Genomic DNA, 57,671 nt, shown 5'->3' on the forward strand with positions numbered 1-57,671 from the left:
GGCGTAGGCGTAGGCGTAGGCGTAGGCGTAGGCGGAGTGGGCGTCGGCGGAGTGGGCGTCGGCGGAGTGGGCGTCGGCGGAGTAGGCGTCGGCGGAGTAGGCGTCGGCGGAGTAGGCGTCGGATCTGGCGGCGTCGGCGTGGGCGTCGGCTCGGGGGGAGTCGGGGTCGGGGTCGGCTCCGGCGGCGTCGGCACCGGTGTCGGCTGAGGCGGTGTCGGCGTTTCCAGCCAGCCGCCCGGCGGCGGCGTGATCGGGTTGCCGCGTTCGTCGATATAGATCGGCCGGTCGAGGATGGCCGTGCCCTTGGGCACCAGCAGCGGCGGCCCCTGCCAGAACGAACGGCCGTCGTCGGAGACCACCACGCGCGGCTGGTACTCCATGCCCGGCGGGGCGCCATCCGGCACGCCGCCCGGGTAGCCGGTGGCATCGTTGATGGCACGCTCGATCTGGTCGCCGCGGCCTTGCAGCGCGTCGATGCCCGGCCGCACGCCGGCCTCCAGGCCATCGATCAATTGCCCGACCGGCCCGCGCGTCACCGGCGACGGGTTGAACATGTTCAGCAAGCGCAGGGATTCGATCAGCGTCTGGAAAGCGTCATTCGCCTTGTAGGCGTCATTGACCTTCATCGCCTGGTCGTACTTCTCCTTCGCGTTGTCGTACTTTTCCTTCAGTTCCTTGTATTGCTGGTACTTCTCAGCAGTCCACTCGATGCCGCCCATGATCCCCATGACCCATCTCCCTGGCTATTGATCGATTGATTGATTGATCGGCGTACTGCTTGCGCCTGCAGAAACTTCCGAAACGTTCAGCGGGGGTAGTCCCCGGAGAACGCGTTCGTCACCTTGAAATTCGTGAAGCTGAGCCCGATCGAGACCTCCAGGCTCTCGACGCAATGCCACCAGCCCACCGGAATGAACAGCGCATCGCCCGGCCCGATCTCCACCTCGATCGGCCGCGCGCTCTTCATCAGCGGGTGCCGCTGTGCATCGAAATCCGGAAACGCCGCGGCACTGAACACGCCCACGTCGTTGTAGAGCTGCGGCGTCTGCAGCGCCGGGATCAGCGTCACCTTCTTGCGCCCGTAGACCTGGATCAGCATGTTGTTGGTCAGGTCGTGGTGCAGCGGCGTGAACGTGCCCTTGGGCCCGAACCACAGGAACTGGCCATTGCCCGGCGCTTTCGCGTCGCGGTAGTCCTGCGCGAAGTCGCCCGTGTCGGCGAACAGCGGCCCCAGCCCGGCCAGGCTGTTCTTCATGTTGTTGGCCGTCATGTAGAAGTCGTTCGACGCATCGACCGAGCGCACCTTGCGGACGAACTCGGCCATCGTCATGCGCGCCTTGTGCTGCCCGGAATTGCGCTCGTACAGCGGATCGTTCTCGCGGCCGTGCTGCACCTCGATCTCGGTGCTGCCGACCTTCTCGGCAAAGTACTCCGGTGTCCACAGCGAGCGTGCCGCCCAGTGGTCAATGCCGCCGGTCAGCAGCACCGGCAGGTGCTTGCTGTAGTACTCGCGAACGAACACGTCGAAGGCCGGCGCCGCGCGGCGTTCAACGGCGGTGGCGTAGCGCTCGTCCAGCGCCGCCAGCGTGTCGCAGGTCTTCAGCAGCCAGTTGCGCTTGTTCAGCGTCTTGAAGATCTCGCGGCCGGCTTCGACATACGGATCCGCCTGCGCATGCGCCAGCTCCACCGCGGATTCGATGTCCGCAAAGCCGTTCTGGCGCAGGATGCCCTGCAGCGTCGAGGCCTCGCTGCCCTTCATCAGGTTCGAAGCCACCCACTGGCGCCAGCTCGGCGGCAGTGCCGACACCGGCTTGGCACTCGCGAGCCGCGCCTTCGCACGCTCCATCACCAGGTGGTTGAACCAGGTTTCGAGCTGGCCCAGCCAGTACGCCTGCTTGTCGGTGCTGCCGTTGCGCTGCAGGCCGGCCAGCAGGTTCAGGTAGAACGTGGTCGCGTAGTGCTGCACCATCAGCCGGTTCACCTTGCGGCCCGACTGCTGCTCGTAGGCGCGCATCACACGCTCGGCCAGGTCGGGCGAGCTCAGGCACAGCGGCGAGAAATCCTGGTGCAGGTCGCCGCGCTTGCAGTTGCCGAAATCGATGACGCCGAGCAGCCGCTCCTGCGCGGCATCGAGCAGCAGGTTGCCGCCGTGCAGGTCGAAGTGGCCGAGCACCAGCTGCTTCGCCGGCACCTTCAGGTTGCGGTGGTTGCGCACCACCTCGGGCACCAGCTTGCGCAGCACCGGGTGCTCGCTGCCCGCGAGCTGGGTCTCGATCAGGTCGGCCGACAGCTCCCACGAGGGCGCGAAGCTCAGCCCGGCGCGCTCGATCTCGACGGCAGGCACCGCATGCAGCGCGAGCATGAAGGCGGCCAGCTGCGCGGCCAGCGCGTCCTTCTTCGCGTCGGTCAGCTTGGCCCAGGCGTTGCGATCGAAACCGGTGCCATCCAGCTTCGGGTAGCGCGCCAGTGCCACCGGCCGGCTGTGCAGCTCGATCTTCGGCACCTGCACCGCGACGCGCGCGCGAATGAAATCGGTGATGCGCTGCTCCACCTGGATGCCGGTGGCGCCGCGGTGCGCGCGCGGAAACTTGACGATGTGGTCGCCATCGATCTCGGCGACGATGCTCTCGTGCGTGTTCGGGAACACCTTCACGCTGCCCGGCAGCGAATTCGGGAAGCAGGCCCGCCAGGCGGCGCGCACCGCGCCCTCGTCGCCGTCGCCGAGCACCGGGGCCTGGGCCAGCGCGTCGGGCGAGCCCTCGTCGGCGGTGCGGTCGCTGCACAGGTACATCGAGCGCTGCGCATAGGTCGGATCGTCGTCCGATTGCTGCGACAGCAGCTGCGTCTGCCCGTACACCGATTGCACGAAGCGCAGCTGCTCGGCCTGCTGCTGCGCGTTGCCGTGCGCCTCGAAGACGAGCGTGTCGCTGAGCGCCGCGCAGTGGTTCACGACCTCCTTCCAGCGCTTCACCCACAGCGAGATGTTCAGGATGAAGCAGACGTCCACCCGCTCGCCGAACACGAAGCTGTTCAGCAGCGACAGGTCGTCCTTGTCGAGGTCGAAGGCGTAGAAGTGGACGTTGTGGGTGCCGTTGGCCGCCTTGATCGCGTTGGCGCCGTTGATGCAGCGCGTGTTGAAGTCGACGCCGACCCCGAACCGGATCGCGCCCGACAGGTGGTGCAGCAGCCCGCCGTTCGAGCAGCCGATGTCGAGCACGCGCTTGCCGCTGAAGTCGTACGGGATCTTGGCGACCCGCTTGGCCGAATCGCGCTGGCCCTGGAAGCTCTCGCCGCCGATCGAGACGGTGTGGTAGCCGGCGATCAGGCCGCGGCTGTCGAACCAGGTCTTGTTGGACTTGCTGGCGTCCAGGATCTGCAGCACGGCGCTGGTGGTCTCGTCGTGCGCGGGGGCCTTGATGCTGCTCATGCGGGTACCTTGCTGACGAGGATCTCGTTGCCCTGGACGACGGCCTTCAGCCCGTGGCGCTGCGCGATCTGCGCGAGCACCTGGTCCCAGGGCGCGGCGTAGTGGGCCTCGACGGTGCCGCCGATGCCGGGCGCGAGGCGCAGCGTCTTGCCGGCCGCATCGGCCACGATGCCGAGCAGCACGCGCAGGTCGACCTGGGCAAAGTCGAGGCGCAGCGGGCGGGCTTCGCGTGCGGTGGCAGGCGTGGCCGGGGCAGGCGTGGCGGCCGACTCGGAAGCGGGCAGGGCGCAAGCCGCCAGCGGCGCGCCCAGCAGCGCGGCGGCCAGCACCAGCGTCGCGGTGCGAAGGGCGCGGACGATCGGGCCGCGGCAGGTCGTGGTGAGCATCTCAGCGTTCCCCCATGCTTTCGCTGAGCGCGGTCTGGACCGGGCTCAGCAGGTAGTCGATGACGCGGCGCCGGCCGGTCTTGATCTCGGCCGTGACGTTCATGCCCGGGCTCAGGTGGATGCGCTTGCCGTCGACCTGGATCGAGTCCTGCCGCAGGCTCAGCGTGGCCGGGAAGATCGCGCCTTTCTTCTCGTCGTTCACCGCATCGGCGGTCACGCTGCGCACCGTCGCGTCGACGGTGCCGTAGCGGGTGAACGGAAAGGTCTCCAGCTTCACCGCCGCCAGCTGGCCGGCGTTGACGAAGCCGATGTCCTTGTTGTCGACCACCACCTCGGCGGTGACCTGCGCATCGCGCGGCACGATCACCATCAGCACCTGGGCCGGCGTGACCACGCCGCCCTCGGTGTGCACCGCCACCTGCTGCACCGTGCCGCCGACCGGGGCGGACAGCTGCGTCAGCCGCGTGCGCTGCTCGGTCTTGCTGCGCTCCTGGGCCAGCTGCTCGCGCTTCGATCCGGCCTGCGCCTGCCGGTCGCTCAGCGTGCGCTGCGTTTCGGCCAGGTAGGCCTGGCGCCCGCTGTCGCTCTCGGCCAGTGCCGCCTGCGCCTCGGTCAGCCGGGCCTGCTGGGTGGCCAGGTCGCGCTCCAGCTCGATGCGTTCGCGGGTGCGGTCCTGCTCGGCATGCGCCCCCATGAAGCCCTGGGCCGTCAGGCTCTTGAAATCGGCCTCGCGACGCCGCGCGATCGGCAGCGTCGCCTCCAGCTTGGCGATGGTCTCGCGCACGGTGGCGAGTTCGGCCTTGCGGCGCGTCTGCTCGGCATGCAGCCGGCTCAGCCGGGCGGTGATGTCGGCCCACTCGGCGTGCAGTTGCGCGCCGTCGCGTGGCGACAGGCCCGGTGGCGCCACCGGCTGCTGGCGGCCGCCCTGCAGCGCCTGCAGCAGCGCGGTCGTGCGGCGCTCCTCGGACAGCATCGCGCTCAACTGCTCGGCCACGCTCGCACCGTCGGCCGCGGCGGCGGTGGCGTCCAGCTCGACCAGCACCTGGCCGGCCTGCACCACGTCGCCATCCTTCACCAGCACGCGCTTGACCACGCTGGTCTCGAGCGGCTGCAGCGTCTTCGTGCGCTCGCTGACGACGATGCGCCCCGGCGCCACCGCGACGATGTCGACCTCGCCGAGGATGGCCCAGGCGAGCGCGATCGTGAACAGCGCGCAGATCACCCAGGCGGTGCGTCGCGGTGCCGGGTGCAGCGGTGTCTCCTGCAGGCTCAGTGCCGCTGGCAGGAAGGCGGCTTCGTCGGCCAGCCGGCGCGGGCCGGCCAGCTCGTCGCGGCGCTCCCAGGCGGCGCGGAACACCGCGCGGTAGTGGCGCAGCAGGTCGAGCAGCGGGTGGCTCGACCGGCTCACGAGGCCACCACCCCTTCGGGCACGCCCGACTGCATCGCCCACAGCCCGGCGTACAGCCCGCGCGGCCGGCGCAGCAGCTCGTCGTGCGTGCCTTGCTCGACGATGCGTCCCTTGTCCATCGCGACGATGCGGGTGGCGCGGCGCACGCTGCTGAGCCGGTGCGCGATCACGATCACGGTGCGGCCGCGGCAGATGTCGGCCATGTTGCGCTGCAGGATGGCCTCGCTCTCGTAGTCGAGTGCGCTGGTGGCCTCGTCGAGGATCAGCACGCGCGGGTTGCCGAACAGTGCGCGCGCGATCGCGATGCGCTGGCGCTGCCCGCCGGACAGCCCGGCGCCCTGTTCGCCGACCTGCGTGTCGTAGCCCTCGGGCAGTTCGCTGACGAATTCGTGCGCGCCGGCCAGCCGGGCCGCCCGCATCACCTGCTCGATCGGCGCCGCCGGGTCGGTGATCGCGATGTTCTCGCGCACGCTGCGGCTGAACAGCAGGTTGTCCTGCAGCACCACGCCGATCTGGCGGCGCAGCTGCGCCGCGTCGATCAGGCTGATGTCGATGCCGTCCACCAGCACGCGCCCCTGCTCGGGCGTGTACAGGCGCTGCACCAGCTTGGTCAGCGTGCTCTTGCCGGACCCGCTGCGCCCGACGATGCCGATCACCTCGCCGGGGCGCACCTCCAGGCTCAACGCCTGCAGCACCGGCGGCGCCTCGGCGCGATAGCGGAAACTGACCTGGTCGAACTGGATGCGGCCCTTCAGCGGCGGCAGCTGCGCGGCATTGGCCGGCGGCACCTCGGTGCGGGTGTTCAGGATGTCGCCGAGCCGCGCCACCGAGATGCCGGTCTGCTGGAAATCGGTCCAGAGCTGGGCGATCCGCATGATCGGTTGCGCGACGCGCTGCGCGAACATGTTGAACGCGACGAACTGGCCGACGCTCAGCTCCTGGTCCATCACGAGGCGCGCGCCGTACCAGAGCGTCGCGGCCGTCACCAGCTTGCCGATCAGGCCGATGCCTTCGTGGCCGTAGCTGGCCAGCGTGCTGGTGCGAAAGCTCGCCGACACGTAGGCGGCCAGCTGGTCGTCCCAGCGCCGCGCGATGCTCGGTTCGAGTGCGCTCGCCTTGACGGTCTGGATGCCGCTGATCGTCTCGACCAGCAGCGACTGGTTCTCGGCGCCGCGCGCGAATTTCTCGTTCAGGCGGGCGCGCAGCACCGGCACCAGCATCAGGCTGAGGCCGATGTAGAGCGGCAGGCTGACCAGCACGATCAGCGTCAGCGGCACGCTGTAGAGCAGCATCACCGCGATGAAGATCACCGAGAACAGCACGTCGAGCACCAACGTCAGCGCATTGCCGGTCAGGAAGCTGCGGATGTTCTCCAGCTCGCGCACGCGTGCCACCGACTGGCCGACGCGGCGCGCCTGGAAGTAGGCGAGCGGCAGCTGCAGCAGGTGGCGGAACAGGCGCGCGCCGAGCTCGACGTCGATGCGGCTGGTGGTGTGGCTGAACAGGTAGGTGCGCAGCAGCGACAGCACGCTCTCGAACACCACGATGACGACCAGGCCGACCACCAGCACGTTGAGCGTCGAGACGCCGCGGTGCACCAGCACCTTGTCCATCACGACCTGGAAGAACAGGGGGCTGACGAGCGCGAACAGCTGCAGGAACAGCGACACCAGCAACACCTCGCCGAGCAGCCGCCGGTGCTTCACGAGGCTGGGCACGAACCAGCTGAAATCGAACTGGGCGAGGGCGCCGGCCAGCGAGGCGCGGCTGGTGACGAGGATCAGCGCGCCATCCCAGCGTCCGGCGAACACGCCGAGCGGCTCGATCACCGGACGGCCGCCCGGGATGTCGGCGCCTGGATCCTGGTAGAGCACGCGCTGGCCGTCGCATTGCGCGAGCACCACCACCTTGCGGCCGCCGGACCCGTCGTCCAGCAGCGCGAGCGCCGGCAGCGGGGCGAGGTTCAGGCGCTCGGGGCTGCTGCGGCTGAGCCGCGCCTTCAGGCCCAGCTGTTGCGCTGCCAGCAGCAGGTCGGTGACGTCGGGCGCGTGGCCGGGTTGCCAGCCGAGCTGGTGCGCGAGCTGGGCCGGATCGGCGGCCACATGGTGGAGGCGGGCCACCAGGCACAAGGCCTGCAGGCCGCTGGCGGGACCGGGCGTGGGCGGGGGCAAGGCGTCGCCATCACCCGGCGGTTGCGGCGAGGGAGGCGCCGCGTCCACGGCAAGCGTCGATTCGGGGCGCGGCTGCGCCCCGGGTACTGCCTGGCTGGACATCGCTTCTCCCTGCCCATTCGTTTTTGTGTCGGATGATTTTGCATGACACATCCAAAAATGAAAGGGATCGGACTAGGGGGAAGCCCTGTATCCAGATGTGTCATCGCGTCGGCTTCGATGGGCATTCGTTCTCGCCAACGCGAGGTGCGCGCCGCTGTGGCGCGCGTTGGCGGGTGTAACCGTGGGCGACAATGCGCGCTTGTCACCCCGCTGCCTCCTGCCCGTCGTGCGCTGCCTGCCTGTCATGCTCCTGACACTGTCTGCCATCGTGGCGGCGGCGCCCACGCCTGCGTCCGACACCCCGGCGCGATCGATGCTCGAGCGCAGCCGCGCCGCGATGCGCAGCGACCCCGAGCAGGGCCGCAAGCTGGCCGAGCAGGCGCTGGCCGACCTCGGTCGGGCCGGCGCGGCCGCCGACCCCGACACGCTGGTGCTCGCCCATTGGCTGCTGTGCGATTACCACGCCGAGCGCGACCGCGCCGCCGCCGAGGACCACCTGGCCCAGGGCCGCGCGCTGCTGCCGCGCGCGCCGCGCCTGCGCCCCAGCCTGCTCGGCTGCGAGGGCGACCTGCGCGAGCTGGCCGGCGACAGCGTGCAGGCGATGGCCTTGTACGAGCAGTCGGTCGCGGTCGCCGAGCAGCTGCACGACGACGAGCAGCGCGCCGACGGCCTGTACCGCCGCGGCTACCTGCGCGGCGTGCGCGGCGAGTTCGCCAACGGCCTGTTCGACCTGCGCCTGGCCAACCAGCTGTACGAGCGGCTGGGCATGCCGCAACAGGCGCTGACCTCGCTGAACGCGATCGCGATCCTGTACAACCGCATGGGCGACCACGCGCAGGCGCGCTACTACTTCGAGGCGGCGCTGAAGGCCCAGCAGGCCGCCGGACTGCGCCGCGAGCAGGCCGTCACGCAGCACAACCTGGGCCGGGCGCTCGAGAACCTGAAGGACTGGGACGCCGCGCAGCACGCCTTCGAGGCGGTGCTGGCGCTGAGCCGCGAGATCGGCTACCCGCGCGGCGAGGCCTATGCGCTGCGCGGGCTGGCCAGCGTGCGCAACGCGCGTGGCGATGCGTCCGGTGCGCTCGGCCTGCTCGACCAGGCGAGCGAACTGCACCACCGCACGCCCGACGAACGCCTGCGCGCGCAGATCCTGCTGCAGCGCGGCATCGCGATGCGCCTGCTGCGCCGGCCGGTCGAGGCCCTGGCGGCGCTGGGCGAGGCGCAGAAGGTCTTCTCCACCGCCGATTCGCGGGCCGAGCTGGCCACCACCTATGGCGAGCTGGCGACGGCGCTGTCCGACCAGGGCGACTGGCACGGCGCCTTCGAGCAGCAGCAGAAGTACAAGGCGGTCTCCGACGAGTTGCTGCACCGCCAGCTCGACCAGCGTTTCGCGACGCTGAAGGTCGAGTTCGACAGCGCCGCGAAGGACAAGGAAAACCAGCTGCTGATGCGCGAGAAGGCGGCCACCGAGCGCGCGCTCGACCAGGAGCGTCGGGCCAGCGCGCTGCGCGCGGTGGTGATCGCGCTGGCCGCGTTGCTGGTGGTCGTGATGGGGGTGCTGGTCTGGCGCCACCGCCGCACCAGCCACCGCATGCAAGACCTCGCGATGACCGACGAGCTGACGCACCTGCCGAACCGCCGCCACGTGCTGGGCAAGCTGCAGGGGCTGCTGGCGCAGCGGCAGGCCTGCGCGCTGCTGATCGTCGACCTCGATTTCTTCAAGATGATCAACGACGAGCACGGCCACCTGGTCGGCGACGACATCCTGCGGGCGATCGCCACGGTGCTGCGCGACAGCGGCCGTGCGCCGGTCGAGCTGGGCCGGCTGGGCGGCGAGGAGTTCATCGTCGTGCTGCCCGAGGTCGACATCGACACCGCGATCGCCGCGGCCGAGCGGCTGCGCCAGAAGGTGGCCGAGCTGGACGTGTCGCGCTGGCTGCCGGACCGCAACATCACGATCAGCATCGGCATCACGCTCGCCGAGAGCGGCGACACCGTCAGCAGCGTGCTGCGGCGCGCCGACGAGGCGCTCTACGAGGCCAAGCGCAGCGGTCGCAACCGCTGCGTGGCGCGCATCGGCGCGATGGGCTTGCCGCCGGTGCGGGGCACCGCCGCCGCCGAGGCGCCTGCGCAGGTGGTGCCGGCGGGCAGCGTCACGTCCTGAGGTCCCTGCGTCATCCCGCCGCGACGAAGCGGTCGGTTCTTGCGGCCTGGATCACCTCGGCCAGCTCGGTGTTGATCACGTCGACCGGCATCCGCCCCTTCAGCCACGGGTTCGGCTGCACGAACCAGAACGCGGTGTTCCAGGCATCGAAGGCCGAGGCCAGTTCGCTCGCCACCTGTTGCGGGCCGGCCTTCAGCGCCATGTCGGTGCGCTCGAACTGGAACATCGGCAGCCACAGCTCGCCGCGCCATTCGAAGCTCAGCACGCTGCGCTCGACGATCTGCCGCGCCAGCGTCGGTACGCCGCGGCCGCCGCACTGCGTGAGCCGCTCCACCACCTCGTCGCCGCGCGCCAGGCCGCCGCTCTCGCGGTAGTGGCGCAGCATCTGCACGAACTGCCGGTCGCGGTCGATCACCAGCCCGACGTCCTGGCCGGGGGCATTCCATGGGTGCACGTCGTGCGGCATCGGCAAGCCGGCTTCGCGGGAGCGGGTGACGGCGGGGGCGGCTTGGGCTTGCATGTGGATGAACTCCCGGGTGGATGGGCGGCGATCCATGACGACGATCGCGTGGCGCAACGATAGGCGGGGCCCGGGCGCCCGCCCAGCAGCCACCGGCCCGAGCCGGTGTAGGAGGGGAGGAGGGCGCGTCGTAGGTCGGCGCGGAGGCCACTCTGTCCATTTCAGGGGGGACAGCCCTTGTAGGACCGCGTAGGCGTTTTCCGACGTTCGAATCCGGTGCTGGCGACTGGCCCGGGCGGCCGACCTGGGGGAGCATCCGCCCTCAAGATGTTGACACCCAAGAACGCCGCCATGACCAAGAACAACTGCGCCCGCTACCTGTTGCTTTTCGGCTCGAAGGAATCGCCGCGTGCGGTGCTGTTCGACGAGCAGGAACGCCTGCTCGCCGAGATGATCGACGAGGATGGTTTCCTGGTCGACAGCCTGCTGCGCGAAGGCCGTGCGGTGCGCCCGCCGTCGAAGCTGGTGGCAGCGGTTTCACATGCGCTGCGGGCCTGTGCGAAGCAGGTTCGCCTCAGCGGCACCGCGGCGGCTGCCGACCTGCACCTGCGTTGCTTCGCACTCGGCTGATCCCGATGCAGAAGGCTGTCCCGATGTGGTGCCACCGCCTGTCCATCCCCGGAGTGAAGGTGCCGCGCACGGCGTTGGCACAGCGACACAGGCCGACGCATGCGCCACCCGCGTGTGTGACAACTCGCAAGGCGTGCCACAGCACTGCAGACATCCGCATTGACGCCTCGTTACCACTGCAAGCGGGTGGGCCCAGTGGTGCAGGCTATCGTCGCCCACTTTGGCCGCTGGCTCGGCTCGACAAGGGAACGACCCGGTGATCAGCAGTAACGAAGACGGCAGGAATCGACGGCGCCTCGTCGAGTGCGGGTGGCGTGCTTTGCGGCTTGTCCGCCCAGGCCTTGTCCGAGGCCACCTTGTCGATCCGCTGCGCCAGCTTGTAGGACCGCATCGACTGCTCGATGCGGTCAAGCCTCTGCAATATTTTGGTGTTCTCCTGTTCGGCTGGCAGCGTGATCTGCAGGTCGAGCGGGCGGCGCCGTTCGCTGGTGCGGGCGGCATGGTTCTGGCTAACGAGGATGCAAGCGGATGGTGACCGGCGCATGGTCAGCGGTGGAGTGGTCGATGAACCGTCATGGCAATCGCTGTGCCCGACGGTTCCGCGTGGTCCCGGCGTGTCCGGGCCGCTTGCTGCGGGCCTTCCGGTCCGCAAGAGGAGTTCTGTGATGCCGCACGCCTTGGTGGTGGATGACGAGCCGGATTCGGCCGAAACGATGGCGATGCTGATCGCGAGCGAGGGCTTCACCGTGGCCACCGCGGGGTCGCTGCGCGATGCGCGCCGGCAACTGGCGCTGCAGGAACCCGACATCGTGCTGCTGGATTTGATGCTGCCCGACGGCAACGGGATGGAGCTGCTGAACGAGGCCAAGGGCATGTCGAACACCGATGTGGTGCTGATGACCGGCCAGGCGAGCCTCGACACCTCGATCCAGGCACTGCGGCTGGGCGCGGCCGACTACCTCGTCAAGCCGATGAGCCTGAAGCAGCTGAAGGGCGTGCTGTCGCGCGTGACCAAGCCGTCGGTGCTGAAGGCGGAATCGTCGGACCTGCTGGCCACGCTGGAGAGCGAAGGCCATTTCGGTGCGCTGTGGGGCCGTGCGGCGCCGATGCGCCGTGTCTACGACCAGGTGGCGCGCGTGGCCGGCACGGCCGTGACGGTGTTCATCACCGGCGAGAGCGGCACCGGCAAGGAGGTGGTCGCGCGCACGGTGCACGACCTGAGCCGCCGGCGCGGCAAGCCTTTCCTCGCGGTGAACTGCGGCGCGATCTCGCCGCACCTGATCGAGAGCGAGATCTTCGGCCACGAGAAGGGCAGCTTCACCGGCGCCGACCGGCAGCACCAGGGCTTCTTCGAGCGCGCGAGCGGCGGCACGCTGTTCCTCGACGAAATCACCGAGATGCCGCTCGACCTGCAGGTCAAGCTGCTGCGCGTGCTCGAAACCGGCACCTTCATGCGGGTCGGCTCCACGCAGACGCTCGAGACCGACGTGCGGATGATCGCGGCCACCAACCGCAGCCCGCTGCAGGCGGTGGCCAGCGGCAAGCTGCGCGAAGACCTGCTGTACCGCCTGAACGTGTTCCCGATCCACCTGCCCGCGCTGCGCCAGCGGTCCGAAGACGTGCCGCTGCTGGCCGAGCATTTCGTGCAGCAGATCTCGGAGCGCGAAGGCATGGCCAAGCGGTTTTCGCCGCAGGCGCTGCAACGCCTCGCGCGCTACGAATGGCCGGGCAACGTGCGCGAGCTGCGCAACGTGGTGTACCGCTCGTACGTGATGGCGCTCGACAGCCTGATCGACGACGAGTGCCTGCCGCAATCGCCGGACGGCGAGGTGTCGGGCGCATCGATCCCGACCTCTCCGATCGTGGTCGAGGGTGGGGCGCCCGCGATCACCGTGTGGGTCGGCACGCCGCTGGCCGAGATCGAGCGGCAGGTGACGCTCGCGACGCTCGAGTACCTCGGGCGCCACAAGGAGAAGACCGCCGCGACGCTCGGGATCAGCCTGAAGACGCTCTACAACCGGCTGAAGGAATACCAGGCGGCCGGTCTTGCAGGAGCCGACGGTGCGCTCGAAACGCGGCCGGGCGGACTCGAAGACCGGAGCTGGGCGTCGTCCTGAATCTACGCGGTCCGCGTCGCGACGGCGTGCAACAGGCGGCCGAGGTTTTCCGGTCGCAGCGGCTTCACCAGGTAGGCATCGAACCCCGCCTCCAGCGCACGCGCCTCGTCGTCGTCGCTGCGACCCCGTGCATTCAGTGCCGCAAAGAACACCGGCACGCCGACCAGATGACTGCGCAGCGGCTCGAGCAGCGCGGCCGCCTCGAAGTCGGGATGGCTGATGTCGCACAGCACGATCTGCGGCCGCTGGGTGCGCGCGATGCGCAGCCCGGCCTCCGGCGTCGGCGCCGTCTGCACCTCGTGGCCCCACAGCTCCATCTGCAGGCGCAGCACGTCGCGTGTTTCAGGATCCGGGTCGATCACCAGCACGCGGTAGGTTTCCTCGGGCACCATCACCAGCGGCTTCTGGCGCGAACCGTTGGTGGCGCTCGGCGAGGCCACCTGCGGCAGGCTGATCACGAACTCCGCACCCAGTCCCGGCCCGTCGCTCGACGCCGAGATGTCGCCGCCGTGCAGCATCGCGATGCGCCGCGCCAGCGTGAGCCCGACCCCCAGCCCCGGCCGGCGTGCCGCGGTGCCGGCATCGTGGCGCGCGAACAACTCGAACACATGCGGCAGGAAATCGGCGGCGATGCCTTGCCCGCGGTCCTTCACGCGCACCAGCACCTGGCCCGTCCCTTGACCATTCCCTTGCGCATTCCCCGGGCCGCCACGTGACTGCACCGACACCGCGATCTCGCCCGGGTCGCGCGAGAAGATCGATGCGTTGTAGACGATCGCCGACACCGCCTGCGCGAGCCGCAGCGCATCGCCGTCGACCCAGGCCGGCTCCTTCGGGAACTCGGTCTTCAGCGTGTGGCCGGCCGCACTCAGCTTCGTGCGCAGGCCGTCGAGCGCGCCGCGCACCACCGTGTCGACCGCCACCGGCTCCTTGATCAGCGTGATCTGGCCCTGCGCGACGCGCGTCACGTCGACCAGGTCATCGATCAACCGCCGCAGCCGCGTCACCTGCCGCTCGACGATCTCGCGCAGCCGCCCGATCGTCGGGTTCTCGGCCTCCATCGTGCGCAGCACGCTCGCAGCGTTCGCGATCGGTGCCAGCGGGTTGCGCAACTCGTGCGACAGCAGCGCGAGGAACTCGCCCTGGCGCCGGTCGGACAGGCGCATCGCCTGCGTGCGCTCGGCCAGGCGCTCCTCGAGTTCCTTGCGTTCGTGGATGTCGACGCAGCTGCCGACGTAGCCGAGGAAGCGCCCGTCGCCGCTGGTGTGCGGCACGCCGTTGTCGAGCACCCAGCGGTAGAGGCCGTCGTGGCGGCGCAGCCGGTAGTCCATCACGAAGGGTTGGCGCGCATGGAAGCTGGTCGAGTAGATGCCCATGCAGCGCTCCAGGTCCTCCGGGTGCACCACCTGGGTCCAGCCGTTGCCGCGCTCTTCGTCGAGCGTGGTGCCGGTGAACTGCAGCCACGGCTTGTTGACCCATTCGCACCAGCGGTCCGGGCCGGCCAGCCAGATCATCACCGGCGCGGCATCGGCCATGCTGCGGAAATCGCGCTCGCCGTCGCGCCCGCGCACCGGCGACGGCTGTAGCAGGCAGACGAAGCGGGCGTCGTCTGCGGCGGGCGAATCGTGCTTCCGAAGTTGCGGCTGAACTTGCGGATGAACTTGCGGATGAACTTGCGGCTGAAGTTGCAACAGCTGCGCGTCGAACGGCCGCACGCCGTCGCCTGAGCCGACCGACACCTCGCCGGCCCACTCCTCGCCGGCCGCCAGTGCGCGCCCCATCGCGAGCGACGGCGCGAAGCGCAGCAGGTCGGACGGCAGGTCGCCGCCACGCACCAGCGCCTGGGCCGCGCGGTTGGCAGCCAGCACGTGCCCCTGTGCATCGACGAGCAGGGCCGCTTGCGGCAGCCGGTCGAACAGCGAGGGGCCGATGGCATCGAGCGTGAGGGCGCGGTCCTGCATGAAAGGCTTTCGGGGGCCCGCAGTCGGTCGCGGGCCGGGGTCTGTCGGACGGGGCCGACATCTGCTGTCGGCTGGCCGCTTGCCTTTTACTGGCAAGTGTCGTGCCTGCGCGTTTTGTGACTTTTTGCAAGTCCGCGCGCCGGGAAAACCCTAGCTCAGGCGGCGCGGCGGCGGCGTTCGACAGGCTCCACCTTCAGCAGTTGCCGGTACTTGGTGACCGTGCGGCGCGCCACCGTCAGGCCCTGGCGCAGCAGCAGGCGGGCGATCTGGGAGTCCGACAGCGGCATCTTCGGGTCTTCCGATTCGATGATCCCCTGGATCACGCCGCGCACCGCGGTCGGCGAGGTGCTGCCGCCGCTGGCGGTGTTCATGCCGCGCGAGAAGAAGTACTTCAGCTCGAACACGCCGACCGGCGTCGCCATGTACTTGTTGTTCGTCACACGGCAGACGGTGGATTCGTGGATGCCGACCTCGTCGGCGATCTCGCGCAGGCCGAGCGGCTTCATCGCGAGCGGGCCGACGTCGAGGAATCGGTGCTGGCGCCGCAGGATGGCCTGCGCCACCGACAGGATGGTCGAGAAGCGCTGCTGCACGTTGCGCACCGTCCAGCGCGCGTCCTGCAGGTGGGCCGCCATCTCGCCGTGGCCGCCGCCGCGGTGCTGCTGGAACAGGCTCGCATACATCTGGTTCAGCTTCACGCGCGGGATCACCGCGTGGTTCAGCGCGGCGGCCCAGGTGCCGCGCACCTTCCTGACGATCACGTCCGGCGTCACGTAGTTCAGGTTCTCGGCCCCGTAGCGCCAGCCCGGGCGCGGGTCGAGGTGGCGGATGCGGTCGCAGGCGGCGGCCACGCGCGCGGCGGTCTCGCCCAGCGCCTTCGCGATGCCGGCGATGTCGCGCTGCGCCAGTTGCGCCAGGTGCTGCGCGACGATGCGCTCGGCCAGTGCGCGCTCTTCGGCATCCTCGATCTGCGGCAGCTGCAGCAGCAGGCATTCGGCGACGCTGCGCGCGGCCACGCCGGCCGGTTCGAGCGACTGCACCAGTTTCAGCGCGGTGCTCATCTCGCAGCCATCGACCGCCGGCGACAGCGCCGCCAGCTCGGCGAGTTCATCGAGGCCGGTGCGCAGGTAGCCGTCGTCGTCGAGCGATTCGATGATGGTGCAGGCGAGGGCGTGGTCGCGCTCGCCGAGCGGCAGCATGTTGATCTGCGAGCGCAGGTGCTGGCGCAGGTCGACATCGGCGGCGACCAGCTCCATCGCGCTGATGTCGCTGTCGCCGGAACCGCTTCCGCTGATGCTGCCCGGCCCGGCCTGCCAGCTGTCGCGCTCGAAGGCCATGTCGGCGTCGGCGGATGGCAGGGTGTCCATCGTCGCGTCGTTGGCCGGCGTCAGCGCATTCAGCTCGGCGATCGGCAGCGCCTCGGCCAGCGACGGATCGTGCACGGCCGTTGCGGTGCTCTCGGGCCCGGCCTCTTCCAGCTCGAGGAAGGGATTGGTCACCATGCTGTCGCGGATCTCCTGGACGAAGTCCTGCGACGACAGCTGCAGCAGGCGCACCGCGCGCTGCAGGCGCGGCGTCAGGCCCTGGATCTGCCGCGCATCGGTTCGAAGGATCGGTGCATTCATTCCGCGGTCTCCTTGATGCTTGTCGTTGCTGTGTTTGCGCCCCATCGGAAGCTCGCCGTAGGACGATGCCTCGCAGGGGGAACTGCTCATTCATCACTCTGCAACACATGTGCCACCGGGCACGCCAACTGCCGAAGAGGGGCACGGGCCTCACGGCCTCCAACTGAAAGGAACTGACCATGAGCCACGATGACATCGTCGACACCCTGAACGACCTGATCGAGACCTCGAAGGACGGTGAGTTCGGCTTCCTCGCCTGCGCGAAGCACGTGCAGTCGGAAGAGCTGCGCACGCTGTTCACGCAACGCGCCAACGAATGCCGCCGCTCGGCCGAAGAGCTGGCCCCGCTGGTGGCGCAGTACGGCGGCGAACCGGAAGACGACGGCACCGCCGCCGGCTCGCTGCACCGCGGCTGGGTCGCGGTGCGCGGCTCGCTGGTGGGCTACACCGACCAGGCGATGCTGGATGAATGCGAGCGCGGCGAAGACGCGGCGCTGGCCCGCTACCGCGCTGCACTGCGCGATGACGACCTGCCGGAGCCGGTGAAGTCGATCGTCGCGCGCATGCAGCTCGGCGTGCAGCGCAACCACGACCAGATCAAGATGCTGCGCGATCGCGAACGCGCGAAGACCTCGTCGTGACCGGGGGGCATCGGCGGCACGTAAATGCTGCCGATGTTCTTACCGGCGTCAGAAAACTTCACCCGGTCGTTTTTGCAGGAAGCACTTCATGAACCAGCGCTTGCGTGTGTCGATCGGCATCGCCGCCGTTTTCGTGTCCTCGACGGCCCTCGCGCAGTCGGGCGAGCACGGCTACATCGGCCTGAACGGCGGCCGCGCCGAATACAACACCGATTGCGGCGTCCAGGCATCGTGCGACAACGCGAGCGGCGCGTGGAAGGTCTATGCCGGCGCCGCCGTCAATGAGTGGTTGGGCATCGAGCTGGGCTACGTCGACATGCGCCATGCCGACCGCGCGGGCGGCAGCGCGAAGGCGCGCGGCGTCAACCTGAGCCTGATCGGCCAGGTCCCGCTGGGGGACATGTTCCACATCTACGGCAAGCTCGGCACCACCTACGGCCGCACCGACGTGAGCGCCGCTGCCGGCCAGCCGGTGGCGACCGGCGACGACAAGGGGTTCGGCGCGACCGGCGCGGTCGGGGCCGCGGTGGACTTCGGACGCAACTGGACGCTGGCGCTGGAGTGGGAGCGCCAGCAGTTCCGCTTCGTCGGCGGGCGGCAGGATGTCGACCTGACGTCGCTGGGCCTGATCTACCGGTACTGACCCCTGCAGCGACGTGCCGGCGATGGAGCGCCTGCAGTACGTGAGCGACACGGTGCCCGGCATCCGCCGCGCGCGCCGGGGCAAGGGGTTCAGCTACATCGCACCCGATGGCCGGCCGGTGCGCGAGCGCAGCGAACTGGAGCGCATCCGGCGGCTGGCGATCCCGCCGGCGTACACGCAGGTGTGGATCTGCCCGTCGCCGCGCGGCCATGTGCAGGCCACCGGACGCGACGCGCGCGGCCGCAAGCAGTACCGCTACCACGCCGAGTGGCGGCGGGTGCGCGATGACTACAAGTTCGACCGCATGCTGGAGTTCGGCGATGCGTTGCCGCGCATCCGCGCCCGGGTTCAGCGCGACCTGAAGGTGACGAGCGCGCGGCCCGGGCGCGAGACCGTGCTGGCCACCGTGGTGCGGCTGCTGGACACCACCCTCGTGCGCATCGGCAACGACGAGTACGCGCGCAGCAACGGCTCGTACGGCCTGACCACGTTGCGCAACCGCCATGCGCAGGTGAACGGCCCCGAGATCACGCTGCAGTTCCGCGGCAAGAGCGGCGTGCTGCACCGCGTGGCGCTGGAGGACCCGCGGGTCGCGCGGGTGGTGCGCCGCTGCCAGGCGATGCCCGGGCAGGCCTTGTTCCAGTACGCGGGCGACGATGGCGAGCTGCACGGCATCGGCAGCGAAGACGTCAACGACTACCTGCGCGAGGCGAGCGGTGCCGAGTTCACCGCGAAGAACTTCCGCACCTGGCATGCGAGCGTGCATGCGCTGGCGCTGCTGGGGGAACTGCCCGGCGAACGCACCGAGGAGCACACCGACAGCGACGGCTTCACGCGGCGCGAGTTGAACGACGTGCTGGCCGACGTCGCGAAGCGCCTGGGCAACACGGTGGCGGTGTGCCGCAAGTCGTACGTGCACCCGCGGGTGCTCGAAGCCACGCCCGATCGCCTGCGCGCCGCCGGCGAGGGTTTGGCCGCGCTGCGCCGCCGGCGCGGCTGGTCGGTGGCCGAGCGGCAGTTGATCGCCTACCTCACCGCCGCCTGACAACCCCCCGAAAGAGCGTCCGGGCCGTGCCGGGCCGCTGGTCATAATCGCCGCCACAAGGACAGTGGTGGAGGGCCGATGAACTTCGTCTATGCGGTGCTGGGCGGCCTGGTGGGACTGGCGCTCGGCGGACCAGTCGGTGGGCTGGTGATGTTGATCGTGACGCCACTCGTGGTGTGGCAGATCCGCAAGTCGAAGCAGGCCGAGGCGGCAGCGCCGGCCGAGGAGGCCTGGCCCGAGGTGCCGGACGAGGCTGCGGCCGCGGCACCGGTGGATGCCGCAGTGCAGCCGCTGGATCTTGCGCAGCGCGTGGCGGCGCTGGAGCACGAGGTGAGCGCACTGCGCTTGCAGGTGCAGCGGCTGTCGGGCGGTGACGCAACGGTGGCGGTTGAGCCCCTCTCTGTTCCGATCTCTGTGCCGATCCCTGACCGGGTCCTCGAAATCGACCTTGAACCGCTGGTCGATCCGCGCAGCGTGCCGGCTGCCGCGGCGATGGTCGAGCCGGTGGTCGCGTCGATGGCGGTGCCTGTTCCTGAAGCCATCGTCCCCGAGGCGATCATCGAACCCGCCGCGGCCGCTGCGATCGACGAACCCGCGCCGGCACCGACCTGGACCGAGCCGTCGCGCGCGAACCCGCCGCCACCGCCGCCCCCGGTCGAACCCGCGCTGCCGCTGCGCGACCGCCTGCCACCGTTCCTTGCGCGCTGGATCTTCGGCGGCAACACCATCGTCAAGGTGGGCGTGCTGATCCTGTTCCTGGGCCTCGCGTTCCTGCTGCGCTATGTGGCCGAGCGGGCGACCCTGCCGGTCGAGTTCCGCTACGCCGGCGTGGCGCTGGTCGGCGTCGTGATGCTGGTGCTCGGCTGGCGCCTGCGCGACCGGCGCGATGCGGCCGGCGGCACCGGCTACGGGCTGATCCTGCAAGGGGCAGGTATCGGCGTGTTCTACCTGACGGCGCTCGCGGCGCTGCGGCTCAATGCCTTGCTGCCACCGACAGCGGCCTTCGCGGTGATGGCGGTCGTCGCGGTGCTCGGCGCGGCGCTCGCGGTGCTGCAGAACGCGCCGTGGCTGGCCTACGTGTCGGTGGCCGAGGGCTTCCTCGCGCCGGTGCTGGTGTCCACCGGCGGTGGCAACCACATCGCGCTGTTCAGCTATCTCGCGGTGCTCGATGTCGGCATCTTCCTGATGGCCTGGCACAAGGCCTGGCGGCCGCTGAACCTGATCGGCGCGGTCGGCACCTTCACGCTGGCGGGGGCCTGGGCGCAGGCGCACTACACCGATGCGGTGTACGCCTCGACGCAGGCCTTCCTGCTGCTGTTCTTCGTGCTCTTCACGGTGATCGGCGTGCTGTTCGCGCGGCGCGCGCTGGCGCTTGGCGACGACAGCGTCGCGACCGATCCGCTGGTGGACCGCGCGCGCCAGGCGCTGCGGCAGGTGGGCCGGGTCGACAGCGCGCTGGTGTTCGGCGTGCCGCTGGCCGCTTTCAGCCTGCAGTACCTGATGGTGAAGGACACCGAATGGGGCCCGGCCTGGTCGGCGCTCGGCTTCGCGTTCTTCTACCTGCTGATCGGCGGCGGCCTGCTGCGCAGTGCGCGCATCCGCTATGCGCTGCTCGGCGAAGCGCATGTGATCGTCGGCGTGATCTTCGCGACGCTCGCGATCCCGCTGGCGCTCGAAGGCGCGTGGACCGGCGCGACCTGGGCCGTCGAAGCGGCCGGCATGTTCTGGCTCGGCGTGCGCCAGCACCGGCTGTACACAAGGGCGTTCGCGCTTGCGGTGCTGGCGGGGGCGGTGGTGCGGCTGCTGACGGACCTGTCGATCGACTACGCGGCCGGCACGCCATTGATCGACGGTTCGCTGATCGGCGTGCTGCTGCTGCTGGGCAGCGTGCTCGCGATGTGGCGGGTGCACCATCGCCACCCGGCCGCGCAGCGCGCGGGCTGGGAGCAGGGCAATGACATCGCGCTGCCGTGGCTCGCGGTGGGTGCTGCGGCCTTGCTCGGCTGGATGGTGCTGGTGCCGTTGTGGGCCTCGGTCGCGACGGCGCTGCTCGCGCTGGTGCTGGCCGCGCTCGGGCACCGCTTTGCACTGCGCGTGCTGGCGGCGTGCTCGGGCGCGTTGCACCTGGTGGCGCTGGCGGGCTTGGCGGCGTCGCTGCACCTCGATCCGCAGGACGCCCCGCGCGACGGGTGGCCAGGGTTGGTTGCGGCCTTGCTGGTCGGCGGCAGCCTGCTGGCGACCGCGTGGCTGGAACTGCGTGCTCAATTGCGGGCGATGGACGAGCGCGGCGCCCTGCCGCAATGGTCGCTGGCAAGTGGGGCGGCCTTGCTGGCCGGGCTCGCGGTGGTCGCGCTCGGTCTGCTGTGCGTGATGCCGGCGGAACGGGCCGCGCTGGTGTGGCCGTGGCTCGGTGTCGGTGCGCTGTGGCTTGGCCTGCGCATCGCGCACCCGGCGCTGGCGTTCGGCTGGTTGCTGCTGCAGGTGGGCGCGGCCGTGGCGACGCTCGCCTTCGGGCCGGACCTGCTCGCCCACGCGCCGTTCGGCGATCTGCGCCTGTGGCTGCCGCTGGGCCTCGCGCTGACCGGCTTGCTGGCCGGCGACGCGTTGCAGCGCGCGGCGCGGCCGGAATCGACGGCGGCACTGGCGTGGACGCGGCAGGCGGTCGTGCAATGGGGCATCGTCGGCTGGTCGCTGCTGTGGTGGGGGCTGATGCTGGTGCCGCAGGTGCTGCACCTGCTGCGGCAGGCCGAGGCGCTGGACGGTTGGCCGGCGGCGATGGTCGGCTGCGTGGTCGCGAGCTCGGTGCTCGCGACGATGCTCGCGGGGTGGCGCCAGTGGCGCGTGCTCGGGCAGGCCACGGCACTCACGCTGCCGGCGCTGGTGCTGGTCGCGCTCGGCATGGCGTCGCTCGACGCGATGCCGTCGGCCCACCTCGGCTGGCTCGCCTGGCCGGTCGCGTTGCTGTGGCACGTGCTGTTGCTGCGCCGGCAGGCCGGCTGGTTCGGTGGTGTGCCGTTGCAGGCGATGCATGTGATCGGGCTGTGGTTGTTCGTCGGGCTGGCGTCGACCGAGCTGGCGCTGCACCTGGCCGATGCCAGCGAGCCCGGCTCGGCATGGCGCGTGCTCGGCTGGGTGCCGGTGATCGCCGCGGCGGTGTTCGCGCTGACGCGGCCGACGGTGCTGCGCCGCTGGCCGGTGGTGGATTTCCGCGACGCCTACCTGGTGGCCGGTGCCGCGCCGCTCGCGCTCGGCCTGCTGCTGTGGGTGTGGGCCGCGAATGCGCACGACGGCACGGCCGCGCCGTTGCCGTACCTGCCGCTGCTCAATCCGCTGGAGATCGGCCAGTGCCTTGCGCTGCTGGTGCTGGCGCTGTGGCTGCGCGCGTTGCCGCAGACCGTGCGTGACCAGGTGCCGCCGGCGGTGATCCGCGGCGTGCTGGGCCTGAGTGCCTTCGCGGTCTACACCGGCCTGGTGCTGCGGTTGGCCCACCACGCGGCCGGCGTGCCGTGGGACGAGGCCTCGCTGTTCGAGTCGACGCTGACGCAGGCGATGCTGTCGGTCGCATGGTCGCTGGTCGGCGTGGGGCTGATGCTGCTCGGCCACCGGCGCGTGATGCGCACGGTGTGGATCGCCGGCGCCGGGCTGCTGGGTGTCGTGGTGCTGAAGCTGTTCTTCGTCGAGCTGGCCGACCAGGGCGGGCTGTACCGCATCGTGTCGTTCATCGTGGTCGGCGTGCTGTTGCTGGTGGTGGGGTATTTCGCGCCGGTGCCACCGCGGCGCGCGGCGGCGGTAGAAAGCGAGGTCGCGGCATGAAGGCGGGCTGGATCGTTGCGACGCTGGTCGCGTTGTCGGCCACGGCGGCGGCTGTGCCGCCCTCGGCGCTGCTGAAGCTGGAGGGCGTCGGGCCGTACTACACGCTCGAACTGCCGCTCGCGTGGCAGGTGCAGGCCGGCACGGCCGACCTGCGCGGGCTGCAACTGCGCAATGCGCTGGGCGAGCCGCTGCCGTATGCGTGGGCCGATGCGGCACCGGCGCAGCAGAGCGTGGCGACAGGCAGCGTGCCGGTCTTCAAGCTGCCGGCACCGAAGCCGCTGAAGAAGAAGGATGGGACAGACACGCCCGACGACATGCCGCGCGGCTGGGTGCTGGACCTGCGGGGCGTGAAGGGTTCGGTGATGGAGGTGGCGCTCGCATTGCCCGACAGCGCGAACGGCGTCTGGCCGGTCGCGGTGGAGGCGAGCGACGACCTGACGCAGTGGCGCGCCGTGCGCCGCGAGGTGCAGCTGGTGGCGCTGCAGCAGCAGGGGCAGCGGCTGGACAGCACGGTGCTCGAACTGGGCGGCGTGCGCGCGGCCTACCTGCGGCTGCGCAGCCTCGGCAACGGCCCGGTGCCGGCGTTGACGGGCGCCGAGGTGACGACGGCGACGATCGACTGGCCGCAGCCTGCGCTGCAATGGAGCGAGCCGATCGCGCCGACCGGCTGCGATGCGCAGCATTGCGACTACGCGCTGCCGGCGGTGGCGCTGGAGGCGGTGGAGTTGCTGCCGCACGATGCGAACACGGTGGCGCGTGTCGGCTGGCTGGTGCGGGGCGAGGTGGTGCCGAGGCAGCATGGTCGCCACCACCGGTTGGGCCGGCACCTGCATGCGCTGCGCGACAAGACGCCGGCGCCGCTGCCGGTGGCCGAGCCCGGCTGGCAGCCGCTGGCCGAGGGCAGCGTGTGGTGGCTGCGCTTGCCGACCGGTGAGTCGCGGTCGCCGGCGCAGCACCTGGATGGCGCGGTGTACACGCAGCTGAGGCTGCAGGTGGCCGGTGGCGTGGCGCAGTTCGGCGCGCAGCCGCCGCAGCTGCGCATCGGCGTGCGCGCGCGGACGCTGGTGATGCTGGCGCGTGGTGCGGCGCCGTATCGCACGGCCTGGGTCGAGCCATCAACTGCCGCGCCCGCGATGACGCTCGCCGAGCTGATGCCCGCGCGGCGCGGCGGTGATGCGCTGCCGGCCGATCGGGCAGTGCTGCAGGCGGGTGTGGCAGCGATGGCGTCGCCGGTGTTGAAGGCGGCGTCGGTGCCGGCGGCTGAGCCGACTCCGTCGCGCGCGTGGCTGTGGGGCGCGCTGGTGGCGGGTGTCGCGCTGATGGCGGCGATGGCGTGGTCGCTGTTGAAGGGGCAGGGGAAGGGGGCGGAGAAAGAGGCGGGTTGAGCCACGCGGGCTGGCGATCCGTCATCCGATGGAACCATTGGAGTGATGCAGGCACTCATCCGCCTGTTGAATTCACGGGGGAAGCGGATGGCATCGACGCAGCAGGCGTTCATCTTCAGAGGGGTCAAGATCCCGAAGTCGACGCGGACACCGCCCAACACGCCCCGGGAGTCAGGTGAGCGGCACAGCGAGCAGCGCCACGGGAGCCGCCGGTACCTCGGTCGTTTTTTCCTGACCGCCGCGTCATCACCCAAGAGCGATGATCCGCAGGCGAGGAGTACGCTGCCTGAGCCGTTCGATGGCAGCGCATCGCGGCCTGCCGGAGCCACGGGTCCCCTTCGCGCGCAGACCTGGGACTCGAACGAGGGCTCAGCGCCAGGGTCGTCGCTGCTCGCGTCGATGCTGAAGAGCAGCCCGACGGCGTGGAACCTGCGAACGTCGATCGCGTCGGCGCTCGCTTCGGCAGGCGACGCTGCGGAGTTCACTCGAAATGCCGGCGACTGCGTGAAGCAAGCGGACCAGCTTGCCAAGCAAGGGGCGCTCGATGTCGCGACCCGGTGCCGATTGGGTGATCTCCTGCACCACTGCTATGTGGTGCAGGAGCTTCTCGTGATGGAGAGCCTCGACCCGCTGACCGATGTGATCAACGGTCTGGTGGATGTCGCGGAATTCGATCCACAGCGGCAGAGCGCGGCGAGGCTTGCTGCCGCGAAGCAGATCCTCAGTCGGATCGACGTCCCTGGCGGCGATGCGGATGCCATTGACAAGGCCCGGACCAAGGTGGACGAACTCGCCGCCAAGGTGAAGGGTCAGAAGACGCAGCGGGTATCTGCAGCGCTGCAAGGCTGGGGGCTGAGGCACCGCGAGATCGTCGGGTGCCTGCAGGGCGACGACGCGCTCGAGGCCTTCATCCGTGCGTTCGACGCGTCGGCCTTGCATCCGAAGTTCGAGCGCGGAACCGATGAGACGCTGCGCGTCACCGGCTTCGCACCGATCGTCGGGGCGTCTTCGGCCGATGTTGCTGAGATGGCGAGTGCCGTTGCTGCCCAGGGGAAGCGGTCGTTGGAGCTTCATCTGCTGGCCGCTCACCTCCTGGGGCGATCGTTTGTCGACGAGTACGATGACGCCTTTCAGCGTCTCTTGTCTCGGTGCGCCACGCTGTGGCGAGAGGCTGGCGAAGGCGACGTGTCGAGGCGGACCTTGTTCCGGATCGCTCAGCACGTCCGGTTGTTGATTGACTGCGGATTGATCAGCGGTGCATGGCGATCCAAGAACGCTGCCCGCCTGCTCGAAAAGATCTCGCTGCCGTCCCTCGACGGCAGGCTGATGCGGCTCGATGACATGGCCAGCGTGTGCCGCATCATGCGAGCGGCTGCATCTGGCTGGCGCGTCGCCGGTCATCTGTCGGAGATTCCTCGTGTGGCGGCGGATGTGGCGGCAAGCTGTCCCGGTGGGGGACGCGAGGCGATCGAGCGAGAGATCCAGCGTTGCCACAAGCTCAGCGCCGGTCAGTGGCATCCGAGGTTTCTGGCGAACCTGTCCGATCGACCGGGTTTGCACTCGCAGATCGAGAACGCTTGCAAGATCCTGGAGTCAGCAGCATTTCCGTTCACACCACGGTTCTTTCCCGAGTCATCTGCCTTCTGCTGGGAATCTGCTCCGCCCTTTCGGGGGCATTCGTTCAGCTGGCATGAACACGGAGATGCGTTCATGGCCTTCGCGCACGCCCGGCTGGACAAATCGTTGGAGATGGAGCCGGTGGAGATACAGCAATGGTTCGACATCGTGCAGGTGGATGACCGACCCGGGGTCAAGGACCGGGTGAAGTTGCTCGCATTGACGATGCGCGCGATCAGCAGGTCGAAGGAGCTGCTGGATGGCGGCACGATGCGGGACAGATTGGGTCGGCTCGCGTCGCAACCACGTACCGTCAAGGAAACGCTGGCCTCGTGTGGTATCGACGCGTTCAAGCTGTGCATCGAGGTGGCAGCACACAAGCTGATCGGGCCCGAATCGAACACGGTGCAAGTCTTGCTGAAGCGCATGATGAAAAGCGAGGTGTTCGATGCCATGACCGCCTCTGAACTGGGCAGGCAGATGCTTGACGATCTGCTTGCGCGCACGGCCGCGGATCCGTCTCTGCTCAAGCGCCAATCAATGCGCGAGTTGCTCCGCCTTCTGATCGGTGCCGAGAGCGCTCGCCCGGCCAGCCGCAAGTTGCTGGAGCACCCGGTCCTTCGCGATGCATTGCTCCGATCCGATAAAGATTCCACGCCTGCTGTACTCGAGTGCTTGCTGTTGCTGCCACTGAAGGAGCGGACGCAGCGTGCCACCGAGATGGGATTCACGCCGCCGGCAGATCTGTCCCTCTTGTTCGTACCGGACGACCGAGCCAGGCGCGTTGCGGTGCACCCACTGCTCGTCGGGGAGTTCGCGAGGCCCGGGGCATCCGATCCACGCCTGCGAATCGCCGCGCTGGGTGCGGCGATGGCCGATTCACTGAGCGCGAACATCGCACCGCTGGCCGATGGCCTTCTCCGCCTGCACGAGATGTTTGCGAGCGCAGCACAAGCCGGCTGGCGTGAGCAAGCACAAGGCCTGGCGGATATCGTTCGACTGACGCTGCGGTTGATCCACGAACGCCCTGGCGAAGCGTCACAGGCCTTCTTTCGGCTCTTTCCGCCGTTGAACGACCCCGCGGAGGTCGAATCGACGATCACCTCGCTTGCGGGGCGGGCGATCGCGTCGGAGGGGCGGGTCGTGATGTCGAAGGGCAGGCGGGGGCTGTTCGCGTTTGCAGGTTTGCTGGCCTGCCTCTATCTGATCGAGGAGAAGCCGCTGCCCGTGGCAGAGAGCTTCGAGGCCGCGAGCCTCGCACGGTTGATGTGTGCAGCGCTGTGGCTGGACGCGGGCCACGGTATGCGCTGCAGGCAGCAGCTCGCTCAAGCGCAGCAACACGCCCATCGGGTCCAGCACTGGCTGCTTCCGCCAACCTGGTTCAGTTCGCTGCGGGCCGAGCTGTCCGACGCCAGTGCCACATTGCCCGGCTGAGCGGTGGATTCACAGAGGTGTTTCACAGCTGTTACTCCCCATCCGACGCCCTTGCGGAATAGACACGCTATTGCCGCGCTATTGCCGCTCTCGCCCTGGCGTGGTCCCCGCAGAATCCGTTTTCAGGGATACACCAGCGAGACATCCATGAACTCTGATTCCATCGACCGTTCCTGGCGCGCACTGCCGGCACTGCGTCTGCCGCTGTCGGGCTTCCTGGAGGAACGCGGGCAGGGCGTCGACAACCTGCTGGCCACGCTGGTGCGCCGCATCAACGCCGGCAACCTGGCCTACCTCGGCGTGCCGGCCGACCTGGTGTACCGCCTCGCCTGCCTGTGCAGCCGCTGGTCGCCGGACCTGCAGGAGTTCATCGCGCAGGTGCTGGAGCGCAGCGGCAACCTCGATCACTTCCTGACCCAGCCGGCCGCGGCCGACCACCACCCCGAGATGTACGGCCTGCTCGAAGCCAGCATCACCGCGGCCGAGTTCGCGATGAACGCCGACCACGATGCGCGCAGCCGCAAGCCGCTGCCGCCGATCGTCTCGGAGCTGCAGCAGGTCTGCTCGGCCACCGCGTTCCTGTTCGACCTCGGCAAGGTGTTCAGCGAACACCCGGGGCAAGACCTGCCGCGCAGCGCACGCCGCCAACTGCACCCGCATGCCGACCTGGCACGTTGCTGGCGCAGCAGCTGGACCACGCTCGCACGCCGCAACCCGATCCTCGCCTCCTGGCTCGACCAGGTGGCCAGCCGCCGCTCCGGCGCCACCGCTGCAGTGCGTGCCGCGCGCGCGCTGACGCACAACGCGGTGCGTGCCAGCTGGCGCAGCGACAGCCAGTTGCTGCCGGTCTGACCAAGACCGCCTGAGACGCGGCGCCGGCACCACGGCGTCGCAGGCATGCGGCTTGCCGCCATTCGGGCATCGACCCGAACGGAGTGCGCCATGCCGACCAAGACTTCCCGCAAGACCGCCCAGACCTCCCACAGCGATCGACCGCATGCCGACGACGGCGAAGCGGTGGCCGTGAAGCAGCGCCGCATCCAGTCGGCCCAGGACCGCGAGGACGCGAAGAAGCCGTCCAGCGGCAAGCCGGCCGACAAGGCGCCGGTGCAGGCCGGTGCCAGCCGACAACCGGTGAAGCTGCCGGCGCAGCACATCGAGAAGCCGGGCCTGGAAGCCGAACTCGAGCTGAAGCCGAAGTTCCTGGCCCCGTACTACGAAGGCAGCCACAAGCTGCAGGACAGCGCGGCGCTGATCACCGGCGGCGATTCCGGCATCGGCCGTGCCGTGGCGGTGCTGTTCGCGCGCGAGGGCGCCGATGTCGCGATCGTCTACCTGAACGAGCATGAGGACGCCGAGGAAACGAGGCGCTGCGTCGAGGCCGAGGGCGGCCGCTGCGTGCTGATCCCCGGCGACGTGCGCGATCCGGCGTTCTGCCGGCATGCGGTCGACCAGGCGGTGAAAGCCTTCGGCAAGCTCGACGTGCTGGTCAACAATGCCGCTTTCCAGGAGCACGCCGAGTCGATCGAGGACATCACCGACGAGCGCTTCGACGAGACGCTGCGCACCAACGTCTACGGCTACTTCCACATGGCCCGCGCCGCGTTGCCGCACATGGGCAAGGGCGGCGCCATCATCAACACCGGTTCGGTCACCGGGCTGGAGGGCAGCGCGCACCTGCTGGACTACTCGACGACCAAGGGCGCGATCCACGCGTTCACGAAATCGCTCGCGAGCAACGTGCTGCAGCGCGGCATCCGCGTCAACGCGGTGGCGCCGGGGCCGGTGTGGACGCCGCTGAACCCGGCCGACTCGCCGGCCGAGAAGGTCGCCGAGTTCGGGCAGAACACCGACATGCGGCGCGCCGCACAGCCCGAGGAGCTGTCGCCGGCGTATGTGTTCCTCGCGTCGCCGGCGTGTTCAGGCTACATCACCGGCATCGTGCTGCCGGTGACCGGGAGCGTCGGCGCGATCTGATGGGAACTGGCTTTCGCGGTGGATACTGTATATATTTACAGGATGCCGCAGAAGTTCAATCCCATCCCCTCGCGCCCGCTCATCCAGCCTCTCGTTCCGATGCCCACACCCGGCGCCACCAAGGGCCGGGGCACCGCGTGGGCCATCGAGCACCGCTTCACGACACGGGGCGGCGAAGACTACGACGACGGCTGGGGCACGCTCGAGCAGCAGGCCAGCGAAGAGCACCTGCCGCGGGCCACGCAGATCATCGAGGAGCGGGTCAAGAGCATCCTCGCGAGCAACGACTCGCCCGACGTGCACTTCGACCTGTCGATCAACCCCTACCGCGGCTGCGAGCACGGCTGCATCTACTGCTTCGCGCGGCCGACGCACAGCTACCTCAACATGTCGCCGGGGCTGGATTTCGAGACCCGCATCATCGCGAAGGTCAATGCCGCCGAGCGGCTGCGCGAGGCGCTCGCGAGCCGCGCCTACGAGCCGCAGATGCTGAACATCGGCTCGGCCACCGACGCCTACCAGCCGGTCGAACGCAAGCTCGGCATCACCCGCTCGGTGCTCGAGGTGCTGCACGGCTGCGACCATGCGTTCTCGATCGTCACCAAGTCGTCCGGCGTCGAGCGCGACCTCGACCTGATCGCGCCGATGGCGGCGCGCGGGCTGGCAGCGGTGTACGTGTCGGTGACCTCGCTCGATGCCGAGCTGTCGCGCATCCTCGAGCCGCGCGCCGCGTCGCCGCAGCGGCGGCTGCGCACGATCAGGACGCTGGCCGAGGCCGGCGTGCCGGTGGGGGTCAGCGTGTCGCCGGTGATCCCGTTCATCAACGAGCCCGAGATCGAGCGCATCGTCGAAGCCGCGGCCGAGGCCGGCGCGCGCTCGGCCTTCAGCATCATCCTGCGCCTGCCCTGGGAGGTGAACCCGCTGTTCCAGCAATGGCTCGACCAGCACTTCCCGCAGCGCGCGGCCCGCGTGATGGCGCGCATCCGCGACATGCGCGGCGGCAAGGATTACGACGCCACGTTCAGCAAGCGCATGAAGGGTGAGGGCGTGTGGGCCGAGCTGATCTCGCAGCGTTTCCGCAAGGCCTGCGCGCGCCACGGCATGAACCGGGTGCGCACCGAGCTCGACCTGACGCTGTTCCGCAAGCCGCGCCTGCCGCCGGCGAACGGGCAGCAGGAGCTGTTCTGACTCAGTCTCGAAGGTCGGGCTCGAAGAAGATCCAGCGGATCGACGGGAAGGCGGCGCGCAATCCGGCTTCGACCCGGTTGATCGCCTCGATCAGCGCCACGTCCGACGGCTGCGGCGCCATGCGCGCCTTCACGGCCACCATCACGTCGTTGCCGAGCTGCTGCGTCAGCAGGTTGTAGACCTGGGCCACCTCGGGCTGCGCGGCGATGTGCTCGCGCATCGCGGCCAGCACCGTCGGCTCGGCGCTCTGGCCGACCAGCAGCGACTTGACCTCGGCGCCCACCAGGATCGCGACCACCACCAGCAGCACGCCGATCACGATCGAGCCGATGGCATCCCACATCGGGTTGCCGGTGAGCACCGCCAGGCCGATGAAGCCGAGCGCGGCGACCAGGCCGCCGAGCGCGGCGAGGTCTTCGCCGAGCACGACGATCAGCTCGCTCTGGCGCGAGCGTCGGAACCACTGCCACAGCGTCTGCGTGCCGCGGCTCTTGTTGATCTCGCGCAGGCAGCCCCACAGCGAGACGCTCTCGGCGACGACGCCGAAGGCGAGGATGGCGATCGCGACGCCGGCGTACCGGACCGGCTCGGTGTCGTGCAGCTTGTGCACGCCTTCGTAGATCGAGAACAGGCCGCCCATGCTGAACAGCATCAGCGCGACGATGAAGCTCCAGAAGTAGATCGCCTTGCCGTAGCCGAGCGGATGGTCGGCGGTCGGCGGCTTTTTGGCTTCCTTCAGGCCCCAGATCAGCAGGCCCTGGTTGCCGCAGTCGGCATACGAGTGGATGGCCTCGGCCAGCATCGACGACGAGCCGGTGAAGACGGCGCCGACGGTTTTCGCGATCGCGATCGCGAAGTTGGCGCCGAGGGCGAAGAAGATGGACTTCAGGGAGTCGGAGGAGGCGGACACGGCTTCCCGTCTGGAGTCGTTGGATGTGCGCGGACTTTAACTGGCGGTCGTCACGCATTGGCGCGGAAGGCGTGTGCGGGGAGGCTGTGCGTACCCAAGCCCCCGTTCGCCCTGAGCCTGTCGAAGGGCCCGATCATCCTGAGCTTGTCGAAGGACCTGAGCAGGGACCGAGCTTGTCGAGGGCCCGTCCGTCGAAGGGTTGTGCCCGAAGCGCGCAGGGCCTTCGACAAGCTCAGTCCGACCCTTCGACAAGCTCAGGACGAACGGTGTTGCTTTGCTCGCGCCCATGCCAGGATTGAAGAACCTACCTGCAACGCGAGAACAGGTCCAGTTCGCCGCGATAGAGGCTCGTTCTCGCCCGCATCAAGCCCAGCACGCTCGGCACCAGGTTGTCATGGCTCAGCGCCACATCGCGCTGCCCTTGCAGGCAGCTCATCGCGACACCGGTCGCTGTCTCGGTCTGCGGCGCGAGCCACACCACCATCGGCACGTGCTTCTGCTCGCGCGGCGCGATGCCATAAGGCAGGCCGTGCAGGTACAGGTTGTTCTCGCCGAGCGACTCGCCATGGTCCGACAGGTACAGCAGCGCCGGGTCGTAGCCGCCCGTCTGCTTGCCGAGCCAGTCGATCGCCTGCCCCAGCACGCTGTCGGTGTAGGCGATCGAGTTGTCGTACGCATTCAGCAGCAGCTGCCGCTCGCACTGCTGCAGAACGTTGGTCGTGCACTCCGGCACGAAAGGCTTGCGGCCCGCCGGCGAACGCTTCGAATACGCCGGCCCGTGGCTGCCCATCTGGTGCAGCACGAGCACGACGCCGTGTGCGCGGCGCTCGGCCGGCAACGCGGCCAGCCGCTGGTCGAGCCCGTGCAGCAAAGCCTCGTCCAGGCACTCGCCGCCGTCGCACAGCCCGGCCGGCATCGGCGCGGCGCCGGGCGCCGGCCGGTACGCATCGTCGTGCGGCACGCGCTCGCACAGGCCCTTGCAACCCGCCTGGTTGTCCAGCCACAGCACCGCCAGCCCGGCCCGCTGCAGCACGTCGAGCACGTTCTCGAAATCCTGGTCGCGCGACTCGTAGGCCTGCTTGCCCAGGTGCGAGAACATGCAGGGCAGCGAGGTGGCCGTGCTGGTGCCGCAGGACGTCACGTCGCTGAAGCTGACGACCCCCCGCGCGGCCAGCGCCGGCGTGGTCGCCCGCCCGTAGCCGTTCAGCGCGAAATGATCGGCCCGTGCCGTCTCGCCGACCACCAGCGCCAGCAGCAGCGGCTTCGCGCCGGGCGCGGGCGGTGCGAGCGCCACGTCGGCGCCGATCACCACCGGCGGCCCGGCCGGCCGGGCGTTGGCGTCGTGCACCAGCATGCCGAGCGCATAGAACGAGTTCAGCGGATTGATCTTGTAGCGCAGCGTGTTGTGGGTGCGCATGGTCGATGCGAGGTCGGCGAACAAGGCCCCCGCGACCCCCACCATCACGACCACCGACACGACCACGCCGATCAGGTTGCGGCCGAGTTGCCGCCACGCGCCCGGCGCCTGCAGCGGCCGGCCCCACAGCCAGGCCAACGGCAGCAGCGCGATCACGATGACGCTCGCCGCCATGCGCAAGCTCAGCAGGTCGCGCGTCTCGCGCAGGTCGGTCTGCAGCACGTTGGTCATCATCGTGCTGTCGATCACGACGTTGTAGGTGCCCATGAAATGCGCACCGAACGCCGCCGCCAGCAGGAAGAGGCCGATCGCCGGCTTGATGCTCCAGCGCCAGGCCAGCAGCGCCAGCACCAGCGTGGTGAGGCACGCGACGATCACGCCGAACGCAACGATGAAGAGCGTGCCGCGCGCGCCCTGCATCTCGGGCAGCGCCTGCAGCGATTGCCACAGCGGCCAGTTCGCGAGGGCGGCGATCCACACGCCGGCGAGCACCGCCAGCGTCAGCGGATTCCAGGTGGATCGGTGCGGGGAGGGGGGGAACAGTGCCCGGTTGCGGCGGCCAAGGTGCATGCGCGAATTGTCGCGCAGGCGGATGAGGCGAAGCTTAGGGCCAGCGCGTCAGGGCGCGTCGGCCGGCGCGGCCGCTTCGGCCTCGGCGGGCGCACCACGCTCGCGCAGCGTCAGCGCGCCGGCCTGGCGGCCGCTGGCCTGCCCGAGCGACGGCATCGCGCTGCCGGCGTAGCGGCTGCGCAGCGCCTCGACCCGCTCCTGCAGCGGCGCGGCATCGGCGATCTTCTCGTGGTGGCGCTGCAGCGTCATGCGCGCCATCTCGATCAGCTTGCCGTTCAGCGTGCGCTCGCCGTGCGCCAGCAGCAATTGCACCGCACCGCGGTGGTCGCCCGACAGCGTGTGCGACACCGCCTGCTCGGCCATCTCGTTGATGTGCTGCTGCGCATCGCGCACGCGCTGCGCATGCGGCGGATGGCTGGACGCGGTGCGCGCCAGCAGCTCGGCCAATCCCTTCGCGCTCGCGAAACGCAGCGCCAGCGCGTCGACCCAGTCGTCGGCGCCGTCCAGCTTCAGCTCGGCGGCGGTCAGCTGCGACACCATGCTCAGCACGTTGCACGCCGCCTCCATGTCGAGGCCCGGTTCGCGCAACTCGCGCGTGATCTCGCGCACCGCGGCGATGGCCGCGCCGAGCTGCTTCTGCAGCATCAGGTTGAACACCTCGACCACCGCGGCGAAGCGCTGCAGGCGCCGGCTCTGCGGCACCTTCTGCAGCGCATGCTGCAGGTTGTCGAGGCAGCGCTGCAGGCCCTTCGAATCGCGCTGGTGGAAGCGCGTGAAGGCCAGCAGCACCAGCGTCTGGTAGTCGAACATCTTCGAGCTGATGCCCACCGAGGCGGCGCGCTCGAGCATGCGGCCCGCCTCGTCGCGATCGCCCATGTAGAAGGCCAGCATGCCGTGCTTCTGCAGCCGGCTGATCGAGCCCGGCGTCAGCGCGGTGGCGCGCTTGTAGGTGTCGAGCGCGCTCTGCAGGTCGCCTTGCTCGACCTGCACGCGGCCCATCACGTCGTAGGCGTCGACGAAGCTCGGGTGGTCGCCGATCAGGCTTTCGAGCGTGCGCAAGGCCGGGCCCGACTGGCCGGCGTCGAGCTGGCTGCGCGCGATGCCCAGGCGCGCCCACGGGATCGCGCCGGTCTTCTGCACCGCCTCGAACATCGCACGAGCCTCCTGGTGCTTGTTCACGCGCAGCAGCAGCTCCGAGCCGATGCGCGCGGCGTACAGCCAGTACGGGCCACGCTGCTCGAAGCGGGCGGCGCACAGCGCGGCGCCGCGTTCGAAGTCGCCTTCCTCGATCGCGAGGAAGATCTCGCCCAGCGATTTCTTGCGGCGGCGCGCCTGCATCAGGCGTTCGCCGAGCGCGGTCGCGGTGTGGGGTTTCAGCAGGTAGCTGTCGAGCGCCGACTCGGCGGCATCGGCCACCAGCGCGTACGAGGCTTCGCTGGTGACGATGATGAAGACGGTGGACAGCGGCAGCAACTGGCTGCGCCGCAGGTCGTCGAGCAGGTTCTGGCCGGAGTAGCCGGTCGCGCTGAAGCTGTGCTCGCACAGCACCACGTCGAACGGGCGGGCTTCCAGCTGCTTGCGGGCGTCTTCGATGCGGCCGCATTGCACGACCGTGCCGACGCCGAAATCGCGCAGTTGCGCACAAAGAATGCTGCGCGAGGTCGGGTTCGGGTCAATGACCATCGCCCGGCACTGCGCGATATCACGGTCAAGCGGAGCCATCCCCCCATATCGGCCGGGTGGGATGGCCGCTTGAGTGCGGTCCTACTTGAACAGGTCTTTCACGTGATCGGTCCAGCTCTTGGCATTCGGCGAATGCTTGCCGCCCGACTTCGCGAAGGACTCTTCCAGCTCCTTCAGCAGCTTGCGCTGGTGCTCGGTCAGCTTGACCGGCGTCTCGACGCTGATGTGGCAGTACAGGTCGCCCGGGTAGCTGGAGCGCACGCCCTTGATGCCCTTGCCGCGCAGCCGGAAGGTCTTGCCGTGCTGGGTGCCCTCGGGCAGCTCGATCTCGGCCTTGCCGCCCAGCGTGGGCACCTCGATGCCGCCGCCCAGCGCCGCCAGCGTCAGCCCGACCGGCACGGTGCAGTGCAGGTCGTCGCCGTCGCGCTCGAAGATCTCGTGCTGCTTGATGCGGATCTCGATGTACAGGTCGCCGGCCGGGCCGCCGTTGGTGCCCGGCTCGCCGTTGCCGGCCGAGCGGATGCGCATGCCTTCGTTGATGCCGGCGGGGATCTTCACCTCCAGCGTCTTGGTCTTCTTGATCTTGCCCTGGCCGTGGCAGGTGACGCACGGCTCGGGAATGATCTTGCCGGTGCCGTGGCAGTGCGGGCAGGTCTGCTGGATGCTGAAGAAGCCCTGGCGCATGTGCACCGTGCCGGCGCCGTTGCAGCTCGGGCAGGTCTTGGCGCTGGTGCCGGGCTTGGCGCCGCTGCCGTGGCAGGTCTCGCACTCTTCCCAGCTCGGGATGCGGATCTGCGTCTCCTTGCCGCGCGCCGCTTCTTCAAGCGTGATCTCCATCGCGTAGCTCAGGTCGCTGCCGCGGAACACCTGCTGGCCGCCACCGGCGCCACGGCGCTGGCCGCCACCGCCCTGGCCGCCGAAGATGTCGCCGAAGATGTCGCCGAAGGCCTCGGCGAAGCCGCCGAAGCCCTCGCCACCCTGGCCGCCGGGGCGGAAGCCGCCGGCGTTCGGGTCGACGCCGGCATGGCCATACTGGTCGTAGGCCGCGCGCTTCTGCGCGTCGGAGAGCATCTCGTAGGCCTCCTTGACCTCCTTGAACTGCTCTTCCGACTTCTTCGCCCCGTCGCCCTGGTTGCGGTCGGGGTGGTGCTTCATGGCCAGCTTGCGGTAGGCCTTCTTGATGTCCTCCTCGGTCGCGTTCTTCGCGACGCCGAGGACTTCGTAGTAATCACGCTTTGCCATGGGTATTCACGCTTGGAAATGCAAATCCCCCGTGCACCGGACACGGCCCACGGGGGTCTGAAGAAGCCGCGGCAGTGCCTTACTTCTGGTCTTTCACTTCCTTGAACTCGGCGTCGACGACGTTGTCGTCGGCCGGCTTCGACGAAGCCGCCTCGGCGTGCGGTTGCTGCGCGCCGCCACCCGCCGCCGCGCCCGCGCCGGCTGCCGCCTGGGCGGCCTGCGCATCGGCGTAGACCTTCTCGCCCAGCTTCTGGCTGGCGGCCATCAGCGCTTCGCTCTTGGCCTCGATGGCCGCCTTGTCGTCGCCCTTCAGCGCTTCCTCGGCGTCCTTCAGCGCGGTCTCGATCTTTTCCTTCTCGCCGGCGTCGAGCTTCTCGCCATGCTCGCCCAGCGACTTGCGCACGCTGTGCACCATCGCATCGGCCTGGTTGCGGGCCTGCACGAGTTCGAGCTTCTTCTTGTCCTCGGCGGCGTTCAGCTCGGCGTCCTTCACCATCTGCTGGATCTCGGCCTCGCTCAGCCCGGAGTTGGCCTTGATGACGATCTTGTTTTCCTTGCCGGTGCCCTTGTCCTTGGCGCCGACGTGCAGGATGCCGTTCGCGTCGATGTCGAAGCTCACCTCGATCTGCGGCGTGCCGCGCGGCGACGGCGGGATGCCTTCGAGGTTGAACTCGCCCAGGCTCTTGTTGCCCGAGGCCATCTCGCGTTCGCCCTGGTACACCTTGATGGTCACGGCCGGCTGGTTGTCGTCGGCGGTCGAGAAGGTCTGCGCGAACTTGGTCGGGATGGTCGTGTTCTTCGTGATCATCTTCGTCATCACGCCGCCCAGCGTCTCGATGCCCAGGCTCAGCGGGGTCACGTCGAGCAGCAGCACGTCCTTGCGGTCGCCGGCCAGCACCTGGCCCTGGATCGCGGCACCGACGGCCACGGCTTCGTCGGGGTTCACGTCCTTGCGCGGTTCCTTGCCGAAGAACTCCTTGACCTTCTCCTGCACCTTGGGCATGCGGGTCATGCCGCCGACCAGGATCACGTCGTCGATCTTGTCGACGGCCACTCCGGCATCCTTGATGGCGGTGCGGCACGGCGCGATGGTGCGCTCGATCAGCTCTTCGACCAGCGATTCGAGCTTGGCACGCGTGAGCTTGATGTTCAGGTGCTTCGGACCCGAGGCATCGGCCGTCACGTAGGGCAGGTTGATGTCGGTCTGCGCGCTGTTCGACAGCTCGATCTTCGCTTTCTCGGCCGCTTCCTTCAGGCGCTGCAGCGCGAGCACGTCCTTCGACAGGTCGACGCCTTGCTCTTTCTTGAACTCGGTGATGATGTAGTCGATGATGCGCTGGTCGAAGTCTTCGCCGCCCAGGAAGGTGTCGCCGTTGGTCGACAGCACCTCGAACTGCTTCTCGCCGTCGACGTCGGCGATCTCGATGATCGACACGTCGAAGGTGCCGCCACCCAGGTCATACACCGCGATCTTGCGGTCGCCCTTCTCGTTCTTGTCGAGGCCGAACGCGAGCGCCGCGGCGGTCGGCTCGTTGATGATGCGCTTCACGTCGAGGCCGGCGATGCGGCCCGCGTCCTTGGTGGCCTGGCGCTGGGCGTCGTTGAAGTACGCCGGCACCGTGATCACCGCTTCGGTGACGGCTTCGCCCAGGTAGTCCTCGGCGGTCTTCTTCATCTTGCGCAGCACTTCGGCGCTGACCTGCGGCGGCGCGAGCCGGTTGCCGCGCACCTCGACCCACGCATCGCCGTTGTCGGCCTGCGCGATCTTGTAGGGCATCAGGTCGATGTCCTTCTGCACTTCCTTCTCGGTGAACTTGCGGCCGATCAGGCGCTTCACCGCATACAGCGTGTTGCGCGGGTTGGTGACGGCCTGGCGCTTGGCAGAGGCACCGACGAGGATCTCGCCGTCTTCCTGGTAGGCAATGATCGACGGCGTGGTGCGCGCACCTTCGCTGTTCTCGATCACCTTGGTGGTGTTGCCTTCCATGATGGCCACGCACGAGTTGGTGGTGCCGAGGTCGATGCCGATGATTTTTGCCATGTGGTTCTCCTGAATTCCGAAAATCTTGATGTTGTCGAGTTGTGGATAAGTCGGGCCGTTTCAAGGGGCCGGGCTTGTGGATGACTTGATCCTGGTCACTTCGGGGCCGCGACCGTCACGAGTGCCGGGCGCAGCACGCGGTCGGCGATCAGGTAGCCCTTCTGCAGCACGGCCACGACGGTGTTGGGTTCCTGGTCGGCCGGCACCATGCTGATCGCCTGGTGGTGGTGCGGGTCGAACCTGGTGCTGGCCGGCGGGTTGATCTCGAGCACCTTGCTGCGCTCGAGGGCCGCCGACAGCTGGCGCAGTGTGGCATGCACGCCTTCGAGCAGCTGTTCCGGCGTCGCGGCCTGGATCGCGATCGCGGCCTCGAGGCTGTCTTTCACCGGCAGCAGGCTGTCGGCGAAGCCTTCGACGGCGAACTTGCGCGCCTTGGCGATCTCTTCTTCCGAGCGGCGGCGGATGTTTTCGGTCTCGGCCTTGGCGCGCAGGTAGGCGTCGGACATCTCGGCCAAGCGGGCTTCCAGGTTGGGCTCGGTTGTCTGCGCGGCGCTGCCTGCGTTGTCGGCCGGCGTGTCAAGTCCTTGATCTTGCGAAGAATTTTCTGGATTTTGCATGGGTGGATCCTGTCGAATGGCGCGCATATGAGCGCTTTGCCCCGCGTTTCAAGAGGGGCTTTCAAAATAATGCAGGGCCCCGCGCTGGAAGGCACGTGGGACCGCACCGGAAAAAGGCAAGGGCGGCCGACCCGCGCCGAGGGTTACTCGGGGTCGATGCTGGCGCTCCAGCGGTTCCAGTCGGCCAATTGACGCCGGTCTTTTTTGGTCGGGCGGCCTTGTTCGATGGCCAGCGCCGGCTCGGAAGCCAGCTTGCGCTGCTTCGCCGCCTCGTCGCGGCGGGCCACGCTCTCGGCCGTCTCTTCGTACAGCGCCTGCGCCACCGGTGCCGGCCCGCGCTGGTGGCTGAGGCCGAGCACGACGATGCTGCGGGTGACCGGGCCCTGGCGCATCTCGAGGCGATCGCCCGGCTTCAGCTCGCGCGCCGGCTTCGCGGCCTGGCCGTTCACGTGGATGCGGCCCTTGTCGATCTCTTGCGTCGCGAGGCTGCGCGTCTTGAAGAAACGGGCGGCCCACAACCATTTGTCGAGCCGCACGCCGTGGTCGTCGGGGGTGCTGGAAGGTGACTTCGCCATGGACGGTTCGGGGGGACGGTGCACGCAGTGGTCGGGTGCCCAGTGTAGGCAGGATTCAGGTCGGTGGCACCTCGGTCACGGGCCGGAATCGCACCGTTGCGTCGAGGCCGGCGAGGCGTCCGGCGTACTGCCGGTTCTCCAGCTCGAGCGTCGCGCCGATCGAATTGCAGATCTCGCGGCAGATCGACAGCCCGAGCCCGCTGCCCACTGTCGGATGCCCGGTGTGGAACGGCTCGAACAGCCGCTCGCGGAACTCGGGCGCGATGCCCGGGCCGCTGTCGCTGATCAGCAACTCGGCGTTCGCGACCCGCAGCAGCAGCTCGCCGCGCTTCGGGGTCTCGCGGATCGCGTTGTGCAGCAGGTTGCGCAGCAGCTCGCGCACCATCCATTCATGGCCGTGCACCAGGCTCGTTTCGGCCTGCAGCTCGAAATCGAGGTTGCGCTCGCCGATCAGCGGCGACAGGTCGATCGCCACCTCGCGCGCCAGCTCGCCCAGGTCGGCGGTGGCCGGCTCGGGCTGGCCCTGCACCTGCTCCACCTTCGCCAGCGCGAGCATCTGGTTGGCCAGCCGGATCGCCCGGTCGACGGTGGCGTGCATCGCCGGCAGGGCCGCGCTCGCATCCTTGCTCGGCGCGCACATCGCCGACTGCACCTGCGTCTTCAGCACCGCCAGCGGCGTGCGCAACTGGTGCGATGCATCGCGCACGAACTGCCGCTGGTGGCCGTGCAGGCGCTGCAGCCGCTGCATCAACTGGTTCACCGCGCCCAGCAGCGGCGACAGCTCGGTCGGCAGGTTCGGGTCGGTGACCGGCGACAGGTCGCGGTCGCTGCGCGATTCGAGCTGCGCGCGCAGCGCCTCGATCGGCCGCAGCGCATGGGCGACGACGAACCAGGTGATCAGCGCGACGACGCTGATCAGCAGTGCCTGGCGCACCAGCGTGTCCATCAGGATCTGGCGCGCGAGCCGGCGCCGCACCTCCAGCGTCTCGGCGACCTGCACCAGCGCGACGCCGCGCGCATCGGGGCTGGCCACCGGTTGGTAGAGCGCCGCGATGCGCACCGGTTCGCCGCGGAACTCGCCGTCGTAGAAGTCGACCAGCGCGTCGTAGGCCGAGCGCCGCGGCGGCGTGCGCGCGTAGGCCGGGAAATCGGCATAGCCCGACAGGAACTCGCCGCTGAAGCCGCTGATGCGGTACATCATCCGGGCATCGCCGTTGTCGAGCATCTCGAGCGCGTTGTACGGCAGTTCGACGCGCAGCTCGGCGCCCTTGATCGACAGCAGCTCGCCGATGTTGCGCGCCGAGCTCAGCAGCGTGCGATCGTAGGCCAGCGTGATGGCGTCGAGCGCGCGCTGGTAGAGGCTGACGGTGTCGAACGCGATGAAGCAGGCGATCGGCAGCACGATCCAGCCCATCAGCCGGCCCCGCAGCGAATAGGCCGGTGTTTGTGTCATGCGCTGTTGTGTCATGCGGTGCCGGCGACCGGGTCGGAGCGCAGCAGGTAGCCCAGGCCGCGCAGCGTGATCAGCGAGACCCCGGAGCCGGCCAGCTTCTTGCGCAGCCGGTAGGCCACCACCTCGATCGCCTCGAACTGGATGTCGGTCTCCATCGGAAACACGACGCGGAACAGCTTTTCCTTCGGCACCGCGTGGCCGGGCCGCGCGATCAGCGCCTTCAGCAGCGCCTGCTCGCGCGGGGTCACGTCGAACACGCGGCCGTCGAGGTAGCACGCCCCGGACGACAGCTCGAGCGTCAGCGCGCCGCAGGCGAGTTCTTCCGATTCGGTGCTCGCAGTGCGCCGCAGCAGCGCCCGGATGCGGGCCTCGAGCTCGTCCAGGTCGAACGGCTTGGCGAGGTAGTCGTCGGCCCCGGCGTTCAGGCCCAGCACCCGGTCGCCGACCGCGCCGCGGGCCGTCAGCACCACGATGGGGACGCGGATACCCTCGGCGCGCGCGCGGTGCAGCACCTGCAGGCCGTCCAGGCCGGGAATCGTCAGGTCGAGCAGCGCCAGGTCGGGCGGCTGGTTGCGCAGCTGCTGCAAGGCATCGCTGCCGTTGTGCACGACGGCCATGTCGAAGCCGCGCCGTTCGAGCGCCAGCTGCAGCGCCTGCGCCATCGCGAGGTCGTCTTCCACCAGCAGGAGTTTCATGGCCGCGAGTGTGCCCTGCCGCGCAAGGGGGTCTCGCCCGGGGCGAACCCGGCCTGACAGGCAGACGACAGCGCTGGCGGTAGGGAATGACAGGCGTCTGACAGTCTGATGCCGCGACCCCAGGGCTTGCCCGGATGTAACCGGGCGCCCCTGCGATCAGGATGGCGCCTCTGTTCCGTGCATCCCCCTCTCAAGGAGACTTACCCATGCGACGCCTCTTGCTCAAAACCCTGCTGTTGCCGCTGGCCCTTGCGTCCGCTTCCGCGGCCGTGTTCGCCCAGGACAACTTCAAGGTGATGATCGGCGCCAACCCCGGTGGCGGCTATGACCAGTGCGGCCGCGGCATCGGCAAGGCCCTGCAGGAAGCGGGCGTGGCCGGCTCGGTCACCTACGAGAACAAGGGCGGCGCCGGTGGCACGATCGGGCTGGCCCAGTTCGCGAACGCCTCGAAGGGCGACCCGAACGCGATGATCGTCGTCGGCGCCGTCATGGTCGGCGCGATCGTGCAGAACAAGCCGCCGATCACGCTGAGCGACGCGACGCCGGTGGCGCGCCTGCTGGCCGAGTACAACGTGTTCGTCGTGCCGGCCAATTCGCCGCTGAAGACGATGAAGGACGTCGTCGAGCAGATGAAGAAGGACCCCGGCAGCGTCAAGTGGGGCGGTGGCTCGAAGGGCTCGGTCGACCACGTCAGCGTCGCGATGATCGCGCGCGAGGCAGGCGTCGACGCGACCAAGATCAACTACGTGCCGTTCAAGGGCGGCGGCGAGGCGACGGCCGCGGTGCTGGGCGGCCACATCACGGTGGGCACCAGCGGCCTGGCCGAGTTCGAGGAGTTCATCAAGACCGGCAAGATGCGCGCGATCGGCGTGACCGCGCCGACCCGCATCCGCGGCTCCGACATCCCGACGCTGGTCGAGCAGGGCATCAACGTCTCGATCGGCAACTGGCGCGGCGTCTACGGCGCGCCGGGCATCACGCCGGCGCAGCGCCAGAAGCTGGTCGACGCGGTCGCCAAGGCCACCAAGACCAAGAGCTGGGCCGAGACGCTGGCCAGCAACAAGTGGAACTCGGCGCTGCTGACCGGCGACGACTTCGGCAAATTCGTCGACGACGACACGGCCCGCCTGCGTGCGCTGATGCTGAAGCTGGGCATGCTGTAAGCGCGCCGGGTCGCGCGCACCACGCAGTTCGGCTGGCCGGCGCCTGTGCGCCGGCCAGCCTGCGTTTTGCGGGATGGATTGACGGAAGGACGTAGAACATGAAGAAGAGCAAGCGATCCGAGATCGGCCTCGGGGCCGGCGCGATCGGACTGGGGGTCTTGATGGCCATCGGTGCGGTGCAGATCAAGAGCGAGGCGGGCTATGCCGGCGTCGGCGCGGGCTTCCTGCCGTGGCTGATGGCGGCCGCGATGGCGCTGTGCGGCGTGCTGCTGATCGTGCAGGCGACGACCGGTGGTTTTCGCGCGATGCCCGAGGGCAGCGACGACATCCCGCCGCCGCACTGGGTCGGCATGGCCTGGCTGTCGGCCGGCCTGCTGCTGAATGCGGCGCTGATCACGCACGTCGGCTTCATCCCGTCGTGCTCGCTGCTGTTCGTGCTGGCGGCACGCGGCTTCCGGCTGTCGATGGGGGCAGGGCGCGCGACGCTGGCCGACTGGGTGCGGGACGTGCTGATCGGCGCGGCGCTGTCGGCGCCGGTGTACTGGCTGTTCACGAAGCTGCTGGGGCTGACGCTGCCCGGCCTCACCAGCTCCGGCTGGATCTGAAGTAGAGCATCACCATCATGGACATCTGGAATTCACTGCTGCAAGGCTTCATGACGGCGGGCACGCCGATCAACCTGATGTGGGCGTTTCTCGGCTGCCTGATCGGCACCGCGATCGGCGTGCTGCCCGGCATCGGTCCGGCGCTGACGGTCGCGATGCTGCTGCCGATCACCTCGCACGTCGAGCCGACCGCGTCGATGATCATGTTCGCAGGCATCTACTACGGCGCGATGTACGGCGGCTCGACCACCTCGATCCTGCTGAACACGCCCGGCGAGACCGGCAGCATGGTCACCGCGATGGAGGGCAACCTGATGGCCAAGAGCGGCCGCGCCGGTGCGGCGCTGGCCACCTCGGCGATCGGTTCGTTCTTCGCCGGCACCATCGCCACCGTGCTCGTCACGCTGTTCGCGCCCGGCCTGGCCGAGTTCGCGCTGCGCTTCGGCCCGCCGGAGTACTTCGCGCTGATCCTGCTGGCCTTCACGACCGTCTCGTCGGTGCTCGGCCAGAGCACGCTGCGCGGCATGACCAGCCTGCTGCTGGGCCTGTCGATCGGGATCATCGGCATCGACCAGATCTCGGGCCAGGCGCGCTTCACGCTGAACAACGTGCCGGAGCTGGTCGACGGCATCGAGGTGGTGCTGGTGGCGGTCGGCCTGTTCGCGGTCGCCGAGGCGATGTACCTGATGATGTACGAGGGCCGCACGGACGAGACGCGCAACAAGATGTCCAGCCTGTGGATGACGAAGAGCGACTGGAAGCGCTCGTGGCCGGCCTGGCTGCGCGGCACGCTTATCGGCTTCCCGTTCGGCACCATCCCGGCCGGCGGCACCGAGATCCCGACCTTCCTGTCGTACGGCGCCGAACGCAAGCTGTCGAAGCACCCGGAAGAATTCGGCACCGTCGGCGCGATCGAAGGCGTGGCCGGGCCCGAGGCCGCCAACAACGCGGCGGTGGCCGGCACGCTGGTGCCGCTGCTGACGCTGGGCATCCCGACGTCCACCACCGCGGCGATCCTGCTGTCGGCGTTCCAGAACTACGGCATCCAGCCCGGCCCGACGCTGTTCCAGACCTCGTCGGCGCTGGTGTGGGCGCTGATCGCGTCGATGTACATCGGCAACGTGATGCTGCTGGTGCTGAACCTGCCGCTGGTCGGGCTGTGGGTGAAGCTGCTGAAGATCCCGAAGCCGGCGCTCTACGCCGGCATCCTCATCTTCGCGACGGTTGGCGTCTACGGCATGCGCCAGTCGGCCTTCGACCTGTTCCTGCTGTACGGCATCGGGCTGCTGGGCGTCGTGATGCGCCGCTTCGACTTTCCGACCGCTCCGGTGATCGTCGGGATGATCCTCGGGCCGCTCGGAGAGGCACATATGCGCAATGCGATGTCCATTGGAGAGGGCAAATGGACGGTGTTCATTGAACGGCCGTTGTCGGCGACTATCCTCGCTGTGTGCGTGGCGGTCTTGATCGTCCCGCCGCTGTTGACCCGGTTCCGGCGCCGCCGCGTGGTGGCGCCGGCCTGACCGGCCCTCCCTCGCAGCAAGGATCCTCCATGAAGTCGAACCGTCGTTCCGTTCTCCGCTGGATGGCCGCTTCCACAGCCGCCGGCATCGCCCCCACGCTGCCGGTGGCCAGCCTGGCTGCCACCGTCGCGCCGCCGCTCGGCCGGCTGCGCATCATGATCCCGGCCAACCCCGGCGGCGGCTGGGACGGCACCGGCCACGCGGTCGGCGACGCGCTGCTGGCCGCCGGGCAGGCCAGCGAGATCGTCTACGAGAACAAGGGCGGCAAGGGCGGCATCATCGGGCTGGCCGAATTCGTGGAGAAATACTCGGATGCCCAGGATTCGGTGATGGTCGGCGGCTTCGTGATGGTCGGCTCGATCGCGCTGAACCGCCCGGCCATCACGCTGGCCAAGGTGAAGCCGGTCGCCCGCCTGACCAGCGAGGTGCTGGCGCTGGTGGTGCCAGCCGATTCGAAGTTCCAGACGATCAAGGATTTCCAGGCCGCGCTGGTGAAGAACATCGCCGAGGTGCCGCTGGCCGGCGGCGGGGCAGGGGGCGTCGACCACATGTGCGCCGCGCTGGTGGCGCGTGCCGCCGGCGCCGATCCCGGCCGGCTGGTCTACGTGCCGTCGAGCAGCGGGGCCGAGGTGATGCAGGCGCTGGCCGCCGGCAAGGTGGCGGCGGCGGTGTCGGGCTTCGGCGAGCTGAAGTCGGGCATCTCGTCGGGCAAGCTGCGGGCGCTGGCGATCAGCTCGCGGCGCGGCCTGTTCGGCATCCCGTCGTTCCGCGAGCAGCGCCTCGACGTCGACCTGGCGAACTGGCGCGGCATCTTCGCGCCGTCCGGCATGTCCGATGCGCAGGTGGCCAACGTGCGCACGGCGCTGCAGAAGGCGACCCAGCACCCCAGTTGGCAGGCCGCACTGGTGCGCAACGACTGGCAGCCCAGCTGGCAGGTCGGCACCGAGTTCAGCGAGTCGATGGAGCTCGACAAGGCGATGGCCGACGCGCTCGTCTACATCCTCAAATTGAAGACGGCCTGATCGGGCGACCGCCGGCGCTCACGCGCCAGCGCTCAGCCATCAGAACCCAGCGCCAAGGCCCGTCGCCGCTGCGCCTCGAGCGCGGCGGCATCCGGCGGGGCCGCCGTATCCCAACCCTGCATGTGGCGGATCGCGAGGGCGCTCAGCGCCGCCATCCACTCATGCTGGTCGTTCAGGCAGGGGATGTAGTTGAACTCGGCACCGCCAGCCTGCAGGAACGCATCGCGGGCTTCCTGTGCGATCTCCTCCAGCGTCTCCAGGCAGTCGGCGGTGAAGCCCGGGCACATCACGTCGACGCGCTTGAGGCCTTTCTGCGCCAATGCGACCAGCGTCGGTTCGGTATAGGGCTGCAGCCATTCGGCCTTGCCGAAGCGGCTCTGGAAGGTGACGACCCATTGGTCGTCCTTCAGCTCCAGGCGCTGCGCCACGAGGCGTGCCGTCTTCAGGCATTCACAGTGGTACGGGTCGCCCAGGTCCAGCGTGCGCCGAGGCATGCCGTGGAAGCTCATCACCAGCTTGTCGGGCCGACCGTGCGACATCCAGTGGTCGGACACACGCTTCGCGAGCGCCGCGATGTACGCCGGATCGTCGTGGTAGCGGTTCACGAAGCGCAGCTCGGGCAGCGCACGCACCCGTTGCGCCCACTGGTAGATCGCGTCGTTGACGCTGGCCGTCGTCGCCGCGCAGTACTGCGGGTACATCGGCAGCACCAGGATGCGGGTGGCGCCTGCCGCCTTCAGCGCATCGAGTTCGGCGCCGATCGCCGGCGTTCCATAGCGCATCGCGAAGGCCACCTTGACGCGGTGGCCGCGCTCGCCGAGGTAGCCGGCCAGCAGCCTGGCCTGTCGCTGCGTCCACACCTTCAGTGGCGAGCCTTCGGGCAACCACACGGAGGCGTATTTCGCGGCCGATTTCGCCGGCCGCACGCGCAGGATGATGCCGTGCAGGATCAGCCACCACAGCAGTTTCGGGATCTCGACGACACGCGGGTCGGCGAGGAACTGGGCAAGGTAGCGGCGCACTGCCTGCGGTGTCGGCGCATCGGGGGTGCCGAGGTTGCAGAGCAGGATCGCTGTGGTCGGCGCCTGGCCGTGCTGGTGAGGGGGTTCGGCGGAGAAACGCATCGGCCGGATTATGGCCGTGCGCCTCGCGCCGTTCGTCGGTCGTTCAACCGGCCAGCGCGGGCGACTGCAGCAACTGGTCGATGTCGGCCACCACCGCCGCGATGTCGATCGGCTTGGTCCAGTAGCCGATGAAGCCGGCCTCGTAGGCACGCTGCACGTCCTCGGGCATCGCATCGGCCGAGCACATGTAGGCCGGCGCGCGAGCCAGGCCCGGCAGCTTGCGCAGCTGGTGCAGCACCTCGAAGCCGGTCATGCCCGGCAGGTGGGCGTCGAGCACCAGCACCTCGGGCTGCCATTCGCGCGCGATTTCGAGCGCCTCTTCGCCGTCCTCGGCGATGCGCAGGTCGATCGTGCCGTGGTGCATGCGCAGCGCCTCCTCGAACAGGATCGCGTTGATGCGGTTGTCCTCGACGTACATCATGCGCAGCGCACTGCGGCCTGCAGGCGCAGGGGCGGTCGCGTCATCGCACGGGGCATCGGCCAGCGGCGCCGGCTCGGTGCCGGCCGGCCCGAGGTCGCAGACCATGTCGAGCCGCACGCAGGTGCCGTGGCCGAGCGTGCTCGTCACCTGCAGGTCGCCGCCGATCGCCTGCATCAGGCTGCGCGCGATGATCAGGCCGAGGCCGGTGCCCTCGATGGCCGAGGTCTCCTTGCCAAGCCGCTCGAAGGGCTGGAACAGCCGGCCCATCTGCTCGGGCGTCAGGCCGGCGCCTTCGTCCTCGATCAGCAGCGTGAGCCGCTCGGGGCCGTCCTGTCGCACCGTCCAGCGCACCGCGCCGCCGGGGCGGTTGTACTTGACCGCGTTCGAGGCCACGTTCAGCAGCACCTGGCGCAGCCGCTGCGCATCGGCCTGCACGTGCAGCGGCGACGGCAGCTCGTTCTCGAAGCGGATCCCGCGCGTGCGCGCCATCGGCGCCAGCAAGTCGATCGTGCGCGCGACGATGTCGTCGAGCGCCACCCGTCCCATGTCCAGAGTCAAGGCACCTTCCTCCACCTTCTGCAGGTCCAGCACATCGTTGATCAGCGCCAGCAGGTGCTGGCCGGCGTCCAGCACGTGGTCGGCGTAGTCGTGCACCTTGTCGAGGTCGACCTGGTCGACGCCCATGCGCATCAGCTGCGAGAAACCGATCACCGCGTTGAGCGGCGTGCGCATCTCGTGGCTCATGCGCGACAGGAACTCGCTCTTCGCCCGGTTGGCGAGCTCGGCGGCCTGCTTGTCGCGCAGCGCCTGGTCGGCCTGCTTGGTGCGCGTGATGTCGGAATGCGTGCCGACCACGCGGCGCGGGCTGCCGTCGGCATGCCGCTCGACGATCTTGCCGCGGTCGAGCACCCACAGCCAGTGGCCTTCGCGGTGCTGCAGCCGGTGCTCGGTCTCGTAGGCCTCGGTGTCGCCGCGCCGGTAGGCCTGGATGGCCCGCATCACGCGCGCCTTGTCGTCCGGGTGGATGCGGCGCGACCACTCCTGGATGGTGTTGCCGACCTCGTCGTCGCGGTAGCCGAGCATCTCTTTCCAGCGCGGCGAGTAGAACGCGACGTTGCGGTCCTCGTCGAAGTCCCAGACGCCATCGCCGGCGCCTTCGAGCGCGAACTTCCAGCGCTCCTCGGCCGCCTTCAGGGCCTGCTCGGCCGCGCGTTGCTGGGTCACGTCGCGCGTCACGTACAGCACGCGCGCGCCGGACATCGGCGACAGCCGCGCCTCGAAGCTGCCGGGGCGCCCGCCGGACGTCACCAGTTCGTATTCGAGGCATTGCACCTCGCCGGTCTGCAGCGCGCGACGGATGGCCGGCAGCACCTGGTCGGCCAGCTCCTGCGTGACGCCCTGCACGAAGGGCCGGCCGCGCACGCTCTCCCAGCTGTGGACGAGGAAGGGGTGCTTCGGATCGCCGCATTCGAGGTAGCGGCCGTCGGCATCGAGCACGAACCAGAGGTCGGGCACGGCGGCCAGCACCGCACCGAGCCGCGCCTGCGCCTCTTGCGCCTGCAGCTGCTGGCGCGCCAGCTCCAGCTCGGCGTGCTTGCGGTCGGTGATGTCGACCGACAGGTGCACCAGGCTGCCGTCGCGCAGGCGGCGGTCGTTGACGATCAGCCAGCGGTTGCGCCAGCGCAGCTCGTGCTGGACGCCTTCCTCGGAAACGAGGCCGAGCCGCCACTGCACGAAGGCCTCTTCGTTGCCGACCGCATCGGGGTAGTCGCCGCGCGCGACCATGCCGCGCACCATCTCGGGCCAGGTCATGTCCTCGACCGGGACGGTGCGCCCGACGGAGCGCCGCCAGGCCGCGTTCGACTGCAGCATGCGGCCGTCGGGCGCGCTGATCATCACGCCGGCGTTGATGCTCTCGAGCGCATCGCTCAGCAGCTGCTCGGCGCGGCGCGCGGCGCTCTGTGCCTGCAGCCGCGCATTGATGATGGTGGCCGAGCCGCGGTAGCCGCGGAAGCGGCCGCTGCTGCTGAACACCGGCACGCCGCTGATCGACAGGGTCAGCGCGCCGGTCGGGGCGTGGCGGTCGGCAACGAGCTCAGTGAACGGCTCGCGGCGGGCGAGCGCGGCCTCGTAGCGCGGCCACGACGCCGCATGCTCGCCGCCGTGCGGCTGGACCAGCTCGGGAAAGCGGCGCCCGAGGTCGTTCTGCGGCGCCAGGCCGATGCGGTGCTCGAAGTTCTCGGACAGCCAGCTGATCCGCCCCTGGTCGTCGGTCTCCCACAGCCAGCTGTTGCCGGACTGGCTGGCGGCCCGCACCCGGGCCTCCTGCAGCCGCCAGCGCTGCTCGCGCAGGCGGGCGTCGAGCAGCGCGCTGGCCAGCAGCGCGAGATCGTGCAGTGCCTGCCATTGCGCGGCGTCCAGCCGTGCCGGCGCGGTGTGGATCGCGCAGACCGTGCCGATGCGACGATCGTCGACGCTCAGTGGCACCGAGGCATAGGCGCGGATGCGCGGGCCGCCGCTGACCATCGGGTTGTCGCTGAAGCGGGGGTCGCCCAGCGCGTCGGCCACCTCGAAGGCCTCGGGCTGCAGGATCGCGTGGCCGCAGAACGATTGATCGCGCGGGGTTTCGCGCACGTCGAGGCCGACGGTGGCCGGGAACCACTGGCGCTCGGCATCGACCAGGCTGATCGCGGCGATCGGCCAGCCGGTGCGGGCGGCGATCTGGCGGGCCAGCGCGACGAAGGCCGGATCGACGACGGTGTCGAGCACGCGGAGTTCGCGCAGCACGCGCAGGCGCTCAGGCTCGTCGGCGGGCAGGTCGGCCGGTGTCATGAAGCGCGGAAGGCGTGATTCATGGGTGTGTGCTGCGCGGTGGCCGGTCGACTGTAGCGGACAATCCAGCGCGTCGCCGCACCGTTGCCGCGCTGGATTCCACAGCCCCCATGCCTGCTTTCCCTGTCAGTTCGCCGCTTGCCTTGACGCTGGATCTCGACGACACGCTGTGGCCTGTGTGGCCGGCGATCGAGCGGGCCGAACACGATCTGCACGGCTGGCTGCACGAGCATGCGCCGGCCACCGCGCAGCGCTTCGATCCGCCGGCGCTGCGCGCGTTGCGCAATGCGGTGGAGGCCGAGCATCCGCAGTGGCGCCACGACCTGAGCGCGATCCGCCGCGAGAGCATCGCGCGCGCGTTGGCGATGACCGGGCACGATCCGCAGCTGGCTGTACCGGCGTTCGACGTGTTCTTCGCGGCACGGCAGCGGGTGGAGTTCTTCGACGATGCGTTGCCGGGCCTGGCGCGGCTGGCGGCGCGCTTTCCGCTGTATGCGGTGACCAACGGCAATGCCGACCTGGCGACGGTGGGCATCGCGCAGCACTTCCAGGGCAGCCTGAGCTCGCGCGAACTCGGCATCGGCAAACCGGATGCGCGGATCTTCCACCTGGCCTGCGAGCGGCTGGGCATGCTGCCGGCGCAGGTGCTGCATGTCGGCGACGATCTGCATCTCGACGTGCATGGCGCGCGCGATGCGGGATTGCAGGCGCTGTGGCTGCATCGGCCGGGCCATGCGGTGGGGGAGCTGCCGGCCGGTTGCGGTCAGGCGGCCACCTTGCTTGAACTCGCCGAGATGCTCGGCTGCTGAGTGCTCAGCGGTTGAACTCGAACGGCGCCTGCGGCTGCGTGTCCGAAAACTTCATCACTTCGAAGCGCACGCACGGCGAGGTCGGATCGACCGGCGAGGCCCCCAGCCCGATCGCTCCGCTGCCGTGCAGCGTGCAGGTGCCGCGGCGCAGCTGCACGATCTCGGAATCGCTGGAGAAGCGCACATAGGTGCCGTTGTAGCTCAGGTCGGTCAGCTGGAAGGCGCCGCCATGCCAGTCGATGCGCGCATGCGAGCGCGAGACCCGCGAATCGTCGATGCAATAGGTGGCCTGCGGGCTGCGGCCCAGCACCACCGGCAGGCTCGGGCCCGCATAGACGCGGTTCAGGTCGAGCCACGCGAGGCGGATGCCTTCGGGCTCGGTGGTGGTGGGCAGCAGGTCGCCATAGGCGGTGGCCGCGGTGTCGCCGAAGCGCCGGCCTTCGAGCAGGTAGACGTGCACCGGCTCGACGCGGCCGCGCAACTGCACGCGATCGAGGCTGCGAAAGCGCGCGCTGTTCTCGGCGTCCTGGGCAGAGAACACGGTGGCGGTGGTCAGGGTCTCGTTGTCGCCGGCATGGTCGAGCAAGCGCGCCGCGACGTTGACCGCATCGCCGAAGCAGTCGCCCGACATCGCGACCACCTCGCCGTGCGCCAGCCCGACCTGCAGCTTCAGCACCGGCGAGCGTTGCACCGCGGCCGGCGAGCCGACAGCAGGGTTCGACGGCGGCACGATGCGGTCCAGCGACTCGTGCATGCCGTCGGCCGCCGACACCGCTTCGATCGGGTTCTCGAACACCGCCATCAGGCCGTCGCCCAGCGTCTTGACGACGGTGCCGCGGCAACTGGTCACCACGTGGGCCAGCAGCGCGACGCTGTGCGTGACGACCGTCGTGGCCTCGGCGTTGCCCAGCGTCTCGTACAGCGCCGTGCTGCCGCGGAGATCGGCAAACAACACGGTGCGCTGCAGGATCTGGGTCATAAGCGTGAAGTTTATGGCAACTGGCGGCCTCGGAAGGCGCAAAAAAGGCCCCGAAAGCAGTGCTCGCGGGGCCTTTGCAGCAGGGGCTGACGATCAGAGGTTGTCGAGATAAGTCCGCAATTTATCGGACCGGCTCGGGTGCTTCAGCTTGCGGATCGCCTTCGCCTCGATCTGGCGGATGCGCTCGCGCGTCACGTCGAACTGCTTGCCCACTTCTTCCAGCGTGTGGTCGGTGCTCATCTCGATGCCGAAGCGCATGCGCAGCACCTTGGCCTCGCGCGGCGTCAGGCTGTCGAGGATGTCCTTCACCACATCGCGCAGGCCGGCCTGCATCGCCGCTTCGATCGGCGCGGTGTTGTTGGTGTCCTCGATGAAGTCGCCCAGGTGCGAATCGTCGTCGTCGCCGATGGGGGTTTCCATCGAGATCGGCTCCTTCGCGATCTTCATGATCTTGCGGATCTTGTCTTCCGGGATCTCCATCTTCTCGGCCAGCGTCGGGGCATCGGGTTCGAAGCCGAATTCCTGCAAGTGCTGGCGCGACAGCCGGTTCATCTTGTTGATCGTCTCGATCATGTGGACCGGGATGCGGATCGTGCGCGCCTGGTCGGCGATCGAGCGGGTGATGGCCTGGCGGATCCACCACGTCGCGTAGGTCGAGAACTTGTAGCCGCGGCGGTATTCGAACTTGTCGACCGCCTTCATCAGGCCGATGTTGCCCTCTTGGATCAGGTCGAGGAACTGCAGGCCGCGGTTGGTGTACTTCTTCGCGATCGAGATCACGAGGCGCAGGTTGGCCTCGATCATTTCCTTCTTCGCGTCGCGCGAGGCCTTCTCGCCCTCGTTCATGCGCTTGTTGATCTGCTTCAGGTCCTCGAGCGGCACGACCGCGCGGGCCTGCTGGTCGGTCAGCTTCTTCTGCAGCTCCTGCACCGGCGGCAGGTTGCGCGCCAGCACCGTGCTGTACGACTTGCCCGCCGCCGCTTCCTTCTCCGCCCACTTCAGGTTCAGGATGTTGGGCGGGAAGTTCTTGATGAAATACTCTTGCGGCATGCCGCACTTGTCGACGAGGATCTTGCGCAGCTCGCGTTCGTAGCGGCGCACGTCGTCGACCTGCGAACGCAGGATGCCGCACAGCTTCTCGATGGTCTTGACCGTGAAGCGGATCGTCATCAGCTCGGTGCTGATGGCCTGCTGGGCCTTGTTGTATGGCGCCGACTGGTAGCCGTCCTTCTCGAAGGCCTTGCGCATCTTGTCGAAGTTCTCGCGCAGGTTGGCGAGCTTGGTCAGCGCCGCGCCCTTCAGTTCTTCGAGCTTCTTGGTCAGCGCCTTGCTGCCGCCGTTGCCGTCGTCGTCGTCTTCCTCGTCGAAGAAGTCGACGTCTTCCTCGGCCACGTAGTCGTCGGCCTCGTCTTCGGAGACGAAGCCGTCGACCACCTCGGAGATCGTCATCTCGCCGGCGCCGATGCGGTCGGCATAGACCAGGATCTCGGCGATGGTGGTGGGCGATGCGCTGATCGCCAGCATCATGGCCTGCAGGCCGCCTTCGATGCGCTTGGCGATCTCGATCTCGCCTTCGCGCGTCAGCAGCTCGACCGTGCCCATCTCGCGCATGTACATGCGCACGGGATCGGTGGTGCGGCCGAACTCGGAGTCGACGGTCGACAGCGCCGCCTCGGCGGCTTCCTCGGCTTCTTCCTCGGTGGCGGTGGTGGTGCCGCCGCCGGCGATCAGCAGCGTCGCGGCGTCGGGCGCCTGCTCGTACACCGCGATGCCCATGTCGTTCAGCATCGACACGATGGCTTCGAGGATGTCGGCGTCGACCAGCTTCTCGGGAAGGTGGTCGTTGATTTCCTGGTGGGTCAGGAAGCCGCGCGTCTTGCCCATCTTGATGAGCGTCTTCAGCTCATGGCGGCGCTTGGCGACTTCTTCTTCGGTGAGCGCGGTCTCGTCGAGGCCGAACTCGCGCATCAGCGCGCGCTCTTTCGCGCGCGACACCTTCATGCGCAGCGGCTTGACCTTGGCGGTCTTGTCGTCGGTGCCGGCCGCTTCGGGCTCGGGCTCGCCTTCGATTTCGGCTTCGACGTCGGAGAAGTCCTCCTCGGGCACTTCTTCCTTCTTGGAGGCCACGGCGCCGGCCTTCGGCTTGCGGCCCGGCTTGCCCTTGGCTTCGGCAACGGCGACCGACTTGTCGGCCGCGGCCTTGGCGGCCGGCTTGGCGACGGCCTTCTTCTTGTCTTCAGCCTCGGCCTTGCCGGCCTTCACGGCTTTCGATGCAGCGGCGGGCTGTGCTGCCTTGGCGGGGGCGCTCTTCTTCGCGGTCATGCAAATCCTCGAATGGTGGTGGTCGTCACGCCGAACCACGCCCCCAGGGTTCCAAGCCAGGAGGCGGCTCGACTGGGCCCTGTTCAGCGGAGGTCCAAAGACGTAGCGAGGCCCGTATCAAGCCTTAGCTTGGGGCCGCAATCAATTGGGCAAGGTCGCGTGACATCGAACGGAGTACAGCCCTTGCGGGATAAGGTGGCCTTGCGGTGGGGACCCTGGGTCAGAGGGTGGCCGGGGCCCGGAGGTGCTGTCTTTGTACCGTTCGTCACTCTTGCCGAGTAACCCTCGATTATCGGCGAAAGAGTGCGTTACGTCAAAGTCACGTTGAAGGCGGTGGTTTCATGCTTTGCATGCGCTGTCGCTTCTGCGCATCGAGTTCGCGCCATTGCACGAGTGCCGCCGGGTCGGTTTCGGCCTGCCGGATCAGCAGCTCCAGGCGTGCCGACAGCAGCTCGACCCACATGCCGTCGATCACGCGGCGCAGGTCGGCGAACTGCATTTCGTCCTGCAGCACGCCCGGCGGGACGAGGCGGCGGCTTTCGTCCGCCCATTCGCCCTCGTGCAGGGCTTGCTCGAGCACGGCCCACGGCGTCGCGCCATGTTCCAGCAGGTGGCGCTCCAACCAGGTGATCAGCGATCCGTGCGGCGCCGGCAGTTCGTGCAGCAGCTGGTGGTCGTCGGTGCCGAGCTGGTCCCACCAGTCGCTGTGCAGCAGCAGCAGCCGCAGCACGGTGTCCGCCGGGCTGGTGGGCAGGGTGCGCACCTTCGACTGCGGCAGGAACGGGCCGCTCTCCTCGTAGCGCTCCCGCTCGGCTCGCTTGGCCTTCCAGTCCTTGGACCACTCCTTGGTCCACTTGCGGCCGCCGCCGCCCGGGCTCCAGCCGCCGCCCTCGCGCCGCTGGGGGCGCTCGTGCTGGGCGGCCGGCGCGCCGTCGTCCGGCGGGCCATAGCTGTCGTCGCTCGGCGGGTCGTGGCGGTTGGACACGGAACCGCCGCCGTGCCGCGGCGCCGCCGACGTCTGCCACAAGTGCGTCAGGTCGGTCGATGCGATGCCGCCTTGCTGCGCCAGCTCGGCCAGCAGCTGCAGCTTCAGCGCCCCGTCCGGCAGCGCCGACCACAGCGGCTTCGCGTTGGCGAGGAACTTGGCCCGGCCTTCGGCGGTCGACAGGTCGCCGCCATCGCGGGCGGCTTCGACCAGCTGGCGCGACAAGGGCACCGCCTGCGCGACGCAGGTCTCGAAGGCGGCGGCGCCCAGTTCGCGCACATACGAATCCGGATCGTGCTCGGTCGGCAGGAACAGGAAGCGCACGGTGCGGGTATCGCTGGCGTGCGGCAGCGAGGCCTCGAGTGCGCGGCCCGCGGCGCGGCGCCCGGCGGCATCGCCATCGAAGCTGAACACCACCGATTCGGTGAAGCGGAACAGCTTCTGCACATGCTCGGCCGTGCAGGCCGTGCCGAGCGTCGCGACGGCGTTGTCGAAGCCGTGCTGGGCCAGTGCGACGACGTCCATGTAGCCCTCGACCACCAGCGCATAGCCGCGCTTGCGCAGCCCGGCGCGCGCTTCGTGCAGGCCGTACAGCTCGCGGCCCTTCACGAACACAGGCGTCTCCGGCGAGTTCAGGTACTTCGGCTCGCCCTTGTCGAGCACGCGCCCGCCGAAGCCGATCACGTCGCCTTGCACCGAGCGGATCGGGAACATGATGCGGTCGCGGAAGCGGTCGTAGCGCTTGCGTTCCTCGTCGTTCTCGCCCTGCGAGATGACGAGGCCGCTTTCCTCGAGCAGCGGGTCGTCGTAGCGCGGGAACACGCTCGCGAGCGCGCGCCAGCCGTCGGGCGCGTAGCCCAGCCCGAAGGCCGCGGCGATCTCGCCGCTCAGGCCGCGGCCCTTCAGGTAGTCGATCGCCCGCGGGCTGCCCTTGAGCTGCTTGCGGTAGCTCTCGGCCGCCTTCGCGAGCACGTCGCTGAGCGTGGCCTGGCGTTCCTTCAGCTCGGCGGCGCGTTCGCGCTCCTGCGGAGAGCGGTCGTCTTCCGGCACCGTGAGCCCGGCCTGCTGGGCCAGGTCGCGCACCGCATCGAGGAAGCCCATCCCCGAATACTCCATCAGGAAGCCCAGCGCATTGCCGTGCACGCCGCAGCCGAAGCAGTGGTAGGTCTGGCGCGTCGGGCTGACGGTGAAGCTCGGCGTCTTCTCGCCGTGGAACGGGCACAGGCCCTTGTGGTTGATGCCGGCCTTCTTCAGCTGCACGTGGCGGCCGACGACTTCGACGACGTCGATGCGGGACAGCAGTTCCTGGATGAAGCTCGGCGGGATCACCCCGCGAGTCTATCGAACCGCTCCGCGGGTACACCCCGAGGCACCGACTTGTGCGGCTTCGCACGATCCGGTCTTCCGGGCTGTTACCGATTGACGCAAGGGTGACCATGCTCGGTACACTTTTTGCACCGTGAAGCGCGATGCTGTGTCGTTGGGGCACGGCAGACCGGAGCCGGTGGCCGAAGGCGGAGACCCCGCACCAGGCCGCGTCGTGTCCGCCGTGAACAAGACCCTCGGAAGGAATCGTGTGCAGTTCAACTCAACGCCGGTACAGGCGCGTTTGCAGTTCTCGCCTCGCACACTGTGTCTTGCGCTGCTGGCTTCCGGGCTGATCGGGGCGCTGCAGCCGGCCCACGCGCAGGCCGCGTCGGCGCCCGCCGGCAAGGAAGACGCCGCGCCGAGCGAGCGCGCCAAGCGCGAGGCGGAAAACGTCTTCCGCTGGATCATGATCCACTCGGACAAGCCTCGAAAAACCCGCGATGACAAGCCGGCCGCGGCCGCACCGGCACCGGTCGCGAATGCACCCAGGCCGGCACCGGCCGCACGCGTCGCGAAGGTGGGCGAGGGCAGCGCCGAGGGCTCGGTCGTCGCGCCTGCACCGGCCCCGGCGGCCCGCACTGCAGCGGCGCCGGCAGCGGTCGCCACCCCGGCAGCTGCCGCGGCCGTGCCGGTCTCCAACGTCGACAACGAAGCGGCCCGCATGACGAACAGCGCGGCGGCGCTGGCTCGGGGGAACGGCAGCGGGAGCACCGGGCCCGGCGGCCACACCGCGATGCCCGATGCCGCCGCGCCGCCCGTCCTCGCCACCGCGCCGGAACCCGAGGCGGAGCAAGAGACGCTGGTGATGGTGTCCCAGGTCGAGCCGCAGTTCCCGCGTGCGGTGATGCTCGATCTGCGCCGGGGCACCGTGCGGGTGCGCTTCGACGTGATGCCCGACGGTTCGGTGAGCGCGCCGAACGTCGTGTCGACAACGAACGTGCGCCTGAACCGCGCGGCCCTGGCCGCCGTCGGCCAATGGAAGTTCCAGCCGGTGCGCGAGGCGCAGGAAGGCGTCGTCGAACTGGGCTTCAATCTCGATTGAGCCGGCCGGGGCGCCGGTTGCAGGGCTGTCAGGCCGCGACGGTCCGCTCCGGCGCGATCGCGCCGCGGTACTGCCGCAC

The 57,671-nt window shown here is 69.2% G+C and carries 41 protein-coding genes and 1 pseudogene (1 of these 42 running past the window's edge); 18 read left to right on the forward strand and 24 right to left on the reverse strand.

Going from position 1 to position 57,671, the window contains the following annotated elements; all coding sequences use genetic code 11:
* The 5 genes and pseudogenes from BUE42_RS33465 to BUE42_RS18025 form a co-directional block, all read right to left on the reverse strand.
* A pseudogene (locus BUE42_RS33465) lies at positions 1–728 on the reverse strand (hypothetical protein); the annotation flags it as partial.
* Between the two features lie 77 nt (positions 729–805).
* Positions 806–3,427, reverse strand: coding sequence for a cupin-like domain-containing protein (locus BUE42_RS31660; RefSeq protein ID WP_083614236.1), 2,622 nt, complete (start codon positions 3,425–3,427; stop codon positions 806–808).
* Positions 3,424–3,813, reverse strand: coding sequence for a hypothetical protein (locus tag BUE42_RS33070; RefSeq protein WP_073466639.1), 390 nt, complete (start codon positions 3,811–3,813; stop codon positions 3,424–3,426). The genes BUE42_RS31660 and BUE42_RS33070 overlap by 4 nt, the downstream gene beginning before the upstream one ends.
* A 1-nt stretch (position 3,814) precedes the next feature.
* On the reverse strand, positions 3,815–5,221 hold the full coding sequence (locus BUE42_RS33075) for an HlyD family type I secretion periplasmic adaptor subunit (RefSeq protein ID WP_073466640.1): 1,407 nt from the start codon (positions 5,219–5,221) through the stop codon (positions 3,815–3,817).
* On the reverse strand, positions 5,218–7,494 hold the full coding sequence (locus BUE42_RS18025; RefSeq protein WP_159445451.1) for a type I secretion system permease/ATPase: 2,277 nt from the start codon (positions 7,492–7,494) through the stop codon (positions 5,218–5,220). Before BUE42_RS18025 ends, BUE42_RS33075 begins: the two co-directional genes overlap by 4 nt.
* Before the next feature lie 244 nt (positions 7,495–7,738).
* Between BUE42_RS18025 and BUE42_RS18030 the strand changes: the two genes are divergently transcribed.
* Positions 7,739–9,658 (forward strand): GGDEF domain-containing protein, encoded by a 1,920-nt coding sequence (locus BUE42_RS18030; RefSeq protein ID WP_073466641.1) that lies wholly within the window; start codon positions 7,739–7,741, stop codon positions 9,656–9,658.
* 10 nt (positions 9,659–9,668) lie between these two features.
* Here BUE42_RS18030 and BUE42_RS18035 read toward each other — a convergent pair whose 3' ends face one another.
* Positions 9,669–10,178 carry a hypothetical protein gene (locus BUE42_RS18035; protein ID WP_073466642.1) on the reverse strand — a complete coding sequence of 170 codons (510 nt, stop codon included), beginning with the start codon at positions 10,176–10,178 and terminating at the stop codon, positions 9,669–9,671.
* Between the two features lie 291 nt (positions 10,179–10,469).
* Here BUE42_RS18035 and BUE42_RS18040 point away from each other — a divergent pair, with 291 nt between their 5' ends.
* Positions 10,470–10,748, forward strand: coding sequence for a hypothetical protein (locus tag BUE42_RS18040; protein ID WP_073466643.1), 279 nt, complete (start codon positions 10,470–10,472; stop codon positions 10,746–10,748).
* A gap of 205 nt (positions 10,749–10,953) precedes the next feature.
* Here BUE42_RS18040 and BUE42_RS18045 read toward each other — a convergent pair whose 3' ends face one another.
* The gene (locus BUE42_RS18045) at positions 10,954–11,292 is read right to left on the reverse strand and encodes a DUF1003 domain-containing protein (protein ID WP_073466644.1); all 339 of its coding nucleotides are present in this window, start codon (positions 11,290–11,292) and stop codon (positions 10,954–10,956) included.
* A gap of 121 nt (positions 11,293–11,413) precedes the next feature.
* Between BUE42_RS18045 and BUE42_RS18050 the strand changes: the two genes are divergently transcribed.
* Positions 11,414–12,865: a sigma-54-dependent transcriptional regulator gene (locus BUE42_RS18050; protein WP_073466645.1), complete on the forward strand. Its 1,452-nt coding sequence runs from the start codon at positions 11,414–11,416 to the stop codon at positions 12,863–12,865.
* Between the two features lie 2 nt (positions 12,866–12,867).
* On the opposite strand, the gene BUE42_RS18055 is transcribed toward BUE42_RS18050, so the two are convergent.
* Together BUE42_RS18055 and rpoN are read right to left on the reverse strand one after the other, a co-directional pair.
* Positions 12,868–14,826, reverse strand: a complete 1,959-nt coding sequence (locus tag BUE42_RS18055; RefSeq protein ID WP_073466646.1) for a hybrid sensor histidine kinase/response regulator — start codon at positions 14,824–14,826, stop codon at positions 12,868–12,870.
* 155 nt (positions 14,827–14,981) lie between these two features.
* Positions 14,982–16,451 carry an RNA polymerase factor sigma-54 gene (gene rpoN / locus BUE42_RS18060; protein ID WP_073466647.1) on the reverse strand — a complete coding sequence of 490 codons (1,470 nt, stop codon included), beginning with the start codon at positions 16,449–16,451 and terminating at the stop codon, positions 14,982–14,984.
* Between the two features lie 179 nt (positions 16,452–16,630).
* Between rpoN and BUE42_RS18065 the strand changes: the two genes are divergently transcribed.
* The 9 genes from BUE42_RS18065 (at position 16,631) to BUE42_RS18105 (ending at position 30,194) form a co-directional block, all read left to right on the forward strand.
* Entirely contained in the window at positions 16,631–17,092 is a 462-nt protein-coding gene (locus tag BUE42_RS18065; RefSeq protein ID WP_073466648.1) for a PA2169 family four-helix-bundle protein, read from the forward strand.
* 88 nt (positions 17,093–17,180) lie between these two features.
* Complete coding sequence (locus BUE42_RS18070) at positions 17,181–17,735, forward strand: outer membrane beta-barrel protein (protein ID WP_073466649.1); 555 nt, start codon at positions 17,181–17,183, stop codon at positions 17,733–17,735.
* 22 nt (positions 17,736–17,757) lie between these two features.
* Entirely contained in the window at positions 17,758–18,780 is a 1,023-nt protein-coding gene (locus tag BUE42_RS18075; RefSeq protein WP_073466650.1) for a DNA topoisomerase IB, read from the forward strand.
* Between the two features lie 78 nt (positions 18,781–18,858).
* Positions 18,859–22,593: a DUF2339 domain-containing protein gene (locus BUE42_RS18080; protein ID WP_235002424.1), complete on the forward strand. Its 3,735-nt coding sequence runs from the start codon at positions 18,859–18,861 to the stop codon at positions 22,591–22,593.
* Positions 22,590–23,978 carry a DUF3999 family protein gene (locus BUE42_RS18085; RefSeq protein ID WP_073466651.1) on the forward strand — a complete coding sequence of 463 codons (1,389 nt, stop codon included), beginning with the start codon at positions 22,590–22,592 and terminating at the stop codon, positions 23,976–23,978. Before BUE42_RS18080 ends, BUE42_RS18085 begins: the two co-directional genes overlap by 4 nt.
* A gap of 45 nt (positions 23,979–24,023) precedes the next feature.
* On the forward strand, positions 24,024–27,029 hold the full coding sequence (locus tag BUE42_RS18090) for a hypothetical protein (RefSeq protein WP_143171581.1): 3,006 nt from the start codon (positions 24,024–24,026) through the stop codon (positions 27,027–27,029).
* 147 nt (positions 27,030–27,176) lie between these two features.
* Positions 27,177–27,881: a hypothetical protein gene (locus BUE42_RS18095; RefSeq protein WP_073466653.1), complete on the forward strand. Its 705-nt coding sequence runs from the start codon at positions 27,177–27,179 to the stop codon at positions 27,879–27,881.
* A 90-nt stretch (positions 27,882–27,971) separates the two neighbouring features.
* Entirely contained in the window at positions 27,972–29,006 is a 1,035-nt protein-coding gene (locus BUE42_RS18100) for an SDR family oxidoreductase (protein WP_083614241.1), read from the forward strand.
* A 99-nt stretch (positions 29,007–29,105) separates the two neighbouring features.
* Positions 29,106–30,194, forward strand: coding sequence for a PA0069 family radical SAM protein (locus tag BUE42_RS18105; RefSeq protein ID WP_073466713.1), 1,089 nt, complete (start codon positions 29,106–29,108; stop codon positions 30,192–30,194).
* A gap of 1 nt (position 30,195) precedes the next feature.
* Here BUE42_RS18105 and BUE42_RS18110 read toward each other — a convergent pair whose 3' ends face one another.
* The 9 genes from BUE42_RS18110 to BUE42_RS18150 form a co-directional block, all read right to left on the reverse strand.
* Entirely contained in the window at positions 30,196–31,104 is a 909-nt protein-coding gene (locus BUE42_RS18110; RefSeq protein WP_073466654.1) for a cation diffusion facilitator family transporter, read from the reverse strand.
* Positions 31,105–31,408: 304 nt separating this feature from the next.
* Positions 31,409–33,091 carry a phosphoethanolamine transferase gene (locus tag BUE42_RS18115; RefSeq protein WP_073466655.1) on the reverse strand — a complete coding sequence of 561 codons (1,683 nt, stop codon included), beginning with the start codon at positions 33,089–33,091 and terminating at the stop codon, positions 31,409–31,411.
* A gap of 48 nt (positions 33,092–33,139) precedes the next feature.
* Complete coding sequence (locus tag BUE42_RS18120) at positions 33,140–34,774, reverse strand: response regulator (protein ID WP_235002426.1); 1,635 nt, start codon at positions 34,772–34,774, stop codon at positions 33,140–33,142.
* An 81-nt stretch (positions 34,775–34,855) separates the two neighbouring features.
* Positions 34,856–36,016, reverse strand: a complete 1,161-nt coding sequence (gene dnaJ, locus BUE42_RS18125) for a molecular chaperone DnaJ (RefSeq protein WP_073466657.1) — start codon at positions 36,014–36,016, stop codon at positions 34,856–34,858.
* Between the two features lie 79 nt (positions 36,017–36,095).
* Positions 36,096–38,057, reverse strand: coding sequence for a molecular chaperone DnaK (gene dnaK / locus BUE42_RS18130; protein WP_073466658.1), 1,962 nt, complete (start codon positions 38,055–38,057; stop codon positions 36,096–36,098).
* A 95-nt stretch (positions 38,058–38,152) separates the two neighbouring features.
* Positions 38,153–38,701 (reverse strand): nucleotide exchange factor GrpE, encoded by a 549-nt coding sequence (gene grpE / locus BUE42_RS18135; RefSeq protein WP_083614242.1) that lies wholly within the window; start codon positions 38,699–38,701, stop codon positions 38,153–38,155.
* A 116-nt stretch (positions 38,702–38,817) separates the two neighbouring features.
* Positions 38,818–39,249 (reverse strand): RNA-binding S4 domain-containing protein, encoded by a 432-nt coding sequence (locus BUE42_RS18140; protein ID WP_073466660.1) that lies wholly within the window; start codon positions 39,247–39,249, stop codon positions 38,818–38,820.
* A 55-nt stretch (positions 39,250–39,304) separates the two neighbouring features.
* Positions 39,305–40,702, reverse strand: a complete 1,398-nt coding sequence (locus BUE42_RS18145; RefSeq protein WP_235002428.1) for a sensor histidine kinase — start codon at positions 40,700–40,702, stop codon at positions 39,305–39,307.
* 11 nt (positions 40,703–40,713) lie between these two features.
* The gene (locus BUE42_RS18150; protein ID WP_073466662.1) at positions 40,714–41,397 is read right to left on the reverse strand and encodes a response regulator; all 684 of its coding nucleotides are present in this window, start codon (positions 41,395–41,397) and stop codon (positions 40,714–40,716) included.
* Between the two features lie 206 nt (positions 41,398–41,603).
* Here BUE42_RS18150 and BUE42_RS18155 point away from each other — a divergent pair, with 206 nt between their 5' ends.
* From BUE42_RS18155 to BUE42_RS18170, 4 genes are all read left to right on the forward strand, one after another.
* A complete protein-coding gene (locus BUE42_RS18155; RefSeq protein WP_073466663.1) occupies positions 41,604–42,560 on the forward strand; it encodes a tripartite tricarboxylate transporter substrate binding protein in 957 nt (318 codons plus the stop codon).
* Between the two features lie 98 nt (positions 42,561–42,658).
* Positions 42,659–43,165 (forward strand): tripartite tricarboxylate transporter TctB family protein, encoded by a 507-nt coding sequence (locus tag BUE42_RS18160; RefSeq protein ID WP_073466664.1) that lies wholly within the window; start codon positions 42,659–42,661, stop codon positions 43,163–43,165.
* Between the two features lie 17 nt (positions 43,166–43,182).
* Positions 43,183–44,688, forward strand: coding sequence for a tripartite tricarboxylate transporter permease (locus tag BUE42_RS18165; RefSeq protein ID WP_073466665.1), 1,506 nt, complete (start codon positions 43,183–43,185; stop codon positions 44,686–44,688).
* A gap of 29 nt (positions 44,689–44,717) precedes the next feature.
* A complete protein-coding gene (locus tag BUE42_RS18170; RefSeq protein ID WP_143171582.1) occupies positions 44,718–45,710 on the forward strand; it encodes a Bug family tripartite tricarboxylate transporter substrate binding protein in 993 nt (330 codons plus the stop codon).
* Positions 45,711–45,742: 32 nt separating this feature from the next.
* On the opposite strand, the gene hemH is transcribed toward BUE42_RS18170, so the two are convergent.
* A complete protein-coding gene (gene hemH / locus BUE42_RS18175) occupies positions 45,743–46,834 on the reverse strand; it encodes a ferrochelatase (RefSeq protein ID WP_073466666.1) in 1,092 nt (363 codons plus the stop codon).
* Between the two features lie 43 nt (positions 46,835–46,877).
* Positions 46,878–50,087 carry a hybrid sensor histidine kinase/response regulator gene (locus BUE42_RS18180; protein WP_073466667.1) on the reverse strand — a complete coding sequence of 1,070 codons (3,210 nt, stop codon included), beginning with the start codon at positions 50,085–50,087 and terminating at the stop codon, positions 46,878–46,880.
* A 110-nt stretch (positions 50,088–50,197) separates the two neighbouring features.
* Here BUE42_RS18180 and BUE42_RS18185 point away from each other — a divergent pair, with 110 nt between their 5' ends.
* Complete coding sequence (locus BUE42_RS18185) at positions 50,198–50,896, forward strand: HAD family hydrolase (protein WP_073466668.1); 699 nt, start codon at positions 50,198–50,200, stop codon at positions 50,894–50,896.
* 4 nt (positions 50,897–50,900) lie between these two features.
* On the opposite strand, the gene BUE42_RS18190 is transcribed toward BUE42_RS18185, so the two are convergent.
* From BUE42_RS18190 to dnaG, 3 genes are all read right to left on the reverse strand, one after another.
* Positions 50,901–51,875, reverse strand: coding sequence for an adenylate/guanylate cyclase domain-containing protein (locus tag BUE42_RS18190; RefSeq protein WP_073466669.1), 975 nt, complete (start codon positions 51,873–51,875; stop codon positions 50,901–50,903).
* A gap of 93 nt (positions 51,876–51,968) precedes the next feature.
* The gene (rpoD, locus tag BUE42_RS18195; protein WP_073466670.1) at positions 51,969–54,197 is read right to left on the reverse strand and encodes an RNA polymerase sigma factor RpoD; all 2,229 of its coding nucleotides are present in this window, start codon (positions 54,195–54,197) and stop codon (positions 51,969–51,971) included.
* Positions 54,198–54,516: 319 nt separating this feature from the next.
* Positions 54,517–56,511 carry a DNA primase gene (gene dnaG, locus BUE42_RS18200; RefSeq protein WP_073466671.1) on the reverse strand — a complete coding sequence of 665 codons (1,995 nt, stop codon included), beginning with the start codon at positions 56,509–56,511 and terminating at the stop codon, positions 54,517–54,519.
* Positions 56,512–56,758: 247 nt separating this feature from the next.
* Here dnaG and BUE42_RS18205 point away from each other — a divergent pair, with 247 nt between their 5' ends.
* Positions 56,759–57,592 carry a TonB family protein gene (locus tag BUE42_RS18205; protein WP_143171583.1) on the forward strand — a complete coding sequence of 278 codons (834 nt, stop codon included), beginning with the start codon at positions 56,759–56,761 and terminating at the stop codon, positions 57,590–57,592.
* Between the two features lie 28 nt (positions 57,593–57,620).
* On the opposite strand, the gene BUE42_RS18210 is transcribed toward BUE42_RS18205, so the two are convergent.
* Positions 57,621–57,671: the 3' portion of a bifunctional diguanylate cyclase/phosphodiesterase gene (locus BUE42_RS18210; RefSeq protein WP_073466673.1), read on the reverse strand. It continues 2,979 nt past the right edge of the window; the window shows 51 of its 3,030 coding nt (coding positions 2,980–3,030); its start codon lies beyond the right edge, outside the window; its stop codon occupies positions 57,621–57,623.

The sequence above is a fragment of the Rhizobacter sp. OV335 genome, assembly GCF_900142965.1.
Classification (GTDB): Bacteria; Pseudomonadota; Gammaproteobacteria; order Burkholderiales; family Burkholderiaceae_C; genus Rhizobacter.

What these genes read in the sequence shown, in the direction of transcription:
- BUE42_RS31660 (WP_083614236.1), bottom strand. Translation starts at nt 3,427, where the DNA reads ATGAGCAGCATCAAGGCCCCCGCGCACGACGAGACCACCAGCGCCGTG.
- BUE42_RS33070 (WP_073466639.1), bottom strand. Translation starts at nt 3,813, where the DNA reads ATGCTCACCACGACCTGCCGCGGCCCGATCGTCCGCGCCCTTCGCACC.
- BUE42_RS18025 (WP_159445451.1), bottom strand. Translation starts at nt 7,494, where the DNA reads ATGTCCAGCCAGGCAGTACCCGGGGCGCAGCCGCGCCCCGAATCGACG.
- BUE42_RS18030 (WP_073466641.1), top strand. Translation starts at nt 7,739, where the DNA reads ATGCTCCTGACACTGTCTGCCATCGTGGCGGCGGCGCCCACGCCTGCG.
- BUE42_RS18035 (WP_073466642.1), bottom strand. Translation starts at nt 10,178, where the DNA reads ATGCAAGCCCAAGCCGCCCCCGCCGTCACCCGCTCCCGCGAAGCCGGC.
- BUE42_RS18040 (WP_073466643.1), top strand. Translation starts at nt 10,470, where the DNA reads ATGACCAAGAACAACTGCGCCCGCTACCTGTTGCTTTTCGGCTCGAAG.
- BUE42_RS18045 (WP_073466644.1), bottom strand. Translation starts at nt 11,292, where the DNA reads ATGCGCCGGTCACCATCCGCTTGCATCCTCGTTAGCCAGAACCATGCC.
- BUE42_RS18050 (WP_073466645.1), top strand. Translation starts at nt 11,414, where the DNA reads ATGCCGCACGCCTTGGTGGTGGATGACGAGCCGGATTCGGCCGAAACG.
- BUE42_RS18055 (WP_073466646.1), bottom strand. Translation starts at nt 14,826, where the DNA reads ATGCAGGACCGCGCCCTCACGCTCGATGCCATCGGCCCCTCGCTGTTC.
- rpoN (WP_073466647.1), bottom strand. Translation starts at nt 16,451, where the DNA reads ATGAATGCACCGATCCTTCGAACCGATGCGCGGCAGATCCAGGGCCTG.
- BUE42_RS18065 (WP_073466648.1), top strand. Translation starts at nt 16,631, where the DNA reads ATGAGCCACGATGACATCGTCGACACCCTGAACGACCTGATCGAGACC.
- BUE42_RS18070 (WP_073466649.1), top strand. Translation starts at nt 17,181, where the DNA reads ATGAACCAGCGCTTGCGTGTGTCGATCGGCATCGCCGCCGTTTTCGTG.
- BUE42_RS18075 (WP_073466650.1), top strand. Translation starts at nt 17,758, where the DNA reads ATGGAGCGCCTGCAGTACGTGAGCGACACGGTGCCCGGCATCCGCCGC.
- BUE42_RS18080 (WP_235002424.1), top strand. Translation starts at nt 18,859, where the DNA reads ATGAACTTCGTCTATGCGGTGCTGGGCGGCCTGGTGGGACTGGCGCTC.
- BUE42_RS18085 (WP_073466651.1), top strand. Translation starts at nt 22,590, where the DNA reads ATGAAGGCGGGCTGGATCGTTGCGACGCTGGTCGCGTTGTCGGCCACG.
- BUE42_RS18090 (WP_143171581.1), top strand. Translation starts at nt 24,024, where the DNA reads ATGCAGGCACTCATCCGCCTGTTGAATTCACGGGGGAAGCGGATGGCA.
- BUE42_RS18095 (WP_073466653.1), top strand. Translation starts at nt 27,177, where the DNA reads ATGAACTCTGATTCCATCGACCGTTCCTGGCGCGCACTGCCGGCACTG.
- BUE42_RS18100 (WP_083614241.1), top strand. Translation starts at nt 27,972, where the DNA reads ATGCCGACCAAGACTTCCCGCAAGACCGCCCAGACCTCCCACAGCGAT.
- BUE42_RS18105 (WP_073466713.1), top strand. Translation starts at nt 29,106, where the DNA reads ATGCCCACACCCGGCGCCACCAAGGGCCGGGGCACCGCGTGGGCCATC.
- BUE42_RS18115 (WP_073466655.1), bottom strand. Translation starts at nt 33,091, where the DNA reads ATGCACCTTGGCCGCCGCAACCGGGCACTGTTCCCCCCCTCCCCGCAC.
- BUE42_RS18120 (WP_235002426.1), bottom strand. Translation starts at nt 34,774, where the DNA reads ATGGTCATTGACCCGAACCCGACCTCGCGCAGCATTCTTTGTGCGCAA.
- dnaJ (WP_073466657.1), bottom strand. Translation starts at nt 36,016, where the DNA reads ATGGCAAAGCGTGATTACTACGAAGTCCTCGGCGTCGCGAAGAACGCG.
- dnaK (WP_073466658.1), bottom strand. Translation starts at nt 38,057, where the DNA reads ATGGCAAAAATCATCGGCATCGACCTCGGCACCACCAACTCGTGCGTG.
- grpE (WP_083614242.1), bottom strand. Translation starts at nt 38,701, where the DNA reads ATGCGCGCCATTCGACAGGATCCACCCATGCAAAATCCAGAAAATTCT.
- BUE42_RS18140 (WP_073466660.1), bottom strand. Translation starts at nt 39,249, where the DNA reads ATGGCGAAGTCACCTTCCAGCACCCCCGACGACCACGGCGTGCGGCTC.
- BUE42_RS18145 (WP_235002428.1), bottom strand. Translation starts at nt 40,702, where the DNA reads ATGACACAAACACCGGCCTATTCGCTGCGGGGCCGGCTGATGGGCTGG.
- BUE42_RS18150 (WP_073466662.1), bottom strand. Translation starts at nt 41,397, where the DNA reads ATGAAACTCCTGCTGGTGGAAGACGACCTCGCGATGGCGCAGGCGCTG.
- BUE42_RS18155 (WP_073466663.1), top strand. Translation starts at nt 41,604, where the DNA reads ATGCGACGCCTCTTGCTCAAAACCCTGCTGTTGCCGCTGGCCCTTGCG.
- BUE42_RS18160 (WP_073466664.1), top strand. Translation starts at nt 42,659, where the DNA reads ATGAAGAAGAGCAAGCGATCCGAGATCGGCCTCGGGGCCGGCGCGATC.
- BUE42_RS18165 (WP_073466665.1), top strand. Translation starts at nt 43,183, where the DNA reads ATGGACATCTGGAATTCACTGCTGCAAGGCTTCATGACGGCGGGCACG.
- BUE42_RS18170 (WP_143171582.1), top strand. Translation starts at nt 44,718, where the DNA reads ATGAAGTCGAACCGTCGTTCCGTTCTCCGCTGGATGGCCGCTTCCACA.
- hemH (WP_073466666.1), bottom strand. Translation starts at nt 46,834, where the DNA reads ATGCGTTTCTCCGCCGAACCCCCTCACCAGCACGGCCAGGCGCCGACC.
- BUE42_RS18180 (WP_073466667.1), bottom strand. Translation starts at nt 50,087, where the DNA reads ATGACACCGGCCGACCTGCCCGCCGACGAGCCTGAGCGCCTGCGCGTG.
- BUE42_RS18185 (WP_073466668.1), top strand. Translation starts at nt 50,198, where the DNA reads ATGCCTGCTTTCCCTGTCAGTTCGCCGCTTGCCTTGACGCTGGATCTC.
- BUE42_RS18190 (WP_073466669.1), bottom strand. Translation starts at nt 51,875, where the DNA reads ATGACCCAGATCCTGCAGCGCACCGTGTTGTTTGCCGATCTCCGCGGC.
- rpoD (WP_073466670.1), bottom strand. Translation starts at nt 54,197, where the DNA reads ATGACCGCGAAGAAGAGCGCCCCCGCCAAGGCAGCACAGCCCGCCGCT.